49 protein-coding genes, 2 pseudogenes and 1 riboswitch (2 of these 52 cut by a window edge) are annotated in these 57,671 nt (G+C 43.5%); of the genes and pseudogenes, 12 read left to right on the plus strand and 39 right to left on the minus strand.

Translation table 11 applies throughout. The annotated features are described in order from the left end of the window. The 9 genes from rho to H8S54_RS15350 form a co-directional block, all read right to left on the minus strand. Positions 1-158, minus strand: the start of a protein-coding gene (gene rho, locus H8S54_RS15310) for a transcription termination factor Rho (protein WP_021924899.1). The gene continues 1,495 nt to the left of window position 1, outside the view; the window shows 158 of its 1,653 coding nt (coding positions 1-158); the start codon lies at positions 156-158; its stop codon lies off the left edge, out of view. Between the two features lie 543 nt (positions 159-701). Beyond that, positions 702-3,347, minus strand: coding sequence for a C1 family peptidase (locus H8S54_RS15315; protein ID WP_186901760.1), 2,646 nt, complete (start codon positions 3,345-3,347; stop codon positions 702-704). Between the two features lie 14 nt (positions 3,348-3,361). Next, complete coding sequence (gene hisC / locus H8S54_RS15320) at positions 3,362-4,420, minus strand: histidinol-phosphate transaminase (RefSeq protein WP_117851143.1); 1,059 nt, start codon at positions 4,418-4,420, stop codon at positions 3,362-3,364. A gap of 317 nt (positions 4,421-4,737) precedes the next feature. Next, the gene (gene mgtE / locus H8S54_RS15325; RefSeq protein ID WP_021924896.1) at positions 4,738-6,132 is read right to left on the minus strand and encodes a magnesium transporter; all 1,395 of its coding nucleotides are present in this window, start codon (positions 6,130-6,132) and stop codon (positions 4,738-4,740) included. Between the two features lie 591 nt (positions 6,133-6,723). Then, positions 6,724-8,133: a phospholipase D family protein gene (locus H8S54_RS15330; protein WP_186901761.1), complete on the minus strand. Its 1,410-nt coding sequence runs from the start codon at positions 8,131-8,133 to the stop codon at positions 6,724-6,726. A 253-nt stretch (positions 8,134-8,386) separates the two neighbouring features. Beyond that, complete coding sequence (locus H8S54_RS15335; RefSeq protein ID WP_186901762.1) at positions 8,387-10,051, minus strand: carboxylesterase/lipase family protein; 1,665 nt, start codon at positions 10,049-10,051, stop codon at positions 8,387-8,389. Positions 10,052-10,123: 72 nt separating this feature from the next. Beyond that, complete coding sequence (locus H8S54_RS15340) at positions 10,124-11,677, minus strand: response regulator transcription factor (RefSeq protein WP_186901763.1); 1,554 nt, start codon at positions 11,675-11,677, stop codon at positions 10,124-10,126. Between the two features lie 2 nt (positions 11,678-11,679). Beyond that, positions 11,680-13,224, minus strand: coding sequence for a sensor histidine kinase (locus H8S54_RS15345; RefSeq protein ID WP_186901764.1), 1,545 nt, complete (start codon positions 13,222-13,224; stop codon positions 11,680-11,682). Positions 13,225-13,454: 230 nt separating this feature from the next. Further along, positions 13,455-14,735, minus strand: a complete 1,281-nt coding sequence (locus tag H8S54_RS15350) for an ABC transporter substrate-binding protein (RefSeq protein WP_186901765.1) — start codon at positions 14,733-14,735, stop codon at positions 13,455-13,457. A 203-nt stretch (positions 14,736-14,938) separates the two neighbouring features. On the opposite strand from H8S54_RS15350, the gene H8S54_RS15355 reads away from it, so the two are divergent. The 3 genes from H8S54_RS15355 (at position 14,939) to H8S54_RS15365 (ending at position 18,543) form a co-directional block, all read left to right on the plus strand. After that, complete coding sequence (locus H8S54_RS15355; protein ID WP_186901766.1) at positions 14,939-16,537, plus strand: carboxylesterase/lipase family protein; 1,599 nt, start codon at positions 14,939-14,941, stop codon at positions 16,535-16,537. Positions 16,538-16,751: 214 nt separating this feature from the next. Then, complete coding sequence (locus tag H8S54_RS15360; protein WP_186901767.1) at positions 16,752-17,204, plus strand: MarR family winged helix-turn-helix transcriptional regulator; 453 nt, start codon at positions 16,752-16,754, stop codon at positions 17,202-17,204. Beyond that, a complete protein-coding gene (locus H8S54_RS15365) occupies positions 17,194-18,543 on the plus strand; it encodes an MATE family efflux transporter (protein WP_186901768.1) in 1,350 nt (449 codons plus the stop codon). Before H8S54_RS15360 ends, H8S54_RS15365 begins: the two co-directional genes overlap by 11 nt. 19 nt (positions 18,544-18,562) lie before the next feature. Here the strand turns inward: H8S54_RS15365 and H8S54_RS19175 are convergent. Further along, a pseudogene (locus H8S54_RS19175) lies at positions 18,563-18,697 on the minus strand (DUF6783 domain-containing protein); the annotation flags it as partial. Between H8S54_RS19175 and H8S54_RS19180 the strand changes: the two are divergent. Next, positions 18,635-18,787: pseudogene (locus H8S54_RS19180) on the plus strand (DUF6783 domain-containing protein). The pseudogenes H8S54_RS19175 and H8S54_RS19180 overlap by 63 nt on opposite strands. Before the next feature lie 39 nt (positions 18,788-18,826). Here the strand turns inward: H8S54_RS19180 and H8S54_RS15370 are convergent. After that, positions 18,827-20,215 (minus strand): alanine/glycine:cation symporter family protein, encoded by a 1,389-nt coding sequence (locus H8S54_RS15370; RefSeq protein ID WP_173765740.1) that lies wholly within the window; start codon positions 20,213-20,215, stop codon positions 18,827-18,829. Positions 20,216-20,517: 302 nt separating this feature from the next. On the opposite strand from H8S54_RS15370, the gene H8S54_RS15375 reads away from it, so the two are divergent. Beyond that, complete coding sequence (locus H8S54_RS15375; RefSeq protein WP_021925090.1) at positions 20,518-20,673, plus strand: rubredoxin; 156 nt, start codon at positions 20,518-20,520, stop codon at positions 20,671-20,673. Positions 20,674-20,709: 36 nt separating this feature from the next. Beyond that, a complete protein-coding gene (locus H8S54_RS15380; protein WP_186901769.1) occupies positions 20,710-21,288 on the plus strand; it encodes a TetR/AcrR family transcriptional regulator in 579 nt (192 codons plus the stop codon). Positions 21,289-21,423: 135 nt separating this feature from the next. On the opposite strand, the gene H8S54_RS15385 is transcribed toward H8S54_RS15380, so the two are convergent. The 9 genes from H8S54_RS15385 to H8S54_RS15420 all read right to left on the minus strand — a co-directional run bounded on the left by H8S54_RS15385 (position 21,424) and on the right by H8S54_RS15420 (position 32,153). Continuing rightward, positions 21,424-22,968: an AMP-dependent synthetase/ligase gene (locus tag H8S54_RS15385; RefSeq protein ID WP_186901770.1), complete on the minus strand. Its 1,545-nt coding sequence runs from the start codon at positions 22,966-22,968 to the stop codon at positions 21,424-21,426. A gap of 12 nt (positions 22,969-22,980) precedes the next feature. Further along, positions 22,981-23,211: an acyl carrier protein gene (locus tag H8S54_RS15390; protein ID WP_021925093.1), complete on the minus strand. Its 231-nt coding sequence runs from the start codon at positions 23,209-23,211 to the stop codon at positions 22,981-22,983. Between the two features lie 22 nt (positions 23,212-23,233). Continuing rightward, positions 23,234-24,622 carry a condensation domain-containing protein gene (locus H8S54_RS15395; protein WP_186901771.1) on the minus strand — a complete coding sequence of 463 codons (1,389 nt, stop codon included), beginning with the start codon at positions 24,620-24,622 and terminating at the stop codon, positions 23,234-23,236. 183 nt (positions 24,623-24,805) lie between these two features. Continuing rightward, positions 24,806-25,774, minus strand: coding sequence for an alpha/beta hydrolase (locus tag H8S54_RS15400; RefSeq protein WP_186901772.1), 969 nt, complete (start codon positions 25,772-25,774; stop codon positions 24,806-24,808). After that, on the minus strand, positions 25,774-25,974 hold the full coding sequence (locus tag H8S54_RS19185; protein WP_334292259.1) for a DUF1214 domain-containing protein: 201 nt from the start codon (positions 25,972-25,974) through the stop codon (positions 25,774-25,776). The genes H8S54_RS15400 and H8S54_RS19185 overlap by 1 nt, the downstream gene beginning before the upstream one ends. A gap of 28 nt (positions 25,975-26,002) precedes the next feature. Beyond that, complete coding sequence (locus H8S54_RS15405; RefSeq protein WP_186901773.1) at positions 26,003-27,985, minus strand: alkyl/aryl-sulfatase; 1,983 nt, start codon at positions 27,983-27,985, stop codon at positions 26,003-26,005. Between the two features lie 174 nt (positions 27,986-28,159). After that, entirely contained in the window at positions 28,160-28,942 is a 783-nt protein-coding gene (locus H8S54_RS15410; RefSeq protein ID WP_186901774.1) for a LytTR family DNA-binding domain-containing protein, read from the minus strand. Between the two features lie 154 nt (positions 28,943-29,096). Then, on the minus strand, positions 29,097-30,860 hold the full coding sequence (locus tag H8S54_RS15415; protein WP_186901775.1) for a S8 family peptidase: 1,764 nt from the start codon (positions 30,858-30,860) through the stop codon (positions 29,097-29,099). 111 nt (positions 30,861-30,971) lie between these two features. Beyond that, positions 30,972-32,153 (minus strand): MFS transporter, encoded by a 1,182-nt coding sequence (locus H8S54_RS15420; RefSeq protein WP_186901776.1) that lies wholly within the window; start codon positions 32,151-32,153, stop codon positions 30,972-30,974. 132 nt (positions 32,154-32,285) lie between these two features. On the opposite strand from H8S54_RS15420, the gene H8S54_RS15425 reads away from it, so the two are divergent. Then, entirely contained in the window at positions 32,286-33,215 is a 930-nt protein-coding gene (locus H8S54_RS15425) for a helix-turn-helix domain-containing protein (protein WP_186901777.1), read from the plus strand. A gap of 75 nt (positions 33,216-33,290) precedes the next feature. Here H8S54_RS15425 and H8S54_RS15430 read toward each other — a convergent pair whose 3' ends face one another. After that, entirely contained in the window at positions 33,291-33,914 is a 624-nt protein-coding gene (locus tag H8S54_RS15430) for a carbohydrate-binding family 9-like protein (protein WP_186901778.1), read from the minus strand. A 234-nt stretch (positions 33,915-34,148) separates the two neighbouring features. Between H8S54_RS15430 and H8S54_RS15435 the strand changes: the two genes are divergently transcribed. Further along, complete coding sequence (locus H8S54_RS15435) at positions 34,149-34,679, plus strand: hypothetical protein (protein ID WP_021925686.1); 531 nt, start codon at positions 34,149-34,151, stop codon at positions 34,677-34,679. Positions 34,680-34,826: 147 nt separating this feature from the next. On the opposite strand, the gene H8S54_RS15440 is transcribed toward H8S54_RS15435, so the two are convergent. The 11 genes from H8S54_RS15440 to prfB form a co-directional block, all read right to left on the minus strand. Further along, positions 34,827-35,441, minus strand: coding sequence for an NUDIX hydrolase (locus tag H8S54_RS15440; protein WP_021925687.1), 615 nt, complete (start codon positions 35,439-35,441; stop codon positions 34,827-34,829). A gap of 15 nt (positions 35,442-35,456) precedes the next feature. Continuing rightward, positions 35,457-36,092, minus strand: a complete 636-nt coding sequence (locus tag H8S54_RS15445; protein WP_021925688.1) for an ECF transporter S component — start codon at positions 36,090-36,092, stop codon at positions 35,457-35,459. Positions 36,093-36,272: 180 nt separating this feature from the next. Next, a riboswitch (FMN riboswitch) is annotated at positions 36,273-36,409 on the minus strand. A gap of 64 nt (positions 36,410-36,473) precedes the next feature. Continuing rightward, the gene (locus H8S54_RS15450; protein WP_317259438.1) at positions 36,474-37,382 is read right to left on the minus strand and encodes a mechanosensitive ion channel family protein; all 909 of its coding nucleotides are present in this window, start codon (positions 37,380-37,382) and stop codon (positions 36,474-36,476) included. Positions 37,383-37,456: 74 nt separating this feature from the next. Continuing rightward, a complete protein-coding gene (locus tag H8S54_RS15455) occupies positions 37,457-37,720 on the minus strand; it encodes a DUF1294 domain-containing protein (RefSeq protein ID WP_021925690.1) in 264 nt (87 codons plus the stop codon). A 1-nt stretch (position 37,721) separates the two neighbouring features. Next, positions 37,722-39,881 (minus strand): Tex family protein, encoded by a 2,160-nt coding sequence (locus H8S54_RS15460; RefSeq protein ID WP_117851194.1) that lies wholly within the window; start codon positions 39,879-39,881, stop codon positions 37,722-37,724. A 75-nt stretch (positions 39,882-39,956) separates the two neighbouring features. Then, positions 39,957-40,832, minus strand: coding sequence for a DUF975 family protein (locus H8S54_RS15465; protein ID WP_021925692.1), 876 nt, complete (start codon positions 40,830-40,832; stop codon positions 39,957-39,959). A 99-nt stretch (positions 40,833-40,931) separates the two neighbouring features. Next, on the minus strand, positions 40,932-41,819 hold the full coding sequence (locus H8S54_RS15470; RefSeq protein ID WP_186901779.1) for a DegV family protein: 888 nt from the start codon (positions 41,817-41,819) through the stop codon (positions 40,932-40,934). A gap of 19 nt (positions 41,820-41,838) precedes the next feature. Continuing rightward, complete coding sequence (locus H8S54_RS15475; protein WP_117851199.1) at positions 41,839-43,047, minus strand: aspartate kinase; 1,209 nt, start codon at positions 43,045-43,047, stop codon at positions 41,839-41,841. A 22-nt stretch (positions 43,048-43,069) separates the two neighbouring features. Beyond that, positions 43,070-44,287 carry a homoserine dehydrogenase gene (locus H8S54_RS15480; RefSeq protein ID WP_186901780.1) on the minus strand — a complete coding sequence of 406 codons (1,218 nt, stop codon included), beginning with the start codon at positions 44,285-44,287 and terminating at the stop codon, positions 43,070-43,072. A 7-nt stretch (positions 44,288-44,294) separates the two neighbouring features. Next, positions 44,295-44,747: an ACT domain-containing protein gene (locus tag H8S54_RS15485; RefSeq protein WP_021925696.1), complete on the minus strand. Its 453-nt coding sequence runs from the start codon at positions 44,745-44,747 to the stop codon at positions 44,295-44,297. 51 nt (positions 44,748-44,798) lie between these two features. After that, positions 44,799-45,924 (minus strand): peptide chain release factor 2 gene (gene prfB / locus H8S54_RS15490; protein ID WP_186901787.1). Its coding sequence is split into 2 segments (ribosomal slippage): positions 44,799-45,848 and positions 45,850-45,924, totalling 1,125 coding nucleotides; the frame shifts between segments, so codons are not numbered across the junction. Positions 45,925-46,244: 320 nt separating this feature from the next. Between prfB and H8S54_RS15495 the strand changes: the two genes are divergently transcribed. After that, positions 46,245-46,619: a NusG domain II-containing protein gene (locus H8S54_RS15495; protein WP_021925698.1), complete on the plus strand. Its 375-nt coding sequence runs from the start codon at positions 46,245-46,247 to the stop codon at positions 46,617-46,619. Between the two features lie 4 nt (positions 46,620-46,623). Next, positions 46,624-47,109: a Gx transporter family protein gene (locus H8S54_RS15500; protein WP_117851205.1), complete on the plus strand. Its 486-nt coding sequence runs from the start codon at positions 46,624-46,626 to the stop codon at positions 47,107-47,109. Positions 47,110-47,277: 168 nt separating this feature from the next. Here the strand turns inward: H8S54_RS15500 and dapF are convergent, their stop codons facing one another. Continuing rightward, on the minus strand, positions 47,278-48,126 hold the full coding sequence (dapF, locus tag H8S54_RS15505) for a diaminopimelate epimerase (protein WP_021925700.1): 849 nt from the start codon (positions 48,124-48,126) through the stop codon (positions 47,278-47,280). 178 nt (positions 48,127-48,304) lie between these two features. Between dapF and H8S54_RS15510 the strand changes: the two genes are divergently transcribed. Then, positions 48,305-49,174 carry a helix-turn-helix domain-containing protein gene (locus H8S54_RS15510; RefSeq protein WP_117851208.1) on the plus strand — a complete coding sequence of 290 codons (870 nt, stop codon included), beginning with the start codon at positions 48,305-48,307 and terminating at the stop codon, positions 49,172-49,174. A gap of 208 nt (positions 49,175-49,382) precedes the next feature. On the opposite strand, the gene secA is transcribed toward H8S54_RS15510, so the two are convergent. Further along, the gene (secA, locus tag H8S54_RS15515) at positions 49,383-51,959 is read right to left on the minus strand and encodes a preprotein translocase subunit SecA (RefSeq protein WP_117851211.1); all 2,577 of its coding nucleotides are present in this window, start codon (positions 51,957-51,959) and stop codon (positions 49,383-49,385) included. A gap of 228 nt (positions 51,960-52,187) precedes the next feature. Between secA and H8S54_RS15520 the strand changes: the two genes are divergently transcribed. Continuing rightward, positions 52,188-52,808, plus strand: coding sequence for a 4'-phosphopantetheinyl transferase family protein (locus tag H8S54_RS15520; RefSeq protein WP_186901781.1), 621 nt, complete (start codon positions 52,188-52,190; stop codon positions 52,806-52,808). A gap of 128 nt (positions 52,809-52,936) precedes the next feature. Here H8S54_RS15520 and hpf read toward each other — a convergent pair whose 3' ends face one another. From hpf to H8S54_RS15545, 5 genes are all read right to left on the minus strand, one after another. Continuing rightward, a complete protein-coding gene (hpf, locus tag H8S54_RS15525; RefSeq protein ID WP_021925704.1) occupies positions 52,937-53,464 on the minus strand; it encodes a ribosome hibernation-promoting factor, HPF/YfiA family in 528 nt (175 codons plus the stop codon). Positions 53,465-53,656: 192 nt separating this feature from the next. Beyond that, on the minus strand, positions 53,657-54,427 hold the full coding sequence (gene hisA / locus H8S54_RS15530) for a phosphoribosylformimino-5-aminoimidazole carboxamide ribotide isomerase (RefSeq protein WP_021925705.1): 771 nt from the start codon (positions 54,425-54,427) through the stop codon (positions 53,657-53,659). A 161-nt stretch (positions 54,428-54,588) separates the two neighbouring features. Beyond that, positions 54,589-55,035 (minus strand): hypothetical protein, encoded by a 447-nt coding sequence (locus tag H8S54_RS15535; protein WP_117851217.1) that lies wholly within the window; start codon positions 55,033-55,035, stop codon positions 54,589-54,591. Positions 55,036-55,180: 145 nt separating this feature from the next. After that, positions 55,181-56,368 carry a YgeY family selenium metabolism-linked hydrolase gene (locus H8S54_RS15540; protein WP_186901782.1) on the minus strand — a complete coding sequence of 396 codons (1,188 nt, stop codon included), beginning with the start codon at positions 56,366-56,368 and terminating at the stop codon, positions 55,181-55,183. A gap of 15 nt (positions 56,369-56,383) precedes the next feature. Continuing rightward, positions 56,384-57,671, minus strand: the 3' portion of a protein-coding gene (locus H8S54_RS15545) for an N-acyl-D-amino-acid deacylase family protein (protein ID WP_117851222.1). It continues 326 nt past the right edge of the window; only the last 1,288 of its 1,614 coding nucleotides appear in the window; the start codon falls outside the window, past its right edge — the gene reads right to left on this strand; its stop codon occupies positions 56,384-56,386.

Genomic DNA, 57,671 nt, shown 5'->3' on the forward strand with positions numbered 1-57,671 from the left:
GGTTTCGCTGCTTCTTTCTCAGCAGCTTCTTTTTTGTCTTCTTCCAGCATACGCTCAATTAATTCAGGCTTTCTCATAGTAGAAATGCCCTTCAGTCCTCTGGCTTTCGCAAGCGCTTTCAGCTCCACCAGGGGTAACGATTCGTATTTTTCTCTCATCAACCATCTACCTCTTCGACTCATTATCATTCTAAATTACATTTCATTTTCTACGGGATACAAATGTCTGATAGGACAGAAATTTTATGTTGAACAAAAAAATGAATATTTAATCTAATATTGCTTATCATAGCACATTATCGGCACTCTGTCCATATCAATTGCAAATGAATGCCTTTGCCCTATATTATACACACCAGAACTTTTTGATTGCAAGACTTATTTGTCGACACATATCTGACGTCATCGACACCGGCATCCGAAAAGTCGCCCCCACCCGTGAAACGGGTGGCTCGTAGGACGGCTATAAGCCTTTAATGCTAGGCCAGCGTCTCAAGGCGCTGGATTTCGCTTTGCTCCAGCCACATTGCTCTTGACTCGTCGCCGCCCTTAAAAGGGCATTTGTACTACTTCGCCTTAACCCTTAAAAGGGTCCTAATATTCTTTTACGCTAAGTTTATCCTGCATAATACACGATGCGTAGACATTTTGAACAGGCTAAAGCCGTATGTTAAAAAGGAAGCTCCTGTAAGGAGCTTCCTTCTACCTCGTTCTGCGAACCTGGAAAGAAACTTTGTATTTGCTCTTCACCACGCCTTTTGGTTCTTTCACATAGGCGCATATATAATATTGGTATTTCCTGCCTTTTGTCACCTTGGTATCCGTCCAGGATGCAGTTCTTCCTTTTTTGATGGTTGCTGCCAGCTTATAGCTGCCGTTTCCCACTTTTCGATAAATATAATACCCATCACATTTTTTCTGTGCTTTCCATTTCAGAAGCAAACCTTTCTTTGCATTGGAAATGGAAGTGATGGTTTGTCTGGCCGGTGCGGATTTGTATTTTCCGCTGGACCTGTAACTGCTTGTCACCCTTTTGCCATTCACATTCCGATAGGCTCGCACCGTGTATTCATACACTGTATTGGCACTGATCTTTTTATCCTGATATGTGATTGTGGAGGACTTCGTAATAGTGGCAATTCTCGTCCATTTTCCAGAAGCTGTTTTCCGGTAAACCAGGTAGCCGGAAGCTCCTGCAATCTTCTTCCAGCTTACCGTGTTGGAAAGATCAGAAGAAACCTTCACGGAAACAGAGGGTCTGGATAACGCTGTTTTCACAGATACAGCAGAACTGTAGGCAGAATATTTAGCAGTCCCAGACACCACGCTGTAAGCCCGGATCCGATAGGTACAGGTAATTCCCGGATTCACCTTTGTATCCGTCCAAGAACTTTCCTTCCAGGATACAGTCTTCACTCTCCTGTAGCTTCCGTCCTCTTCCTTTCGGTATACCTGATAGCCGGAAACACCGGAAACCTTTTCCCAGGTCAGGGCAATTTGATTATATGCCTTTGCTTTCGCCGCAAACGAAGCAGGCTTTCCTACTGCGACAGCACTGTCCAGCGTTCTGGTATGAGCCTTGATTCTTGCGCAGGCACTGGGACTGGTCTTGGAAAAATCACTCCAGCCATTGTCTTCATGATAACAGAAGCTCTGATTTGCTTTCAGGTCTGCAGCAAATTCCACCCAGCTATAGGAATTGTTGGTTTCGCACAGGTATTCCACAGCACCGGAACCAATGTTGGTAACCACTACGGAATACAAAGTTCCGCTGATCAGATTCACTTCCGGAACCTGCACCGTCGAAATCCCCGCATGCTCCTGATAAAAAGTCACTGGCGTACTGTACGCAGGCGTTCCGCTTACCGGGTTGCTCTGATCCTTCAGATTGGTGTAGATCTGAATGCTGTAGGAGCCGCCATCTGTATAAGTAGACAGAACCACTTCTCCCAGAGCTTCCCCTTTGCCTTTTCCTGCCTTTGCCTGAAAAACATTGGAAACAGAGGAAATGCCGCCACTTCCTGACGGGTAAAGCTTCAGTTTGCTCAAAGCGCAGGAACCGTCATAAAAATAATTGTTTCTGTATTTTGGATTTATGACTGCTTCTGCTGCTACGATATTATAATTGCATTTATTTTCGTAAGAAATATAGAAATATCCCTTATCGCCCCATTGCTCTCCCCAACTGTTCCGCACAATCCAGGCTCCGTCTGAAGTCACATTGCAGCTGGAATTAAAATTCTCCTTTGCAAAGTTATCATCCCAGCCCACCAGGGTTACCGCATGGTTCACGCCTGCATTTCCAGAATAGCTGTACGCATACGTCTTCGGGTTGTAGCAGCTGTCATACATGCCAATGGACATGGAAACAGATCCGTATTCCGAAATCAGGTTTTTGATCTTTGCCACAGAGTAGGAGGAAAATGCGGCATTTTCCAGGTATGCAGTGGTTTTGTATGCCATACCGGAAGATGGAACCGCATCGGAATCCAGGGTGTGGTCCGCATTTGTCTCATAAGGCACCTGGGATTCCAGTGCCATACCGCTCCAGGAGCTAAGGAAAATTGCTGCTAACGTCTGGTTGCCGCCATCCCGGTAGGAATGCAGAACTTTGTTCCTGTCATTCGGGGTATTTCCAAGAGGATCGTTCTGTCTGTTGGCAAAGAAATAGGCAAGATGCTCCTCGGAAAGATCAAACAATCCTGCTCCAGCCCGCAGGAAAGAGATTTCCAGGTTGGCTGCCAGAGTGTATGACCAGCACATGTTGGATGGCTTCTGGTTACGGACAGGAAGGGCCAGGCTTCCTCTCGGGTCATATTTCGCCGGATAGGAAGTGGCTCTTGCTCCGCCTACGCTGGCAGTGTCACTGTCATCCCCTTCCGGTGGATCTACATAGCTGATGGGCGCAAGCTCCCGGATAGGCGCAAGCTGGGCTTCGATTTCTTCTGCCGTAAGCGTCCCCTCTTCTTCCCCATCTGTCCCGGTTTCTTCCTCTGCAGTCTCACTGTCTAAAAAGCCGGTGTCTGTATCCAGGCTTCCAAAGCCGTCCAGTACCTCCGTTTTTCCATCAGAAAATGCTGCCTGATCGGAAGACTGCTGTGCTGCATCACTTTCAGGTTTCTCATCTGCTTCATTTCCCAAATCCTCGGCGGATGAAGAACTATCTTCACCTGTTTCGGTTGTTTCAACAGAGGAATTCGTTATCTCATTTTCTTCCCAGGAGTTCCCTTCCTGTGCGTTCTCACTTGCCCATGCTGCCTCTCCATCTGAGAACCCTTCCGCTGCAACGGGAATTCCCGACATTGCCATGGACGCCGTCAGGATCAGACATAATACACTTTTTTTCATTCCATTTTTCTTTCTCATTTTTTCAGGTATTTTTTCAAAAATTCAATCAGCTTCTCCATCTCTTCCTGTGTTCCCACAGTAATTCTTAAGTGATTGTCAATTCTTGGCTTCGGGAAATATCTTACATAAATGTGCTCCTGGCGAAGAGCCCCGAACAGTTCACTTGCCGGGCAGCTTTCGTGGGAAGCGAAAATAAAGTTCGTTTTGGAATCCGGGAAGGAAAATCCCAGCGCTGCCAGTTCTTTCTTTGTCCACTCTCTGGTGGCAATGATCTTAGCGCAAGTCTCCTGGAAATATGCCTGATCTTCAATGGCAGCCACGCCTGTGGCTAAAGTGGTGCGATCCATGGTGTAAGAGTTAAAGGAATATTTCACATCATTGAGATATTTGATCAGCTGCGCATTTCCGCACGCGAAACCGATTCGCATTCCAGCCATGGAGCGGGACTTGGAGAAGGTCTGTACTACCAGCAGATTCTCATATTTGTCGATGAGCTCCAGCGCTGATCTGGCGCCGAAGTCTACATATGCCTCATCCACGATCACGATCACATCCTGGTTGTGCTGCAGGATTTCTTCTATATCAGAGAGGGGAAGCTCCACCCCTGTAGGCGCATTTGGATTTGGGAAAATAATTCCGCCGTTTTCCCCGAAATAATCCTCTTTGCGGATGCAAAAATTCTCATCCAGAGCCTTGCACTCATACGGAATGCGAAACAGGTCTGCCCACACATCATAGAAGGAATAAGTGATATCCGGGAAAAGAACAGGCTTCTCTGAATTGAAAAAGGTAAGAAAGCTCATGGCCAGCACATCATCTGAGCCAACGCCTACAAATACCTGCTCATCCTTCAGTCCGTAATTCTGTGCAATTGCATGTACCAGATCACCTGCTGTCGGATCCGGGTAAAGACGGAGAGTGTCTGTGTGAATCTCCTTAAGGGCCTTTGTTACCCCCGGAGCTGGTGGATATGGATTCTCGTTGGTGTTCAGCTTGATCATATCCGGTTCATTTGGCTGCTCTCCCGGGGTGTACGGTACTACTTTGCGAATATTTGCTTCCCATGTATTCATTTCAATCCAACCTCGCTTTTTCTATTAATGATGTCAGATGCAAAAGATTTTCTGCCTCCAACCATATACCAGAAATTACCCGCCAGCCCACTGCCGCCTGGATTCTGGAAGTTACATCCATTTTACTAACTTCCTTGTATTTTGTCAAATTAACGTATTGAATTCTGTTGATAAATTTTGCAAAACATTTCTTCTATAAGAAACTCCTCCTTAATCCTATTTTCCAAAACCAAAAGCCCTTCGTGAAAAGAAACAATTCCATTTTCGTTTCTTTTCACGAAGGGCTTTCCTGCCTGCTCCTCTTTTATTATTTTCTCTTAGCCTGCCAAATGCAGCACTCCGATCAGGAACACCCAGCCAAGTCCGTAATATGTCACAACAGCCACAAGGTCGTTGACAGTGGTAATCAATGGACCAGAAGCAACTGCAGGGTCCACGCCCACTTTCTTGAAGAACAGCGGAATACAGGTTCCCACTGCACTTGAGATCAGCATAGCCAGAAGAAGGGCTACTCCGATGCAGCCGGATACTGCATATGCAAATACCAATGTTTTTCCCTTGAAGAAGTAAATATAAAGTCCGATCAACGCAAAGGACAAAATACCAAGAAGTGCACCATTGCAAAGACCGATTCGCATTTCTTTAAATACAAGCTCCAGCTTCTGTTTTCCGGTAAGAGACTCATCCATCAGTACACGAATGGTAACCGCCAGAGACTGGGTACCTACATTACCTGCCATATCAAGAATCAGTGACTGGAATGCCATAATGATCGGAAGCTGTGTTACTACACTTTCAAACACACCAACCACAGAGGATACTACCATTCCAAGACCAAGAAGAACGATCAGCCATGGCATACGCTTCTTCATACTCTCTTTCAGCGGCTCCTTTAAATCCTCCTCTGCAGTAAGACCTGCCAGCATGGCGTAATCTTCTCCCATCTCATCATCAACCAGGTCAATGATATTAGATGAAGTGATAACACCAAGAAGGCGATTGTCATTATCCAGGACAGGAATGGAGTCTTCGGAATACGCCTTCAGCTCTTCAATACAGTCATCAATATCTTCTTCTGCATATACGTACGGATAAGAAGTAGCTACCAAATCTTCCAGTGACTTATCCTGACGGGCAATGATCAGGTCCTTCAGGTCAATGGCTCCATAAAACTTCTGAGACTCTGTCACCACAAAAATAGTGGAAATATTATCATTTTTGGCAGCCTGCTCTACCAGACTGTTCATAGCCTGTTTTACAGTCAGGTTCTCACGGATAATGATACAATTGGTAGTCATGCGGCTTCCGATTTCATCCTCATCAAAGGATGCGATCATCTCAATGTCATGACGGACATCGTCATCCATCAGCTCCACCAGGATTTTTTTCTTCGCTTTGTCAATTTTCTGGAGAACCTCCACAAGGGCATCGGTCTCCATCCGTGAAAGAATGGCTGCTCCTTTTTTCACATCCATCTCTTTCACATATTCTGCAGCATTATCCGAATCTGTATATTCAAAAATATCGGACAACATATTAATATCCAGGATACGATATAATTTGTAACGCTCCTGTACAGTCAGCCTTGGCATTGCATCTGCAAGGTCATTGGCATGAAAGTCCTCCAGCTTGCTGCTCATGGCAGCCGGAGAGGTATTACTTCTGATTACAGCCAGAATGTCCTGGGTGTAATCCTGCACTCTTTTTTCCATCCTTCTTTCTCCAATCTCTCATAAATCAGATTCTCAATATTATGGATCTGTCTTATGTTTTTTATACGGATATAAAAAATCCGCGGGAGAGCATTATTACAGTATAAACAGCTTACACTGCCTGCTCATTAAGGGAATATTGGATCCCTCACAGGGCATATGAAGTCATCCAGGCAAAATATTTTTTCGCCCGGAAAGCACACAAATACACGCACGAAAAAAGAGCAGACTAATTCATGTCACCAAAGAATGACACTGTACTGCCTTCAACATGCCGCAATTACGCTTGGAATTCATAGGATCAAAAAAAGAAATGGAATTCGATAATTTATAGAAATTAAAGAAGAACAGAATGTGCGCGGTGCTCATCTGCCATTTCGTTTTTCCATCCTATGCAACTACTTCGCCCATGAGAATCGCAACTATCCATTCTGTTCACCTGCCTTTGTTTTCATATTTTTTATGAAAGAAATTTATTTTCTTTCCAAAAGCCATTCTAACTGCTTTTGGACAAAAAATCAATTCCTAATTTGCTATTTATTTAAATTTTCACCTTCTTTCTTTGCGAAAGTTTTTGCCCGGACAAGGGTGCTACAGCAACTGACGAAGCGGACGAATAATAATCCTCAGCGCTCCATAGAATAATTTCTTCTGCCAGGTCAGTATCTTTTTCTCATACTTTGTCCCTTCTGTTTCCTGTCCATTTTCCAGGATTTCTTTGCTCTTTTCCATATAAACATTTTCAGTTGTGCGAATCTGCTGATTCAGTTTCTCGCTGTCAATTACCAGCATCAGCTCCGTGTCCAGATAAGTGCTTCGCATATCCAGATTGTATGACCCTACCACAGACAGACGATCATCAATCAGCACTGTCTTTGTATGCACCGGATAATCGTTCATCAGCTCATAAACATCAGCTCCGGTTTTCAGTATTTTTTTCTTTTGATTGAGATAATCTGTACAGCCCCATGGATTTGAACCTTTTTCCACTGCATTAAGTATGATCTGCAGCTTGGCATGATCTGCTATCTTATGCAAAACAGTATACATATAGCCGTTACAGATTACATATGGGGTTTGTACAATCACATGGTCTGCATTTTCAGACAGATACTGAATTGCCTGAAGAACCTGAGGAGTTTTTCGCCCCGCCTGGGTTCCGTTATGAATCAGGGTGATTTTATTGGCTTTTTCCGTATCCTTTTCCCATGTGCTATAGGTTTCTATATCATTATATTTTTCCAGTAAAGAAGTATACAATTCTTCCATATGCTGGTATTGATCTGTATATTTCGAGGACTGTTTTCTTGTTCTTATGCTTACACAGCCTTCATTCCAGATTTTGTGAAAATAATCCTCAAGCTGCAACAGGGACTCGCCCTTCCCTTCAGAAGTATCATACACCAGAATATCCCGGTCCACATTAATGTCCTCAGTATGATCTCCCAGGAAAATATCGTTGCTGTTGCGTCCGCCAAGCAGATATATTTTCTCATCAATGATCAGATATTTGTCATGCATGCGATAATTCAGCTTAAACAGATTTAGTGGAGTCACCGGATTATAAACACCCACTTCCACATTCTCATGCGCTGCCAGTGCCTGGAAATCACTGCTTCCGGACAGGAATAGCTGCTGATAAATTCCATCGATCAAAAGCTGAATCTTTACTCCTTTTGCCGCAGCATGATTCAGCGCAGCCAGAAGCTTAGTGCCGTTTTCGTCTGCGCGCAGATCAAAGGTGGACAGAACAATGCTTTCTTTCGCTGTACCAATCATTCGAAGCCGCCACAAAAGTGCTTCTTCGTTATCATCAATACAGTGGATTCTTTCTGTCCCTGCTGTCTCAGAAGTGAATTCTGTCTGCCGTAGATTTTCTGCATATTTTTCATCTGGTTTTCTGCAAAAAAGAGGTGCAAGTATATTCACCAGCGCAACTACCAGCAAAAAACAGAGAAAAATCTTGCCTATTTTTTTCATTGTTTTCTTTAATTTCACCATACTCTCCTACTTTCTATTACGGTTATGCAAAATTGGGGGAAAGGAACCTTTTTGTCTATGTTCAGCCCTTTTTTAATTTTTATCATAGCATGAATTTATTTTCAGAACAAGAAAGAGGAAAGGTTTTGCGCTATTTACGCAAAAAAAGCCGCCAGCTTCTAAAGCCGACGACTTTTTCTGTGAATAATATTGAAAAAACCATGGTAGGGTAGGAAAATGCACTGCATTCTCCAGGAGGTTAAAAGTGTATCTCTTACTCTGCTACAGGAAAATTGAAACAGTTGACAGTATAATCCATCATCAGTTTTTCCAGATCTGTCATTTCCTCATCATGTGTGCTGATTCCGGCTCCCAGGTCTATATAGCCCATATTTTCATCTGCTTCCGGCCAGAATGCAAGTCCGTCTCCATTTGGATCTCCGGTTTTGATAAAGTTTGACCAATACTGATTCATTTTTTCTGCTAACTCATAGTCCCAATCTCTCCACTGTCTTACCTCCGGAACACCCTCACGCAGAGAATTAAATGCATACCACATTTCACTTGTATGCCATGCCCACTGGCTTGCCCAGCCTCTGTCTGTTCCTAAATCTGACATGCTCTCAGGTGTACACTGGCTGAATAAGTATGTGTAGTTTACTGCTTTTCCATCCGTTCTTTCTGACATCATCTTTCCGTATACTCGATTAGCCATAAGATTTCTGCTAACGTATGAACCAAGACCATAGGTTCCTAACTGACGGCTGACCATAGCTGCTGTATTATCATCTACTTTTACCAGATTTTCAAAATCGTATTCATCATACAAGTCACCAAGAAGTTCTTTGTATTGTGCATAGAAATCATCTGCTGTGGATACCTTCGGATAGCTTCCCTCTCCCATATTTGTTCCGGACATAACAGAAATATCATCAAATACTCCATCATTAATGGCATCCTTAGTGCTTTCATAGGTGACATACAAACCATCCAGATTCATGCCTCCCGGATAATTGGAACTGGTATTGTCAATCAGCTTTTCAGCATCTATATTTCTCAGATCCTCAAGTGTCGCGTTCTCATCGAGTCCCAAATCTCCCAGATATGAAGTTCCTCTTTCTTCGGCGCTTTCCTGAGTCTGGAATGGCCAATCGTAATTTAAACCACTCTGCAGGATCAATCTATCTACTTCTACATCCATTTTAGGAGAAGCAACCATAGCCACTGCTTTTGAAGTACCTCCGGACTGTCCGCCAACCGTGATATTCTCAGGGTCTCCGCCAAAATTCGCAATATTCTCTTTGATCCATTCCAATGCTTTAATCTGATCCATCAGACCATAGTTTCCGCTCTGCCCCTGCTCCTCGCTAAGCTGCGGCAATGACAGATAACCAAAGACGCCAAGACGCTGTTCCACTGTTACCACAACGATTCCGTTCTTTGCAAAAGCTTCTCCGTTTCCTTCCGGCTCAAAGGTATAGCAGCTATTCAGTCCACCTCCATGGAACCACACATATACCGGTTTCTTTTCTGTAGAGGAAAGTGAATCTTCTGTTGTCATTACATTCAGATACAGACAGTCTTCACTCATTTTAGGAACTCCATCGTAATAAATATCCGTTTTATATGGTTCCACCTCTGCTCCGCCCAATACCTGCATCGGGATATCTTTGTAAGTGTCGCACACAAGAACATCATCCCATTTTTCCGGATCTACAGGTGGTTTCCAGCGCAAATCATCAACCGGTGGTGCTGCATAGGGGATTCCACGAAACTCCACAACTTCCTGATAATTTTCATCCGTACTATTGATTCCCTGCACTTTTCCGTACGCTGTTTCAACAACGTTCTTTTCATTTTCTTCTGCATATACATGAACACTTCCCAAAAGTGTGGAGCAGGTAAGTAATGCAGCTAATACGATCATCCTTTTCTTCATTTAAACAGAGCCTCCTTTTTTAATAAATTCATTTTTTGATATCTTCATTTTAAGGCTCCCGGAAGATAAAAACTATAAATTATTTTCTTTTTCACTATCACTTTTTTGATTTTTCTTTTTTCTTTCCAGCGAACGATATTCTGAAGGCGTCATGCCGCAGGATTTCCGAAAAATCTGAGTAAAATAGGAAGCATCATTATATCCTGTAAATGCTGCTATATCTGTAATGTCAAAATCTGTATTTCCCAGAAATTCTTTTGCCTTTTTCAGCCGCACCTCTGTGAGATATTTGGAAAATGTTAATCCGGTTTTATTTTTAAAGGTTCTGCTGAGGTGTCCCACGCTTACAAAGTATTTATGCTCTGCCAGCTCGTTTAATGTAATATCATCTGCATAATGATTTTCGAGATACACTAAAATATTTTCTATCAGAAGTTCATTTTCATTTTCCTCGTTTTTTTCACAGACTTCTTTCAAAATCATAAGCAAATATTTTTTCAACTCATCTGCTGTATGAAATTGGTACAGGTCAATCTTAAAATCAAACAGGAAATATCCCCCTTCTCCCTTGGGTATCTGACATCCATTATAATACTTTTTCCTGAGAACGGAAAAAAGCTGTATGATTGCATTATAAAGACTGTAAATGTTTGCACGCTCGCTTATGCATCTGGCAAATAAGTTATCTATGATTTTTTCTGCCTCATAAATACGGCCAAATTCTACGACTCTGCTGAATATTTCCAGGGTTTCTTTTTCCAACAGATTTTTAATTTCCAGTTCTTCTTTCCAGAAAAACAGATTTTCATTTATTAAAATACGGTTATTGATTGCGTAAATACACTCTCTGTACGCCCTTTCGATTTCCCTTCTTTCTTTGTGGATGCCACTGATCCCAAACCACGAATTATGATCCATACTGTTTTTCAGCTGCAAAAGATCAGCCTCTCCAATGCATGCTTTGAAATCCATTTTCTGTTTGCAAAAAAAGAGTAATATACATTCACCTTTATTTTTAAAGTACCAGCTTCCTACATCGGCAGTAGTTCTTTTCTTTTGCAAATATTTTTCTATTTGTTGATATCCCGAATGCGAAACTTCTCCCTTCGCCATAAAAAACCAGGAGTGATCCTTCCAAAGCTCCGCCGGAATCAACTCATCAAGCAGCTTTTTATTTTGTATCAATTGTGCAAAATCCAGATTCTCAACAATTCCTTTTAGTTTATTGATATTTTCCAGATTATCTGACTTTGCTTTTTCAACAAGAATATCCTTTATAGACTTAAGCAATTCTGATTCGTTGATTGGTTTTGTCAGATAGTCCTTTACCTGATAGCGCAGCGCATTTCTTGCGTACTGAAAATCTTCATATCCGGTTTCTATCACTACTGAGCATTTCGGCACATGCTCCTGCACATATTTTGCCAGCTCCAGGCCATCTACATTGGGCATCCGGATGTCCGTAATGATAATATCCGCTTCGTTTTCCTGAAGATATTCTATTACTTCTTCCCCATCTTCAAAATCTCCATTCACCGAAATCGGCAATCCGGATTTTTCAAGCATCATGACGAGTGCTTTTCTCGCATAATATTCGTCATCTGCAACTAAAATTTTAAAATTCATCTTTATACCTCTTTTTCCAATACCGGAAAACGAACCGTTACACAAGTGTATTCTCCCTGATTACTTTCTACTAAGATTCCAAATTCTTCTCCATAATAGTTTTTAATCCTCTGGTGTACATTTATCAGGCCGATTCCGGATGAACTATGATTCACGCCCTGCTGCAGGTCTTTTTCTAATTCCTGGTGTAACATCTGCAGTGTTTCATCGCTCATTCCATTTCCGTTGTCACAAATACTGATTTCTGCTATATTGGCCGAAGTGATTTTTCCGGTCACTTCTATCCGACCTCTTCGTTTGCAGGGAATGACACCATGTTCCATTGCGTTTTCCATTAATGGCTGTAATATAAACTTTAGCATTTCACAGGTCAGCATTTCCTCTTCTACATTATAAATCACGTCAAATTTTCCCGGAAAACGCATGGACTGTATTTTTACATAGCACTGAAGATTCTCAAGCTCCTTTTTCAGCTGTACAATATTTCCCCCTTTTACGTTATAATGAAAAATATGGGACAGGCATTCTGAAATTTCCGATATTTCATCAACTCCATTTAGTTTTGCCAACGCACTGACAATATTTAATGTATTATATAAAAAATGGGGATTGATTTGATATTGTAGCATTTGCAGTTCTGTTTTTTTCTGGCTTATTTCGTTTTTGTATGCCAGAATAATATTCTCTTCAATACGTGATACAAGATCATTATAGCCACTTACCATTGTGGAAATTTCTTGTGGAACATCCTCTTTTAATTGGATATGCCGTGGTTTTTGTTTTTTATGTAAGGTTACCTGATTTAACGCATTAGAAAATTCAGTAATCGGCTTGGTAATGCGATTGATCAGCTGCATTCCTCCAAACAGTAAAAAAACAAAAACCATCAAAATCCAAAAACAAAAAAGCAAAATATTCTTTATACTATTGAAAAGAAAGCTTTTTCGCTGCATGCATTGAACCAGATACCAGTCCAAATCATCGATTTTAACAACATGTGCATTCCAGACAGAGCCATCCGCTTCCAATGTTCCCTGATGGTTTGGATTTTCATAAATTTTCTTTACATCCTCAAGAAGAAAATTGTTCTTTTTTTCAGAAGTATAAACGATCCCGTTTCTGTTAAAAAGACAGCATTCAATTTCATCATTTGAAAACACGGAAAAGCTCTTTTCTATTTCTTCAAAATCCAAATCGATATAAATTGTAGCAAGCTTCTGATCCGATTCCACAGGATACATAGCGTATACGATTGTCAGCAATTTATAAGGAAGCATATTTATTTCGCCTTCATATACATCTGTAACGTATTCCTCATTTTTATAGCCAACCCTTGAATAGGCAATATGCTTTTTTACCTGCTTAATCTGTGTCAACGAGTCTTCCACAAAGTTACTATAAACATTTCCATTTTCAGTTAAAATGGTAGTTCGCAAAATAAATGGGTTAATTCCACAGATATCTTCCAGCGTACTATTTACATATTCCTTATAGGAAAGCTGCTTTTTTAAGGATTGTTTTTCATAATCATTTCGAAGATCTGACATAATTGTTTTATCTATTAAGGGTAGATATTTCAAATAATCCAGATTCTTTATTATGGTCTCGATTTCCGTTTCACATTGACTGTTCATCTTGTGCAAATAAAACCAATTATTTTTTTCAGCCTCCTTCACATCAATGAAAAAGGAGGCACAAATTACTATCAGGGAAAACAGAAAACAGCATGCTAATCCAATAAAAAGCTGCCACCATACAGGTAATCTTGAAATTCGCTTCACACCCAGGCTCCTTTCTGCAGAATTAAAAGATCATTCCATTCTTTCAAGAATGTTCTTTCTGTATATGTTTGAGGGGAACTGGTCAAATTCTGAAACAAAGCATCCCTGGCATTAGATTTTTCGCTCTCATAAGCAAATTCTTCCAGGAAAAACTCACCGCTTCTGATACTATCCGTAAATACCTTCGCATAATTGTCTGCTACATCTACAGATTTTATACAGGAATAGGCTCCGGCCTGATCTGCATAATATTCACTGACATTTTTTGAAAATAAATAATCCAGAAATTTTTCAGCCGCTTCCGGATGCTTGCAGGAAGCAGAAACCCCCAATGTCGCATCTATTTTTACTACAACCCTTGCCTGATTTTCATTGTATGTAGGAAACGGCATAAATAACAAATCCATATACGGATTTATTTTTTTTATTATAGGATACGCCCAGTTTCCCTGAAGAAACATATAGGCTTCTCCCTTTGCAAATTTTTTTACAGCTTCATCATAGCCTGTGTTTATGGTCTGTTTCTGACCATATTGTCTTATTTCTAAAAATTTCCTGGTAGAATCAAGTGCAATAGGATCTTCATATAAAACGGTAGTGCCGTTCAGTACATTCTGAAATAAATTATTCTGGCTTCCCCTGGAGGACATGTCAATTGCATCCCATCCCTGATGAATCGTCCAGCTGTCTTTATCTGCAAAAACAATTGGAAGCTTTCCGGCTTTTTTTATTTGCTTCATCGTATGAATAAGCTCTGCATATGTAGAAGGGATCTGGTACCCGTCCTTTTCCAGCATCCTTTTGTTATAAAATATCCCTCTGTAATTCACAGACAATGGAAGCACATAAGTACCATTAAGAATTTTTAATTTTTCCAAAAAATGTTCATTTACACAATGGGTTGCAGAAAAATCATCCAGCTTCTGCAAATATCCGCCTTTTACATATTTAACCAGATCATCTTTCTGTGCTCCGATAAATTCAACAATATCTGGAAATTCTCCCTGGATTGCACGGATTTGCAGTTCCTGCTCCGGATTTGGTACTGCCATAAGTTCTACATATATATCATCCTGTGATTCATTAAAATCCGCGATAATTTTCTCAAAAATATGTCTTGTTTCTCTTTTGGACGTAAGAAACACCAGTGTTTCCTTTTCTTCTTTTTTTACGCTGTGTATTTGCTGCTTTTTATTTTCTTCTCTGACACATAACATGCAGATGCCTGTAATGGCACAAACAGCAATTAATAAAAATATTTTCAGATTTCTTTTCATATTATAGAGACTCTCTTTTCATAAAATTTTTTATAAAAATACTATAGCCTTTCTTACAAAATATACTACAACCAATCAAATTGTTTTTCAATCAGATTCCCAAAACAATCAAAAAAGTAACAGTGACTGGTTCAAAAACTTATAGCACCAACAGGCCTGTTTTTTTATAATAAAGTCACTTGATTTGAAGGAGGTTTTTTAAAATGAAGAAAAAAATTATAAGTATCCTTTTAAGCAGTGCTATGATTTTCTCCATGGGAATTTCAACTGTTTCCGCTGCTGCAGCTGATGACACAGCAGCCACAGAGAGCATTGTTGTGAGCAAAACAGAGGGCATTACAGATACTGCATATGGAAAGGTTCGTGGTTTTATTGATGACGGAACTTATACCTTCCGTGGAATTCCTTATGCAAAGGCTGACAGATTTGAAATGCCAGAAGCTCCTGATACCTGGGACGATGTCCGCAATTGTCTTGTCTATGGCTCAACTGCTCCTATTACAAAAATGACAGATCCGGATGGCGGAGATTTCCTGATTCCTCATCGTTACTGGGCACAGAGCGAAAATTGCCAGAATCTGAATGTCTGGACACAGGATCTGGATGCCAATGCAAAGAAACCGGTTATGGTATGGTTCCATGGTGGTGGCTACACAAATGGTTCTTCTATCGAGGGTATTGCATATGACGGAAAGAATCTCAGCGAATATGGTGATGTAGTTGTAGTAACTGTAAACCACCGCTTAAATGTACTTGGTTACCTGGATGTTTCCGAGTATGGTGAGGATTATCAGTATTCCGGTAACTGCGGTACAGCAGATATGATTGCATCCTTAAAGTGGGTAAAAGAAAACATCGCTAATTTCGGCGGCGATCCTGACAACGTAACTATTTTCGGACAGTCCGGCGGCGGCGGTAAGGTTATCAGCATGTTAGCTTCCCCTGAGGCAGAAGGATTATTCAATCAGGCTATTGTACAGAGTGGAAGTGAGCGTTACATTGAAAAAGATACCGCTAAAAAAATAACTGCAAAAACACTTGAGATTTTAGGAATTTCAGATAACCAGATTGAGCAGTTAAAAGAGGTTCCGTATGATACTCTTGATGCTGCTGCAACGGAAGCATTAAAACAGGTAGGTGAGGAGCTTGGAACTTCTTTAAGCTGGCGTCCGGTTCTTGATGAAGATTATATTCAGAGTAATTTCCAGGAATGGACAAACGACGTTCCGGTTATGGTAGGTTCTGTATTTGGAGAAATGAACTGCTGGACTGCTCTGGATCCAAATGAAACCAACAAAAACTCCTGGACTGATGAAGAAGTAGACGCAAAATTAACCGAAAAATATGGTGACAAAGCGGAAGCTGTAAAAGAAGCATTCCTGAAGGCTTATCCTGAAAAGAGCGCTTGTGATGCTTATTATGTAGCAGATCGTACCAAGTTCTCCAAAACCCTTACAAAGCGAGTTGAAGCTGGTGCAACTAAGAACTATGATTACGTTGTATCCTATGAATCTCCAATTGACGGTGGTGTAAACTTATGGCACTGTGGCGAGATCCCATTTGTATTCCACAATGTTGACTTAGTAGCCGGTTCCTATGGCGGAAGTCAGGACGCTTATGATCTGCAGGATGTAATGGCAAGTGCATGGGTAAACTTTGCAAGCACCGGAGATCCAAATGGCGAGAATGTACCGGAATGGAGCACTTATACAGATGACAACAAATCTACTATGGTATTTGATACCACAAGTGGAGAAAGAATTGACTATGATGCTGAATTACAGGAGCTGATCAGCCAGTAAGCTTATATAAGTCCTCTGAAAAATAATAAAGACGCTGTAAATCCTCTTGGATTGATGGGTATTCACTCCCATCATTTCAAGAGGATTTTTTAGTTTGAAAAAAGATAGAGGTATCTTGACAATTACCCTTCTCCTCATTATAATTACCAATTGTAATTACTTATGGTAATTATTTATCATGAGTCTCTACTACTTTTTAAGGAGAAGCATCTATATGGACATTGAACTGTTAAAACGAATGATGGATGCCTTTTATCAGGCGAAAAGAATCCGGGATATGCTGCCGCCACTGCCGGAGGGAGTGACCTCCTCTTACATTCAGTATCTGGATGTGATACATTCCCTGGAGCTTAAAGGAATTCAGGTGAAGGTGTCGGATATCAGCGACGCGCTGGCACTTCCAAGACCAGGCGTTACCAGAACCATCAAGGATATGGAGGCCAAAGGCTATGTGAAAAAGCTTGCGTCTCCTGTGGATGGCCGCGTCACCTATCTTTCCATTACAGGCAAAGGTGAGGAACTGCACCAGAAATACAATGAACAGTATTTCCATGCATTGGCTTCCTGCATGGAGGGAATTTCAGAGGAGGATGCCCTATGTATGATCCGCACTATTGAAAAATTTTATAAAATTATGTGCGAAAGGAGAATTTCCATTGAAAAATGAAAAAAATGATTTTACTAAAGGAAGTATTCTGAAAAAGCTTGCCCTGTTTATGCTTCCTATTCTGGGCGCACTGGTACTGCAGGCTGCTTACGGTGCTGTAGACCTTCTGGTAGTAGGCCGCTTTGGCTCCACCTCCGGACTTTCCGCGGTTTCCACCGGAAGCCAGGTACTGAATCTGGTCACCTTTGTAGTAACGCAGTTTGCAATGGGAATTACAGTTCTCATTGCCCGTTATCTTGGGGAAAAGAAACCGGAACAGATTGGTTCTGTAATTGGAGGCGCAGCAGTTGTTTTTGCTGTAATTTCAGCTGCACTGTTCGTAATTATGGTAGCTTTTGCACGCCCCATTTCTGTGCTTATGCAGGCACCACAGGAGGCACTTGCGCTGACCACCAGCTATGTGCGTATTTGTGGCAGCGGCATTTTCTTCATAGTAGCCTATAACCTGCTGGCTGCTATTTTCCGTGGCCTTGGAGACAGCAAATCACCGCTTTTATTTGTACTGGTAGCCTGTATCGTCAACATCTTCGGAGACCTGCTGCTGGTTGCAGGACTGCATCTGGATGCCGCCGGTGCTGCACTTGCCACTGTTTTTGCACAGGCCATCAGCGTTGTTTGCGCCATTGTGATTTTAATCAAAAAGAAGCTTCCGTTTTCCATCACAAAAGAAGATTTTTGTTTTAACCATCAGTGCAAAAAATTTCTGGGAATCGGTCTTCCGCTGGCACTTCAGGAATTTCTTACGCAGATTTCCTTCCTGGCTCTCTGTGCATTTGTCAACAGGCTGGGACTTGAAGCTTCCTCTGGCTACGGTGTTGCCTGCAAAATTGTAAATTTTGCCATGCTGATTCCAAGTTCACTGATGCAGTCCATGGCTTCCTTTGTTTCCCAGAATATTGGTGCCGGAAAACAGAAGCGTGCAAAAAAATCCATGTTTACAGGAATTGGAGTAGGACTTGTATTTGGATGTCTGGTTTTCATTTTGGTTATGTTTAAGGGTAATGTGCTTGCCGGTCTGTTCTCAACTGACACAGCTGTAATCCAGAAAGGCTATGATTATCTGAAGGGCTTCGCTCCTGAAACCATTTTGACTGCCATAATGTTCAGTATGGTAGGCTATTTTAATGGAAACAATCAGACACTTTGGGTGATGTTTCAGGGACTCTTCCAGACTCTTCTGGTTCGTCTGCCAATGTCCTATTATATGAGTATTCAGCCTGATGCCAGCCTGACCAAAATCGGTTTGGCTGCGCCTGCTTCTACAGCAGTGGGAATTATATTGAATACCTTGTTTTTTATCTATTTTAATAAAAAAATGAAGGCACAAAAAGCCGCATAAGATTTTCCAATATAGAATTTCATAAAACTGACAAATTCATAATATTACAAAAAAGTCTCCTAGAGCGTGTTTGAAAAAGGCTTTCTGCAAGATGTGCGTCACAATTTGTGGGAGATTTTGTCCGGATGAGGGCGCCGTAGCGGGCTACGGCAACTGAATTCGGGCAAAATATACCGCAAAGTGGGGCGTGCAGATTGCGGGAATGATTTTTCAAACACGCTCTAGCACCTTATTTCTGGTGTAAAGAGACTTTTTTGATAACAATATTTCTTATTTGATTTTTTTATTTCTTTATTTCTTTTTGAAATGCTCCAATATCTTTCGCTATCTCTCCGCTGAGCAGCAGCATGCAAATCAGATTCGGAATTGCCATCAAAGCATTGGCAATATCAGAAAAGTTCCATACCAGACTCAAGGTCTGTGTACAGCCGACATATACTACCAGAGAAAATACGATTCTGTAAATCATGTTGTACTTATGTGTTCCAAATAAATATTCAAAAGCTTTTTCTCCATGATATTCCCACCCAAGAATGGTAGAAAATGCAAATAATGTAATTCCAATGGTTACCAGCCATCCTCCGGCACTTCCAAGAACAGTTTCAAATGCTGCAATAGTAACATCAGATCCTGTCAGCAGATTTCCTGCTGCATCAGTAGTGCCAAGTACTCCGGAAGAAGCAATTGCAAGACCTGTGATGGTGCATACCACAATCGTATCCCAAAATGTTCCTGTCATATTTATGTAGCCCTGGCGAACCGGGTTATCCGTAGTCGCTGCAGCAGCCGTAATTGCTGCAGAACCCATGCCGGCTTCATTTGAAAAAACTCCACGCGCAACACCGTATCGCATAGCACTCATCATAGAAGCAACAATACTGCCGCAAAGGCCACCGCCTACAGCTTTTGCGGAAAATGCCATCTTAAAGATCATAGAAAGTCCTGAAGGCAAGTTGGAAATGTTTCCAAAAATCACAATAAGTCCACAGATCACATAGAAAATTGCCATAACCGGCACAACTACAGATGATACTTTGGATATGGATTTAATTCCACCAACAATAATTAATAATGTTAATATTGTTATAATAACCCCAGAGACCCTTACCGGAACATGAAATGTAGCATGAAGTGCACTTGCGATAGAGTTTCCCTGAGTCATATTTCCGATTCCAAAGGAAGCTACAACTGCAAAAAATGCGAAAAGCCATGCCAGAATTACTCCCAAAGTCTTATTTTTCAGTCCTTTTTTCATTGTGTACATAGGGCCGCCGCTCATTTCACCTTTGGCATTCACTTCGCGGTATTTAATTGCCAGCATACATTCACTAAACTTGGACGTAATACCAAAGGCTGCTGAAATCCACATCCACACCAAAGCACCAGGTCCTCCTGAAACCATAGCAGTGGCAACGCCAACAATATTTCCGGTTCCAATTGTAGCAGCAAGAGCAGTAGTCAGTGCAGAAAAAGGAGAGACATCTCCTTCTCCACGGCTTTTCGTACGCGCTTCCTTGCTTAGCGTACTCTTTAACGCATATCCCAGATTTCTCCAGGGCAGAAATTTTGTCCGGATTGTAAGAAAAATTCCAGTTCCCACAAGCAGGATCAGCATCACCGGCCCCCACACAAAATCGTCAACTTTTGTTACAATTTCGTTTAATCTCTCCATCATATACGTCCTCCCTTTTGATATTTGCATACACGCACAGCCTTTTACGAGTCTTGCATAAATACAAAAAAGAGCCATGTTCTGAACAACATCGCTCTTCTGTGTGTATACGTATTCAATTAGTGTCAGACAAATATTTTCCCTGACATTTTTAATTGTTAACAGTATATGCTTTCTTTCCTCTATTGTCAAGATAATTTATCAAGCGAAGCCACATCCAAATATTGACAAATATTATGAAATGTTTTATAATTTCTACATAATAACAGTAATTATTATCATTTAATAAGGAGGATTTGTTTATGAAATATGTATGCGATGTTTGCGGTTGGGAATACGACGAAGAGCAGGGCTATCCAGAGGGTGGAATTGCACCTGGCACGAAATGGGAGGATGTTCCGGAAGACTTTGAATGTCCTCTGTGTTCTGTAGGAAAGGATCAGTTTTCCCAGGAATAATTTTGTTGAATAATTGAAGAGAGGGAGGGTGCGCCTATGCAGAATCCAGTTCCTGACGAAAGATATTATGTGGCCAATGAGGCTATCTTAGGTGCTTTTTTTAAACTATCACGGGAAAAAGCTCCTGATAAGATCACAGTATCTGACATCATCAAAGCTGCAGGTATCGCCAGAAGCACCTTTTATAATCATTACCAGGACATCCCCTCGCTGGTAGCTGCCGTTGAAGAGAAAACAATCTGTGATGTTTTTTCCATGATGGAAAAATTCCATCCCAAAAATGACCTGGATATCTGTCGGTCCTATTTTTTGTCAATCTGTCAGTACACCATAGAGAATCCTTTTCTTGCAAGTCTTTTGAGCACACCTCATGGCAATGACTTGTTTGAAAAAATGCTGACCATGCTCCATCACTACGTCACTGATGCCACATCCAATTCCAGTCCAAATAAACACACAAAGGAAGAAATTTCCTATGTGATCACCTGTGCAATTGGCAGCACCATTGGTGTCCTTCACAAATGGACCAGGGATAATTTCGATCTGGAGCCGGAAGCTGTCGCTGATATTTTGTCTCAGGTTTTTTTATCCGGCATGCTGCCCCTTTTGTCCTAATACGTGTTTGAACGCAGATAAGCGAAGCGACTGCGTTCATGAGCAAGTAGTGAAGCGGATTGCGAATGTCCGCTTTAAAAAGGCTTTCTGCAAGATGTGCATCACACTTTGTGAGCCATGCAGAAAGCCTTTTTGTTATGCAAGAGGTTCGTCAATCAGAGCATCCTGCCTCTTAATCTTTTTCGTTGTGCTGCGGATAAAGGGATTTTTCCGAACAATCAATCCTGTAATCTGACGATAGGTCGGCTGATTTTGATTGTACTTATCTAAAAATGCCTGAAGCAGTCCTTTAACAGACTCTGCATCTAATGCCTTTGCTTCCACCACTGCCTGCTCCGGATAAATCCGGGCTGTCAGACCATTCTTCTCACCAGTTACGATCACTTCACCTACAAGGGGATTCAGGGCAAGTTTATTCTCAATCTCTTCCGGAGATACATTTTCACCATTTGACAAAATGATCAGATTTTTCACTCTTCCGTTTATGAACAGATAGCCATCCTCATCCATATATCCCTTGTCTCCTGTGTGAAGCCAGCCATCCGTAAGAGTCTCCTGGGTTTCCTTCGGCATCTGATAGTAGCCCTTCATGACACTTGTTCCCCGCACCAGAATCTCCCCATTTTCAAATCTGACCTCCACGTTTTCAAGAGGCTTTCCAATAGATCCAGGCTTATTATTTTCCGGTGTATTGTTGCTGATAACAGGTGAGCATTCTGACATTCCGTAGCCTTCCAGTATCTGAATACCGTACTGTGCAAAATATTCAATGTAATATGGATCCAGATGCGCCCCACCGGTAAATATGGTATGCAGCTTTCCTCCAAATACCTTCTCTGCCAAAACCTGTTTTGGAATTGCCGGGTCAGAAGCAGCCAGCCTTTTATAAATTGTCTCAATCATCATGGGTACCATGAGCATAATGTCTGGTTTAAAAATGCTCATATTTCTGACCATATGGAGCAAAGAATCATTGATACAAAGAGTTGCTCCCTGGGAAAAGCCCTTCAGCCAGTCCATAACAAGGCAAAATGCATGATGGATGGGAAGTACGCTAAGCATCACGGTTCCCGGTTCTGCTGAAATTTTTACAGCCTCAACATTAGATGCCAGATTCTTCTGAGTCAGCATAACTCCCTTACTTTTTCCGGTTGTTCCTGAAGTAAAAATAATAGTTGCAATATCCTCCGCATCCGGACAGGCAGCATCTTTGGATGCATTATTTCCTATATTCCGAAGCTCATTGATACTGTATACCTTTTCCGGTACATCCTCCACCTCTTCCTGAAGCATCCATACCTTCTGAAGCCCCGGACAATTTGCCAGAAATACTTCAAGATATGGTCTGTGCTTCGGACTTAGGAAAAGGGCTGCACAATCGGAGCGATTGATAAGATCTACCAGATCCTCGCAGGGAAGTGCTGCATCAAGCGGCACTGCTGTTGTACATCCTGTAATAATCCCAAGATAACTTTCAATCCACTCTACAGAGCTGGTGCCAATTAGTGCAATGTGTTTTCCCTCAAAACCCTCTGCAAGAAGACCTTTTCTGACAGAAGCTGCATTTTCCATTATTTTACAATAGCTTCTCTCTGAAATTTCTTTCTTATTAAGCCATTTTACGGCTTTGACTTCACCAAACTTTTGTACGCTTTCTTCTAATATATTTCTGACCAGCATATCCATTTCCTCCTACTGAAGGTTTTCCAGCAATTGAAGTGCCTCTCCAAGGGTTACGATTTTCATTACCTCGTTTTCTTCAAGTTCAATATCAAATGTATCCTCAAGCTCACCTAAAAAAGACATGAAATCCAGAGAGCTGAATCCAAGATCCTCACGGAACCTCATTTCATTTGTCATTTCTTCCGGTGCCACTTTGCTATACTGGGCTACAATATTTTTAAATTCCATTTCCTGACTCATTATACGTCCTCCTGGTATACTATCAAATTTGTTCCATAATTTCACCGATGCTCATATCCGGTTCTGCGATTCCTTTAAATAAAATACGCATCATATAATAATAGAGAAGTTCCATATCATGTTCTTCCAGATGTGCTGTTTGATAATGATAGGAAAAATTCATTCCACCATCCTCTGTATGAGATACAGTCAAATACATTTTCTTGGTTGCTGCACCATTTGCAAACCATTTGGCATGCTGGCGAACAGTTCCAAGCATTTCATTTTCCACTTTTACCGGCATGGGCTGATAAGTCAAATAACAGCTTTCATAGCTGGTGTGCTCCGGTGTATTGTATCTTTTTCGCATCTCTTCCATAATAAGTGCCGGATCGTAATTGCTGTGCATATAAATACGATTCTGCATATTCTGAATTTCATAAGCAGCAGAAAGGAAATCTGTTTCAGGCGAGATTACGGTTCTGCATGGAAACATAATCGTTCTGCTTCCGCCAGAGGTCCACTCTTCATGAGTGGAACGTCTGGATATAAAATTCTGGATCGTAATATCCTCCTGTCCGTCATTTACCTTAGACAGATAAGTACGGATGCCAAGCAGCAGAAGATTTGTCATGGAAAGCTGATGATTCATACAGAAATCAATCAGGTTCTGAGTTGCCCCCGGCTCCAGATGATAATCCTTTACTGCCACAAATAAATTTTGCATTTCAATATCAGAGGAGCGAAGTTCCGGATTTCCATGCCTCTTTCTGGCGGCCTCCAGTACAGACGGGCCCTGAATATCGGAATACAGCGGCTCTCCCAGGGCATCCAGCTGATCGTCCCAGAATTTCTTGTCTTTTGCAAAACGCTTTTCATTGCCGGCCTTTGCCAGGTCCTTTTTCAGTACTGTTTGGAAATCAGCCAATTCCTGAGGATATGCTGTTCCATATTTGTAATAGGTATACAGCTGGAACAGATCCCCGATCATTACAACCAGTCCGCAGGAGTCAATCAACCGATGATCCATATGCACAAAAAAACCATTATATCCTTCCGGCAGCTTCAGCATGGTGAACTCGCACATGGGAATATTATCACCATCAAATGTTTCATATGCCCATTGCTGCATCAGTTCATCCGCTTCTGCAAGATTTCCCATTCCGGACAAATCCTTCAGTTCAATATCACGAGGATCCTGTTTTACAATATACTGCTTCACATTTCCCTCTTGATCCGGTTTGGTGAAGCGTACTCTGGTACAGCCTGAGCGCTCTATTTCCATCTGGATACACTTTTTCAATAATCCAAAATCCAGTTCAGCTTGTACAGACGCCACAACACTGACACCGGACACCTGTTGTGTTCCATAATCCACGATCCAGTTGTGATGCATTTTCTGAGCAGCAGTTAAAGGATAGTACTCTCTCATTCTTAATCAAACCTCCATTGCCCCTGTTTTTTGCTCTTGATGAGAAAATAGCATATATTTCAGGGAAATACCAGTACCGCTCGGACTTAACGAACACTTTACAAAAAATTGACCGGGACTTATCAAACCTTTTACAAAAATTTGTTTGATAAGTTCCGGTCAGGAAGGAGTATTGCTGTACTGTTAATCGTATTTTTCAAAAAATTGCATCATTGTATTCTGATACAGCGCAGGGTCTGCATAGGCACTGCACAGATGCCGTGCCCCGGGAACAATAACAAGCTTCTTCGGAGCTTTACATAACATATAATTCTGAAATGAATTATGAGGATAAACGTAGGTGTCCTTTTCTCCGTGGAAAAAAAGGACCGGCCTTGTATTCTTTTTCATTGCCTCTGTAGTATCTGCATCCTTCATGTGAAATCCAGCCAGTAAACTACAGAACCAGTCCATTTCCATTAAAAGCAAGGGAATGTGAGGAAGATGAAACCAGTTAGCCGCCATATCCTGCATTTGTCCTTCCATGGAATGAAAGCCGCAGTCAGCAATCAGACCTTTCACCTCCGGAGGAAGCGTATGTCCGGATGCCATCAGTACAGCTGACGCTCCCATAGACTGCCCATACAGATACACAGGGAGCTTTTCCTTGTTTCGTTCAGATACATAGATTGCCCATTGCTGAACATCCCATTGCTCCATTGCCCCAAAGGTAATGTATTTCCCTTCACTGTCACCACAGCAGCGCTGTTCCATAAACAGAAGATTGCATTGATGCTCATGGAGGTATTTTGCCATAAATGACATGGTGCCAAATCGACTGCCACGGTATCCATGGCTTAATATAACAAACCGTTTTGCATTCTCAGCCGGCAGATAAAATCCATGCAGCTTTAATCCATCTGTACTTCTGATATAGCAGTCCTGCATCTTCTGTGCAAAGCACCATTCTTTACTCTCATTATATTCCTCTGCATACCCATTCTGAGGATGGTTTTCCCTGATGTGCGACAATTCAAACCATTTCTTTCTCTCTTTTTTCCGGGCGCCCCGTTTGCAGCAAATCATCATATTGAAAAGGCGCCAGCCTGTCTCCATAGAGCCCAAAGCAATAATAAGAAGAACAGCACATATTTTAGAAATTTTCTTTTTCATTATAGTCCTTTTTCTGTAATGGTCGGTGCAGTCCATGTCTCCAATGCATCCATATCAGGCGTATAAATACGCATATACAGGTGGAAGCCTCCGTCACCTACAGGAAGCCAATTGGTAGTATCCTCAGGTGCATCCTGCTCTGTCTTTGGATACAGCGCAACTTCAACTGTATTGGCACCAAGCCCTGCAAGAGCTACTATTCATATCCTTCTGCTTCCGCCCAAAACTTTATGGTTCAATAATATTAAAATATTTATAGTCTGACGTAACCGTAACTGCATCCATCAATCGTGTCAGGCAGGTCTCATCACCCTCCTGCTGAATCAAAGCTGCAACATTCTCCGCGTTTTTCTGAATAATAGACAGCAGTCCAGCACGTTTGGTAGTCCATGTCACATCAGCATCCGCATCCTGTGTATCTTTCTGATAAAGAAGTACACCATTTTTCACACGGAGTACATAATTACCTTCCGGCAATATAAGATTTGCTGTAAAGGTCAGATCTGGAATCTTCGTCGTATCTACAAGAATTCCCAGATAATCCAGAATCATATCCGGTGTCATATGTGAGAAAACATCACCATTACCGCTACTTCGCGTTGCATCATCGGTATTTGTACCATTTCGCAGTTCCTGTGCAGCACAAAGGTAAGCACTGCGCCATGGACCTGATTCTGCCTGATATCCCAATTGCTCCAATGCATCCGCACACAGATAACGTGCATCCGTATTTTCCGGATCAGCAAAAACCAGCGTATTGGTAATCTGGGCAACCCACTGATATTCTCCCTTTGCAAAATCTTCTTTTGCTTTTTCAAGAACCGCATCTGTATCACCGAAATATTCTACCAGCTTTTGGGCATAATCCGATGGTGTAAGTTCAGCAAGATGGACGGGATTACCGTCATACCAGCCCATATATTTCTCATATACTGCCTTCGAATTATGAGAAACTGTACCGTAATACTGACGGGTATACCAGACTTTCTCCAGTTCCTCGGGAAGCTGGATCATATTGGCAATCTCTGTTTCCGTATAACCTTCATTAATGTAGAGCAGTGTCTGGTCGTTAATAAACTTATATACAGCTGCAGTATTGGTCATATATTCCTGAATGGTATCATTTCCCCAATGTGGCCAGTTATGGGACTGGAATACCACATCTGCCTTATCACCATAGAGAGCCAGAGATTCCATGATGTACTCTGCCCATGCGTTTCCGTCACGCACCTGGGCTCCGCGGAGTGTATACAGATTATGGAGTGTTCCTGTACAGTTTTCGGCCATCCACAAAGCATTTTTCGATTCAATCCAGAAGTTCATCTCTGCCGGTGCTTCGGTACCCGGAGTAAGCTGAAATTCAATTTCCACTCCGTCAATGGTATGCTTCTCACCAGTTTGTGTGATTTCAAGTGTAGGAGAAATATAACTTGTTTTGCCCTTGGACTGTCCCATACCAATACCAATGGCAAGGGATCCTGTTTCACCACCCTCAAGCATTGTTCCATACTGGTAACTTGCTCTTCGTCCCATAGCAGTACCTGCATAAATATTCTCGCTGACAGCATGCTTCTCAAAGCCTTCCGGTGCAATTACCTGCACATTGCCGGCTTGTACCTCTTCTTCCGAAACAATTCCCTTGACTCCACCGAAATGATCAACATGGGAATGGCTGTAAATCACTGCCTTTACAGGAAAAGTGCCCAGATTCTCTTCCACCAAGGCAAGAGCCGCTTGTGCACACTCTACACTCATCAATGGATCTACTACAATCCATCCTGTATCACCTTTTATGAATGTGACATTGGACATATCATAGCCACGCACCTGATAAATTCCATCGGTTACTTCAAAAAGACCATAAATATGATTCAGCTGTGTGTTTCTCCAAAGACTGGGATTCGCTGTATCCGGAGCGTCCTGATCCAGAAAAGCATATGCCGTCTGACTCCATACAAGCTTTCCGTTCTCATCATAAATATCCAAAGTATCCGGAGAAGCGATCTGCCCCTTTGTAGCATTCTCAAACTCCGCAGTATCCTCGAAATCCAGCAACGCATAAACTTCCTGATTTGCATCAATCGTATACTGGGTGGCTGGTTTACTTTCCGCTGTTAATTCTGATGCTGCAATTGCGGTCGAGCTGCCACAAACAGTCATGGTAAATGCCAATGCAACAGTAATCAAAGTAATTACTTTTTTTCTTTTCATGATATTTTGCCCCCTTCCTTATAAAAAGCTCAAGTCTTCTTTACTGTAAATCTTGGAAAATATAAGTAGAAGTTACTTAATATATAAATAATATAATATAATATCGTTTTATTCCAGTCAATAAACATGGAACAAAACGACATCCAAACGGCTTAAAACGACATATTTTTTTAGTTATTTTGTACGATTTTTCAGGTATGTATTCCACATTTTATGGATATTGTTACTACTGTCAACTGCCTTAATCGTATCCAGATCAAACAAGATACAGCCACAATGACCCTTAAAAGTAGGAAAACAAATTACTTTCAGGTTTCTGTCTACTTCCGGGCTATAATCCATAAGTTCCAGTACTTCTCCATAAAGTGCCGAACGTTCATAACTTCGCAGCCATTTCGGGTCCATATTGGCAAACAGACTTCCAAAAGATTTTCCAAGCAGCTGATCCAGTGAAAGCTTTTCTAATTTGGCGAGTTCCTGATTTGCGTAACGGAAAATCCAGTCTACCGCATGGCTTTCTTCATTAAATACCATTTCTATGTCCGTAAATGCAATGGGCAGATATTCAAAAGAACTATAATGACGGCAATATTCTTCTTTCGTAGCAGGAATACCTTTTTTTCCCAAAGCATTAATCATTTTTTTCTGCTTTTCCTGAATCTCAGTCACTATTTGTTTTTTCTTGCGAACAGTATATGGCAATTCTTCTCCATTGCTGAGATTTACCATATCTGTCACTTCGTGAACAGCTTTTACTGACACAATACAGCCTCTATGTACTTTTACAAAATCTTCCTTCAATAGTCCTTCCAGATCTTTCAAAGCAATACGCGTCTGGTATACTTTCCCTCCGACAATATGAATCACCGCAATTTTTCCGTTCATTATAATATAAAGAATCACATCCGAATTCAAAGTTATATTTTTTCTATCTGAAATTATATTAATAATTCCCATTTTTGTTATCCTCACATCCAGCTTTGGTATTTGGTTTTTCGAAATTCAAAATCAGGCAAGTCAATATAGCGGTTACTTAGTATTCACTGTACTAGTTTTACAACACTTATTATATCATTTTCCTCTGATAATAGTTGTAATAATTTTGCATTTTTCATATTTCAGGGAGACTTTGCGCTGTACATAATGCTCCCCACCCAACCATATCATCCGGATATCTTTCAACCCCCGGCAATGGTCTGGCGCCGCGGCGGAGATAGGCTTTTAGTTTTTCTCCGTAGAGGTAAGGATCATTACCGCGGGTAATTCCCCATTCCATCAATAAAGCTGCAGCTCCGGTTACGAATGGGGTGGAAAAGGAAGTACCGGAAAAGCGTGCGTAGCCTCCGCCTGCTCTGGGGGCAAGAATGTCAACACCTGGAGCAGTCAAATCTGGTTTTGGGTAGGGGAGATTGCAGCTGCCACGGCCGGAGAAGTCCGCATAAGCATTTAATCGGGCGTCGTAGGCACCTACACTAATTACACGGCGGGCAGTGGCCGGAATAGTCAGGGTTCCCTGGGCACGGGGCAAATAAAATGCAGTACCAGGATTTAATGTTTTTCCACCTGGCAGCCAAAGATAATATTCCCCATTTTTAATATTTCCTGCCACAAGAATGATTTTCCAGACACCGCTGTCTATATAGCTGCTTTGTTGTATTCTCAGTGGATCTGTCTCAGCTTTCACAAGAAAATCCACATAGATTTCCTGAGTCACATGATAAGGCGCAGGTTTTCCATAATAGATGAGAAGCTCCGTATTTCCAAGGCTCCAACGCTGGGCACCTAATGCTTCCTTCAATGGTCCAACCCGTTCCCCGGAAGGATTTTCCAAATAAATTTCCATCTCATCTTCGTAATCTTTCCACAGCTGTATGTTCAGATTTGGCTCAAATGGACCTACTCCAAGCTCAATTTCCTGGATTTCCCCGGCAGAAAGTTTTCCACCGCAGTGCAGTGCGTCACTTCCGTTATTCCCCATTCCTACACAAATTGCAAGCTTTCCAATGCTCGATACGCTATCCAGATAAGTTTCCAACAGGGAATCTCCTCTGTGTGAGCCATAGTTATTTCCAAAACTTAAATTGATTACCATTGGTCGTCCCATAGCCAGTGCCTGCCGCACCAGATAGTCTACTCCCTGCATCAGCTCTGTAGTTCTTGGAAAAGAATCCTGTCTTGGAATTCCCATTTTCACAACCAGAAGGTCACTTTCATATGCCACGCCCCGGTTCACTGCGCCACGGGAAAAATCGCTGCCTGCAGCTACTCCAAGCACAGCTGTTCCATGACCGCTTCCATCTTCAGACGGAACAAGGCGCCTCCCCTCTTGTACAGAAAGGGACAGCGCCTCATTGATTTCCTCATTCGTATATTCAGTTCCTGTTGCATATCCCTTCGGCGGATTACCGGGAATGCCCTGATCCCACAAACGCAATATCCTGGACTTTCCATCTGCTGTGAGAAATGCCAGATGGCGGTAATCCACACCGGAATCCACAATTCCAATCAACACGCCGCGCCCTGTCAGCTGTAGATTTCCCGGCTCATTGCGCTGTACCTGGGTAATACAGCTTGCCTCTTTTGAAAAAAAGTCTTCAAAATACAGACGGGTAGGCTTTTCTATAAATTCTATCTGTGGCCGCCTGGAATATTCGTCCAGCATACTTTCAGGAAGCGTCACAATAGCGTACCCGCCAAGGAGGGAGACCACGGAGATTTCGCTTCCGCCTGGCAACGCCTCACTATGCTTCACAATAATTTCCCACTTTCGTGTTTGTTTCTCATACCCTACATTCAGGTTCCGGGATTTCTCTCTTTCCTCTTCTGTAGCATCCAGCGCAAGGTTTAAAAGATTATCCAGCTTCTGATCTGGCATATTCCCTCCATTTTGCATCGTATGCATGCTCATAGTGTATACTCATCTTTAATTTACGCCAATCCGCTTTAAATAATGCCTCAGCCTTCTTATTACATTTTTAAATACCAGTTATTTTTCCTCTGCTTTCACCTTTCCAAGCAAAAAAACCATTATCAGCAGCACCACTGGGAAAATCAGTCCTACGCCCATACCTATGCGGATATTATCTCCGGCATTTTGGGTGACACGGCCGACGATTCCAGGCCCTATGCTGCCTCCAAGATCTCCTGCCATGGCAAGAAGGGCGAACATGGCGGTTCCGCCTGCCGGAAATTTCTTAGAGGATATACTAATAGTACCCGGCCACATTATTCCAACGGAAAATCCACAGACAATACAGCCAATCAATCCGGCTGCCGAATTGGAGGACAGAGATGCAAGAAGATAGCAGAATACGCATAAAATTCCGGAGCCTGCCATAAATTTCATCAGATCCATTTTATCTCCGTATTTTCCAAAAATCACACGGCTGATTCCCATCGTAATGGCAAACATACAGGGACCAGCCAAGTCTCCGATGGTCTTAGACAGTCCAAGTGCCGCCTCTGCATAGGCAGATGCCCACTGGGACATGGACAGCTCTGATGCCCCGGAACACACCATCAGACACACAGCGATCCAGAACACAGGCTTACGAAACAGTTCCCCGATTTTCATTCCTTTCCCTTCGTCCACCAGATGCTTGATAGGACAAGTAGCAAAATTGTAAACATTAATGGTTGGAACGATTGCCCACAAAACTGCCAGCCACTTCCAGCTGTCCATTCCAAAAACTGCGAAAAACAGGGTGGAAACTGCAATGGTTCCCACAGACCCCCAGCAATAGAAGGAATGAAGAAGACTCATAGTTGCCTCTTTATTTTCGAAAGGACACGCTTCCATAATGGGACTGCAAAGCACTTCAATCAGTCCGCTTCCAACAGCATAAACAATAACACTGATGATAATTCCCATAAAAGGATCTGGCAAAAGCTCCGGAAGAAATGCCAGCCCAACCAGTCCTAAAGCGGAACTGATTTCAGAAGTCACAATGCACACACGATATCCGATTTTGTCTACAAACCGGGCACAAAACAAATCTATCAGCAGCTGGGTAAAGAAAAAACAGGTGGAAATCAATGCAATATTTCCAAGGGAAATATGATAATCTGTGTGAAATTTCAGAAACAGCAGCGGTGCAAAATTGGCTGCTATAGCCTGGGTAATAAAACCCAGATAACAGGCTCGTTTGGTTTTTTGGTAATTTGGCATGATTGGTTCTCCTTTTTTCTTCTTTGAAGAAGATTTTTGTCTTATTGGATTATATTATATTTGATTGTATTTTTCATTGGATTATTTTCGATTTTTATTGTATAATATCGTAAAACAAAGGATAAACCAGATATGAAAGAAACCAACGTATATACCAAAATTGTTACAGACGAAAATTTAATGGAGACCCAGTCTCACGGAAGCCAGGACTATCCCTTTCGCTACTATTATGAACATTTAGCCCAGTTTGATTTTAACTGTATAGACTGGCACTGGCATACGGAGCTGGAATTTGTATATGTTCAATCCGAAACCGTAACTGCCTGGATTGGGGAAAAGCAGCTGGAGTTGCCAACAGACAGCGGCATTTTTATTAACTCCAAATTCCTTCACCGTTTTTCCTCTCCTGAGGATGCTGTCATCCCAAACTTTCTCTGCATGCCCTCTTTCCTTGCAGCTACAGACAGCTATATCTACCAAAACTATGTGAAGCCTATCGTTTCATCAAATATTCCTTTTTGGACTTTTCGCAGGGAAATTTCCTGGCAATCCAGAATTCTGGATCTTATGAAGCAAATTATTTCTGCACAGGCTTCCGGTTCTTCCTGCCATCTTCTGACCTCAGCCCTTATGCAGCAGCTCTGGCTGGAAATATATGAACATACAGACCTTTCCACTACATCGGAAGTCACTGGGCAATTCTCTGTAAACCGTGCAAGGCTCCAGCTGATGATGCAGTTCATTCACGAAAATTACAGAAGAAATCTTTCCCTGGATGAGATCGCCGCACAGTCTATGATCAGTAAAAGCTCTGCCCTAAATCTTTTTCGGAGCTATCTTCACATCACGCCAGTTAATTATCTCATAAACTATCGGCTGAAACAGGCTGCCCTTCTGCTTTCCCATACAGAGAAAAAAGTCAGCACCATTTCAGCCGAAACTGGTTTTCACAATGTAGATTATTTTTGCAAAGCCTTCAAAAAGCACTATCAGGTGACCCCTAGGGAATATCGAGAAGAAAAGCGGGAACTTGTCAAAATGTCTTGCATCCTGAGTTTTTGAGCCAAACTTGTAAGTTTCCTGTCCTTAATCCATAACATCAAAACCAGGGCTGCTTGTACTCCTCCAATGGTGTTGTTATGCCATCACTGCCTCTGCGAAGCAGACCGGCAGGTGAAAATCAGGTTTCTCACTTTCAATGGGAGAGTAGCTTCCGAAATGCAGAATTTCCTCTGACTCTGAAATTTTATAGAAATTACAGTAAAAGCTTCTGCCCTTTTTTATTTCTTCAAAATCACAGATTTCTTTGAGATATTCTTCCGGGAAAAGTACCTCCAGATACCATTTATTCTCTTCTACAGCTGCCTTCACACCAGTCATGGCAAACTGCTCTTCGCTAATGGAGCATCTGCTTTTTCTCCCGCGTCCATAATTGGCAAGCATTGCACCATTTGCATTGATCTCAAAATTTGTATACATACATTCATTTGAAAGCGCCTGATTTTCCTCTGGGAAAGCAAGAAAAATTTCCATTGCACTATCTGTATAAACCGGATCATTATGCCTGCAATACCGTCTGAGAGGATTTTTCTCTTCGCAAACCATTTTCACAAACAGCCCTTCCCCTTCCACATATCCCATCCATCCATAGACAAGTGGGTTCTGTTTGCTGTTCCACATATATTGATTGATAAAGAACTTTTCACACTGTTCAATCTGCTCTTTTCGTTCTATTTTTTTCACATGATATTGTAATCCCATAACCATCCTCTTTTCTATATTTTTATTAAAGCCATTGCACTGTTATAAAACCTGTTTAAATATACTTCAGTATACCATATTTCTACTTCCATTTCCGCTGAAAAAGGAATTGTTTTAGATTATATTTCCAAAATATGCTCTATATCTTTTTTACATTTTTTGCTGCAGATATGTTATAATGGGGACGTTGATTGAATAAAACAGTTTTGAACATACTTATGAGGTAAAATACTTATGAAATACAGAGATGAATTTCGCATTGCTTCCACAGCCATTTTGCTTAGCGTGGCTATGTTTGGAATTTCCGTGGTAGTTCCAAAGGAGAGCCGGGTTCCTACAGCCAAGACTACTTTGGTAGAAGCACCTGAGACAGCTGCCGAAGCAGAAGCTGCTGCCGAACAAACAGAATTTCCTATTTATAACCAGGAAAGCAACTATGATACTTCTTATGACAACAGCCAGGATTACTATGAACCTGATACTTCCGGTGACAGCTCAGATCCTGCAAACAGCGGCGATTCTTCTGGCAGTGATCAGATCACTTATCCTTCTGAGGATACCGGTGATGGCTCCGGAGATACTTCCGGAGGGGATACTTCCGGAGGAGATGCTCCTGCGATTCCGGATTACACAGAGACTCCCGGCGATGGCTATGAGCCAAGTGAAGATAACAACTGGGATTATGTAGCTCCTGGTGCTGACTCCGGAGCAGATGGTTCTGACGGTTCAGACAGCGCCCAGCCGGATATGGAGGTTTATGAATAGCATCGTTTCAATTGCATAATAAGAAAACAAAATCCCCGGGGATTCATTTCACGAAGCATTCCAATTATGTTCAGCTTCTGAAAACTCCCGGGGATTTTTTAATTTACAATCTAATGCTAAGATCCAACGCTTTTGACCCTGATATCATCATTTTATTTGATTCAAAAATGCAAATGGCTCCTTATCTTCCAGAAAATGCATCAGCATATAGGCAGTCATGATTGCCACATTCTCCTCCTGTAAAATACGCTTCACTTCTTCTTTATCCGCAAGAACAACCTCAATCTCCTCCGTAGCCTCCTGGGCCTTGGAGCTGATCTGACCGCTGGCATATCCGTACACAGTCGCACAGGATTCATCTGTCATCCCTACCGTGGTAAAATAAGGCTTCTGATAAGCCTCTGCTACCGGAATCGGTTCCAGCTTTAAGCCTGTTTCCTCGTACATCTCACGAACTGCGCCCTCATGATAATTCTCATCCGGTTCTACCAGTCCTGCCGGAAATTCATAAATATAATCTCCCAGCGTGTAGCGATACTGCCGAATCAATACCACCTTGTCGTGGTTTTCTCCGTAAATACTGTAAATAATTACGCCATCTGGTTTGTTTTTGCGGGTTACAAGCTTCAGGCTCTCCACATCTCTGGCACGGGATGCCACGAAGTAATTCACAGGTGTGTTATGTACACTGGTTGCCTTTACATTATAAAGGTTTACATAACGGTTATCTGTCTGCTTGGTAATGCTGTTGATTTTTCCCATAGGAACCTCTTTTCATCAGTCACCGCGAAGGATTACACGAATTCTTTTATAAATAAAGAATACGATCACTGAGGTTAATGTGTATTTAAATAAGTTAAATGGCACAAGAATCATAATTGCAAAGGTAAGAAGGTTCGTAACACCACTGTGTACTGCTGCGCCCATCTCGATAAATGCCTGAACCGGCATTCCAAATGCCTTTCCGTATGCCGGAAGAAGAACAAATGCATTTATAAAGCATGCAAGGATAGTGGTAAGAATTACACCAACTGCCATTCCGGCAACTGCATGTGTTCTTGTTTTCTTATGCTGGTAGCGGTAGATCAGGCCTGCCGGAATTACATAAGAGCAGCCAAAGATGAAGTTCGCCACATCTCCAACACCTGCTGTCATAGTTCCTTTGGTTACCAGATGAACCAGAATCTTCACCAGCTCGATCAGCATGCCCGCTACAGGTCCCATTGCAAAGGAACCAATCAGTGCCGGAATTTCGGAAAAATCCAGCTGGTAAAAGGATGGAGCAAGAAAAGGAAGCGGCACCTCAAAATTCATAAGTACGCCGGCCACAGCACCTAACATTGCTACCTGGGCAATGGTTCTGGTTCGGCTTCGTTCCATTACGTTTCCATTTCTGATTACTTGTTCGCTCATACTCGTCACTCCTTAAATTATAATATTTAAAGAAAATTTCTGCAAGTATGCGAATAGAAAATCTTAGGATCTTTTCCAGCACTGCAGCAAACAGCTATTTCCATCCACACAAAAAGCCCCGGAATTTCTTCCGGGGCAATGAGTACGTACAAATAAATATCAACTTATCTGATCATTCTGCGCGTTCTTCTCTCATCCAGACTTTACTGTCGGTTTTGGAATTTCACCAAATCAGCCGCCTAAGCGGGTCGCGGACTATACCGCCGGTAGGGAATTTCGATATTCAAGCTCTCGATCACCCTGCCCCGAAGAAATTTTCTTTATTCATATGGATTATACAATAGAAAAGCGGTAATTTCAAGAAGAAGTAAAAATATTTTTTTATTCTTCCGTTCTTTTCTCCACCACATGCACATCCATCTGGGGATAAGGAATTCCAATTTCGTTAGCATCGAATGCTATTTTTATTTTTTCATTCAGGCGCCATTTGATGTTCCAGTATTTCTCTGTAGGGACCCAGACCCTAAGCCCCAGGACCACTGCGCTGTCTCCCAGTTCATCTACAAACACCTGCATCTCCTTATCTGACTTTGTGCCGGGATCCTCCTGCAAAATGTGATAAAGAAGCTTTTTGGCTTTTTTAATATCGGAATCATAGGAAATCCCTACTTTAATTTCCAGCTTACGCAAAGCCTGGGCAGTTACATTAATGATAGTACTGTTGGACAGCCTGCCATTTGGAATGATCACATGCTTATTATCTACTGTTGTAAGGGTTGTATAAAACATCTCAATTTTATACACTGTGCCTTCTGTACCACCTGACTGGTCCTGAATAATGTAATCACCTACCTGAAAAGGTTTAAACAGTAACAGCATTACACCACCTGCCAGATTTTCCAGTCCTCCCTGAAGAGCAAGACCAATCGTAACACCGGCAGTTCCAAGAAGAGCCGCAACTGAAGATTCCTTCACGCCAAAATAAGTAGCAATATTAAAGATCAGAATCAGATATAACAGGAATTTTCCGAAGGAGCAGATAAACTGGGCAACTCCCTTATCTACGCCAGCCTTTTCCATGGATCTTTTTGTTATTTTCAGGAACCACTTGATCAGCTTCGTTCCTGCATAAAAAGCAAGAACTGATAAAACCACCTTCATCCCGAACTCGATTAAATCCGGAATGTGTCCATTAAAGTAAGCCTTGAGCTGACTCATATTGAAATTGACCTTATCTACGGTTTCCTGTACCGTTTCCTGAACTGCATTTTCAATTACCTGTTCTTCCAAATTATCATCTCCCGCTTCTCATCGTCAAACGTTTTCCACAGTCATCGGCCTGCTTCCACTTGTTTATCCACCGCTTACTGTACCATTCTCCACAATATCAGCTGAACTGCCAGAATCAGCGGCACACCCACACGAAATTTCCACTTTCTGGTCTTATGATGAAAAAACTGCATTCCCAGAATTGCTCCCACAGAACCACCAAGGGCAGCTACTGCAAGCAGCTGGGCTTCCGGAATTCTCCACTGCTTTCGGATTGCCTTTTGCTTATCCACCCCGTACATGCCAAAGGCAATCAGATTGATAACAGTCAGATATACGGTCAATACATTCTGTATCATTTTATTTGTTCAGACCTTTCATGGAAAGACTGATGCGGTTCTTTTTCTCATCCACGCCAAGTACACGTACTTCCACAACGTCTCCTACGCTTACTGCTTCCAGAGGATGTTTAATAAACTTCTCACTCATCTGGGAAATATGCACAAGTCCGTCCTGATGCACTCCGATATCCACAAAGGCACCAAAATCAATTACATTACGGACAGTTCCTTTCAGAACCATGCCCTCCTTCAGATCCTTGATATCAAGAACATCAGTACGAAGGATTGGCTTTGGCATCTCGTCACGAGGGTCGCGGGCAGGCTTCTCAAGCTCTTTTACAATATCCTGAAGTGTAATCTCACCAATTTCCAGCTCTGCTGCCAGCTTCTTGTAATCCTTAATTTGTCTTCCAAGTCCTGCCAGCTTTCCTCCTGCAATATCTTCTGCTGAATATCCCAGCTTCTCAAGAAGACGGGATGCAGCCTCATAGCTCTCCGGATGTACACTGGTAGCATCAAGTGGATTGGTTCCGCCTGTAATACGCATGAAGCCTGCACACTGCTCAAATGCCTTCGGTCCTAGCTTAGCAACCTTAAGAAGCTCTTTTCGGGTAGTAAAACGACCGTTCTCTTCTCGATAAACAACAATATTCTTAGCTATAGCTTTGGAAACGCCGGAAATATATTCAAGAAGGGATGCAGAAGCTGTATTTAAGTCTACACCAACTTTATTTACAGAATCTTCTACCACTCCGGTCAGTGCCTCGCCCAGCTTCTTCTGGTTCATATCATGCTGATACTGACCTACACCGATAGATTTGGGATCAATCTTAACCAGCTCTGCCAGCGGATCCTGCACACGTCTTGCAATAGAAGCTGCACTTCTTTGTCCCACATCAAAATTAGGGAATTCTTCTGTTGCCAGCTTACTTGCTGAATAAACAGAAGCACCTGCTTCATTTGTAATGACATACTGAACTTTTGCCTCCGGGATTTCCTTAAGCATGTCCACGATTACCTGCTCAGATTCTCTGGAAGCCGTGCCATTTCCCACAGAAATCAGAGAAATGCCATATTTTTTGATCATTCCCTCAACAGTATCCTTAGCAGCACGGATTTTTTTCTCATTGGTAGGTGCTGTTGGGTAAACAACAGTGGTATCCAGTACCTTTCCGGTAGGATCTACAACTGCCAGCTTACATCCGGTTCGAAAGGCCGGATCCCAGCCAAGTACAGTCTGTCCAGCGATTGGAGGCTGCATCAGAAGCTGCTCTAAGTTTTTGCCGAAGACTTTGATCGCGCCGTCCTCTGCCTTCTCTGTCAGGTCACTTCTGATCTCACGTTCAATTGCAGGGGCGATCAGACGCTTGTAGCTGTCCTCTGTTACTTCCTTAAGAATCGGTGTGGTAAACGGGTTGTCGCGGGTGATTACCTGTTTCTCCAGGTAACGGATAATATCTTCTTCTGGAGCTGCAACTTTGATGGTAAGGAATTTCTCTTTCTCACCGCGGTTCAGCGCCAGCACACGATGGCCGGCAAGCTTCTTCACCGGCTCCTCGAAGTCATAGTACATTTCATAAACAGACTGTGCCTCAGGATCCTTTGCCACCGAGCTGATAGTTCCCTTCTTTGCGGTCAGGTCACGGATATGGATTCTGTAATCCGCCTCATCGGAAATATGCTCCGCAATAATATCCTTTGCACCGGCAATAGCCTCTGCCACGGAAGCTACTTCTTTTTCCTCGGATACAAAAGCCTCTGCTTCTTCCTCGATGGACTTATTTGTCATCTGAAGCATAATGATGTTTGCCAGTGGCTCAAGGCCTTTTTCCTTGGCAATGGTGGCACGGGTACGTCTCTTCGGACGGTATGGGCGGTAAAGATCCTCCACAACAACCAGGGTCTGGGCGGCAAGGATCTGCTCCTTCAGCTCTTTTGTCAGCTTGCCCTGGTCCTCAATGCTGGAAAGAACCTGTTTCTTTTTGTCTTCCAGATTGCGCAGGTAAGTCAGTCTTTCATTCAGATTACGAAGCTGCTCGTCATTTAAGGTTCCGGTAGCTTCCTTTCTGTATCGGGAAATAAAAGGGATGGTGTTTCCCTCATCAATCAGTTTCACAGCAGCCTCTACCTGCCATTTTTCCACCCCAAGTTCCTGGGTGATCACCTGTAAAATATCCATTTTTCAATCTCCTCTTGTTGCTTGTCTTGCATTTTCCGGAATTTTTGATACTGCAAAATACTTCTGCAGCATCTTTTATGCTTCCGAATTATAATCATCCTCACGGTCATTCCTGTAACCGCTTTGATTCTCCGAATCATATCCGTTTCCCGGATCATCACTGCCTGCATTGTATCCATTATAAAAGCTGCCGCTTCCGCCATAGTACCCGTCTCCCGGCAGTCTGTGATCCAGCTCGCCGTTCAGATCCCGGTAAAAGGTAACCAGCGACATCTCCATATACGGCATGATCCAGAACAGTGCAATATAAAAAGTAAATACAGATAAAAACAAAAGCGGGACAAAGCTGAGATTCAGCTTGATATATCTCCACATATTGCCCTTCATCAGGCGTGCACTCTCTTTCAGCCCCTGAATTCCCCCAAGATCCGGATCATCTGCCATCAGAAAATAGGTCATGGCAAACGGAATGGAAATCAGGAAATTCAGCAAAGTGCTGACTGCCAGAAGTACGAATATAGTAGAAAACCACTGAAGCTGTTCCTCCACTGTTAGTCCCGGATCTGTGGTATAGCTTACATAATAGTAGGGAATGGCTGTGATCACCTGGATCAGTGCCAGCACAAATCCGGCAATGATGACTCTGTCTGGCTGATTTCGGAAAAAATATCCAAGATCACCCAGTGAGAATTCTTTTCCTCTGGAAATATTCAGAAGCATATATCCAAATCCTGCTGTTATGATACCCACGATCAGAGATACAACCAGCAAAAACACCTCACTCAGAACAAGATCAAGCACTGAAGTTCCTGAGAACAGCGTTGTAGACAGGATCGTTCCCAGCATATTCAAGCCGTATACTGCCAGAAGTCCTAAAATAACAGTACCTAAATGTCCCTGCAGTGCCATTTTCGCCTGCTGCTTTATCTCCTTTGTTCTTCTTTTTTTCATAATGATCATTCTCCTTTGCAGTGAAACAGCAAGCCGGGATTTTAGTACATCCCGGCCTGAAAATCAGAGCGTGTTTGAAATTGGGAAAACAGTCCCCAACTATGCAGTTCTCTTGCTTCCCCAGAAAAACAAGGCCACAGTACCTGGGCCTGTATGGCTTCCAATGGTAGTTCCAATGCTGTTAATCTCAACCTTTCCGTTAAGCTTAGGAAAACGCTCCTCTACCAGTCTTGCAACTTCTCTTGCATCTTCAATGCAGGCAGACTGAGAAATATAGCATTTACCGGAGTAATCAAGACCACCCTCTGCATATTCTTCCATTTTGTCCACAATAGCATGAATTACTTTTTTCTTGGTACGAATCTTATATCTTGGAATCAGTCTGCCCTGATCATCCATATTCAAAAGCGGACAAATATTCAGCATTGTGCCAAAAAATCCGCTTGTTTTGGAAATACGGCCTCCTCTGATGTAGAAGGTCAGATCTGTGGAAAAAAACCAATGATGCAGATTCAGTTTATGCGCCTCTGCCCACTGATAAACCTCTTCTATGGTTTTGCCCTCATCCCTCAAATCTGCCAGGCGATCCATAAGAAGTCCGTATCCGGAGGATGCCCCAAGAGAATCCACGATCAGAATTTTCCTGTCAGGATATTTTTCAGACAACTCTTCCCTTGCAATATTTGCAGAATTTACAACTCCGGTAATACCAGAGGACAGGCATACATGAAGAATATCCTTGCCTTCTTTAAGAAAGCCTTCAAAATACTCTGTAAATTCATCTGCGTTTATCTGGGATGTCTTGGTCGTGGCACCATCCTGCATGGCCTTGTAGAACTGGTCAAATGGCATAGACTGCCCCAGATCATCTGCATATTGTTGGCCGTTCAGCTCATAATGAAAGCAGATATAGGAAATATTTCTTTTGGCAAAATGTTCTTTTGTAAGATCTGCTGTAGAACAGCAGCTAACCACATAACTATTCATATTTCCCCTCCTTTTTGCATCAGTCTGCAAGACCAAATGCATCATGAACCGCATTCATGGCGCGGACACCATCTTTCTCGCTAATCAGAACCGTAATACGGATCTCAGATGTGGAGATCATGTTGATGTTTACGCCCTCATTATAAAGGCTCTCAAACATTTTTGCAGCTACTCCCGGATTACTGAGCATACCTGAACCTACAATGGAAAGCTTGGCAATGCCCCTTTCTGAATGAAGCTCTTTAAAGCCAAGGCGTTCCTTATGCTCTTCCAGAGTGGCAACCGCATCCTCCAGATCATCTTTATTTACTGTAAATGAAATATCTTTAGTTCCTGAGCGTCCAATAGACTGCAGGATAACATCTACATTTATATTTTTCTTTGCAAGAGTATCAAATACTTTAAATGCAACACCAGGCACATCGCGAAGACCCAGCACTGCAATTCTCACAGCATCTGTATCCAGCGCAACGCCGCTGATCAACATTCTTTCCACGCTAACTACCTCCTTAACTACCGTTCCTTCACTGTTATTCAGGCTGGAGCGGACCACAAGGGGCACTCCGTATTTCTTTGCCATTTCCACAGAACGGTTGTGAAGCACGCCCGCTCCTGAAGTCGCCAGATCCAGCATCTCATCGTAGGTGATTTCTTTAAGCTTTCTGGCAGTTGGAACCTTACGCGGATCGGCTGTGTATACGCCGTCCACATCTGTATAAATCTCGCAGGCGTCTGCATGAAGTGCTGCTGCCAGCGCCACTGCTGTGGTATCAGAGCCGCCTCTTCCAAGAGTAGTATAATCGTCATACTTATCTACCCCCTGGAAGCCTGTGACAATTACGATTCTGCGTGCATCTAGTTCACGGCGGATTCGCTCTGTATCGATTCTTTTCAGTCTTGCATTCTGATGGCTGCTTGTAGTATGCATGGTCACCTGAAATGCATTCAGGGAAATGGCAGGAACGCCAAGTGTATGCATGGCCATAGCCATCAGAGATACAGACATCTGCTCTCCAATAGTAAGCAGCATATCCATTTCACGCTTAGGCGGTCTCTCGTCCATATCACGAGCCTTACTGATCAGCTCATCTGTATATTTACCCATGGCTGATAAAACCACCACTACGTCATTTCCTTTTTTGTATTCTTCGATACAACGATTTGCAACATTGAACATACGCTCCTTGTCTGCTACAGAAGTACCTCCGAATTTCTTAACGATCAGCATAGTTTTTCCTTTCACAAAGGGGTCAGTCTTTTACACGGATCATTCCAAGTACATTATCACCAAGTGCCTTAACCCGCTCTTTATACTCGCCCTGTGTCATAAGTCCGGTAATAAAGCCAAACTCTTCGGGAAGGGCATCCGGCTCGATCACTGCATCTACTTTTCCAAATGCCTTGTCCACTTCATCCAAAGAGGTATCTTTTACACGGACAAAGAAACGTCCCTCTACAGAATCCGGATCCATAAGGGTCATCTCTTTATTACTCCAGTTAACAGGAATTGTATCATGAAGATGTCTGGAAGCTTCCACAACATCAGCAACAACTGCACTTGCAGTAGGGAGCTTGCCTGCTCCGCTTCCGTAGAACATAGCATCTCCCAGCATATTTCCATGAACAAAAATGCTGTTGAACACACCGTTTACGCTGTGAAGAGGATTATTCTTTCCTACCAGAAATGGTGCCACAAGCGCATAGAAGGAATCTTCTCCAACTCTCTTGCTAGTGCCAAGAAGCTTAATGTTTCTTCCCATCTCTCTTGCATATTCCATATCCTCTGGTGTGATCTTTGTAATTCCCTCTGTATAAACCTTCTCAAAGTCCAGGAATCTGCCATATGCAAGTGAAGAAAGAATCGCTATCTTACGGCATGCATCCTGTCCTTCCACATCAGCGGTTGGATCTGCTTCTGCGTATCCTTTCTCCTGTGCTTCCTTTAATACGGTATTAAAATCAGCTCCCTCTGTATTCATTTTATCCAGCATATAGTTGGTAGTTCCATTAAGAATTCCCGTAACTTCATCAATCACATCTGCTGTAAGAGAACTGTTCACAGCACGGATAATAGGGATTCCACCGCCGCAGCTTGCCTCAAAAAGAAAGTTAATCTCTTTCTCTTTGGCAATCTCCATCAGCTCCGGGCCGTATTTGGCAACCAGTGCCTTGTTGGAAGTACACACGCTCTTGCCAGCTTCAAGAGCTCTCTTTGCAAAATTATAGGCAGCACCTGTTCCACCCATAACTTCCACTACGATATCTACCTCCGGATCGTTTACGATCTGCTCAAAATCGTGAACAAGAACCTCTTCTACCGGATCACCTGGGAAATCGCGAAGATCCAGAACATACTTGATCTTAATTTCTTCCCCGGCTCTTTTGTTAATGGTCTCATGGTTGGTGCGGATCACTTCCACTACACCGCTTCCAACTGTGCCATATCCTAACACTGCAATATTTATCATCTGTCCGTTACTCCCTGCCTAAAATTTTTAAATAATGGATTCCTTCCATCTGCTCAATGTCGTCCACCATTGCCTCTGCATCTCCTTCACCCTGAAGGATCTGCACGCTTAAAGTAAGAGTGGCGATTCCGCTGATGGGAATACTCTGATGAATGGTCAGAATATTTCCGTGGTTCTGTGCGATTGCGCGAAGAACATTGGACAGGATTCCAGGCTCGTCATCCATCTGTATAATAAATGTGATAGTTTTTCCCTTGGCTTCTTCGTGAAAGGGGAAAATATCATCTTTATATTTATAAAAAGAACTCCGGCTGATTCCAACAGCATCTGCTGCTTCCTGAACAGTAGCCACACGCTTTGATTCCAGAAGCTTCTTGGCAGCTACCACATTCAGCAGCACCTCAGGCACAGCCCGCTCTCTTACTACAAAATACTTGTTCTTATCTGTTGTCTTTGGCATTCTGCGCTTCCTTTTCCGCTATGAACTGTACCTGGCAGCTGCTGTTCTTACTTATTGTTCTGCCGGTTTCTTCGCAAGTGCGATCCATTTCAGATATGCATTGATGAAAATATCAATTGCACCGTCCATAACTGCATCTACATTTCCGGTTTCCTCGTTGGTACGGTGATCCTTAACCATGGTGTATGGCTGCATAACGTAAGAACGGATCTGGTTGCCCCAGCCGATGTCGGTTACCTCACCGCGGATTCCGGAAAGCTTGGCCTCTGCTTCCTGCTGCTTCAGAAGATACAGCTTGGCTTTCAGCATCTGCATAGCCTTGTCTTTATTCATATGCTGAGAACGCTCATTCTGACACTGTACCACGATTCCCGTTGGGAAATGGGTGATACGGATCGCAGATGAGGTCTTGTTGATGTGCTGTCCGCCGGCACCGCTGCTTCGGTAGGTATCAATTCGGATATCCTCGTCGTTGATCTCTACATCCAGGTCTTTCTCAATATCCGGCATTACATCGCAGGATACGAAAGAGGTCTGACGCTTTCCAGCTGCGTTGAACGGGGAAATACGGACCAGACGGTGAACTCCTTTCTCAGACTTCAGAAGTCCGTATGCGTTCTCTCCGTTTACCTGGAAAGTAACGGATTTCACACCAGCTTCATCTCCATCCAGATAGTCCAGTACTTCGATGGAAAAGCCCTTGCGCTCAGCCCAGCGTGTGTACATACGGTACAGCATGCTGCACCAGTCGCAGGCTTCTGTTCCGCCGGCTCCTGCATTCAGCTTAATGATGGCATTCTCGCTGTCATACTCTCCGGAGAGAAGAGTCTTCACGCGGATGCTGTCAAACTGAGCCTGGAACTCGGTTAACATTTCCTGGATCTCCTCGATCATGGACGGATCATTTTCCTCATAGCTCATCTCGATCAGGGTCTCCATATCTTCTTTCTGGGTGATCAGATTCTGATAGGTTTCCATGTCGTCCTTCATGCTCTTTAATTCTTTCATTTTCTTCTGGGATACTTCTGCATTGTCCCAGAAATCAGGCGCTTCCATTTCGCGCTCTAATTCTTCAACCCGCTTTTCCTTGTTAGCCAGGTCAAAGTGAATCCCTCACTTCCACTAATGGTTCTGTGTATGTTGCAAGAATGCTCTTGAACTGGTCTAATTCAACCATAGCTTCACCTTCTTTCTTATATTTCTCCAACAATGCCGCCCACTGGATACAAGGTTTCTTCATGCCTTTGCCCGGCGGCACACAGACTTTCAAACTATACAATAGCATATTTGAGGCAGAATTACAATAAAAAGCGGCAGTGCAGGACAGACTGCTGCAACATTTTCTAAAAACAGGCCTTACTATGACTTGAAATATGAAACTTTTTCTTTTATCATGGATTTGTACAGCAACGATTCCATACTGACTGCATCTATGCAGGAGCTTCACTTTCGCTGTACCGGTATGTATTCGAAATTTTGAAAAATGAGGTAGCTTATTTGAAGAAAAAAGAATTTATATTTATCGGGGCGCTTCTGGCGGTTTCGGTTCTTCTTTGTGTTTATGTGTATGTGCTTCCCCACGTGAAATACGGGTCCATCCAGATTACAGTGGATGGGGAGCTTTACGGTACTTATTCTCTTGGGAAAGACCAGGTGATTGCCATTGGGGATACCAATGTGTGTGAGATCAAAAACGGGGAAGTGAAGATGACAGAAGCCAACTGTCCGGATCATCTTTGCATGAAGCAGCCGGCAGTTGGAAGTGCGGGTGGGTATATTGTATGTCTGCCTAACAAAGTAGTAATTCAGGGAGAGGGAGAGGGCGATGCAGATCCACAGGATTCTGATGGTGGATTTGACGCTGTAGTATAGGATTATGGATCAGAAGAAAACAGCTTATCTTGGGTTGTTTGCGGCGATTGCGATTATTTTTGGATATGTGGAGTCGTTGATTCCGTTTTTCGCGGGGATTCCGGGGATGAAGCTGGGGCTTGCCAATCTGGCAGTGCTTTTTGTGCTGGAGCGGTATACCTGGAAAGAGGCGGCGCTGGTTTCGCTGGTGCGGATTTTTGTTGTTGGATTTCTGTTTGGAAATGGATCCAGTATTATGTATAGTCTGGCGGGGGCAGCTCTTAGTCTGGCTGTGATGGTTTTTGTGAAAAATAAGGTGGGATTCGGGCATCTGGGCGTGAGTGTGGCTGGAGGTGTTTCCCATAATATTGGACAGCTGATGGTGGCGATTCCGGCGACGCATACGGTTGGGCTGCTGTATTATTATGCGCCGGCACTGATGGTGTCGGGAGTTGTCACGGGGCTGCTGATTGGGGTGCTGACACGCGAAGTGCTGAAGAGGATTCCATGAATGAATCGTCCCGTACGCATCTGGGCCTGGCATATTCCACGCTGGTCGGCGCGCTCTTAATGACCAGCTTAGGAATATGCCAGACCCAGATGCTGTGTGTTGAATAAAAACTTGGGACTATACTTTAGTTCTTATATATCTGATAGAAAATCTTTTTTCAAATCTGTCTTAAGAGAAAAAGCTCTCTGCTACACTTACATCTGCAATGTATCCAACCGTTCCTGTCATGAAAATGGTTCCGTCGTCTTTGATGTCGATCTGGATCATGCCGCCTGGCTGGTTTACGTTGATGCGATTTTCCATGAGGCCTTTTTTGTATGCGGCAATGGCTGCTGCGCAGCTTCCTGTTCCGGAAGCTTTGGTGTAACCGGAGCCGCGCTCCCAGATTTCGATGTCCAGGTTGCCCTTATCGATCTGGCGGCAGATCTGTAAGTTTACTTTTTCCGGGAATTCCTCTGCATTTTCTACATATGGTCCAAGTTCTTTCACTTTCTCAGGTGTTACCTGATCCATGAACAGAATGCAGTGCGGATTTCCTACGGTGAGACAGGTTGCCTTGTATTCTTTTCCCTTAAAGGTGAACGGCTCGTCGATCACCTCGCGGATTTCTCCTGTTACCGGAATTTCTTTGGAAAGGAAAGATGCCTTGCCCATGTTCACACGGAATTCCGTTGCTCTGGCGTTTAGGCATTCTACTTCGATGGTTCCGGATAAGGTTTCGATGGCGAATTTTTTCTCTTTCACATATTCATTGTCCATGAGGTATTTTGCAAAAATGCACACACCGTTTCCGCTGATGGCAGCCTCGCTTCCATCGGAGTTGAAAATGCGCATTCCCATTTTTCCATTTATTTCAACTGGACCGTACAGAACACCGTCTGCTCCAAGTCCGAAGCCGCGCTGGCAAAGAAGAGCAATTTTTTTGCCCTGAAGCTGCAGCTGGTTTTTGTTTGCGTCAAGCACCAGATAATCATTTCCAAAGCCCTGATATTTCGTCATGATAATGCTGTCTCTCATTGTTTTATTCCCCTTCTTATCAGAATTTTGATTTCCGTCACGTTTTTATCTACTATCTAGTATATCGTTTATTTTTCCAATGTATATAGGAGAAATTGCGGATTATATTGCAAAAAATGCAATTTTGTGGTTGTGCCAGGAAAGCTTTTGGAATAAAATAAGAAAAAGGAGTGAGAGCATGCAAAACAAACCATTAGATACCTCCGAAATTTCCATAGCATCGGCTGCTGAGATTTCTACAGAAAAAACCGGATATCTGGATCAGGAATTCCGGCTTTTTCATATCAAGGATCAGACCAAGCGCACCTTCGCCTACCATTATCATGATTTTCACAAGGTCATCATCTTTCTGTCCGGCAAGGCAGCTTACCACATTGAGGGAAAATCCTACTATCTGAAGCCCTGGGATATTCTTCTTGTGAACCGGCATGCCATCCACAAGCCGGAGATTGATTTTTCCGTTCCTTATGAGCGTTTCGTGCTTTGGATCCGGGACGATCTTGCCCAGACTGACCTGCTTCGCTGCTTCCAGAAGGCCATCGACCGCAGCTTCAATCTGATCCGTCTGGACTCTGGCACTCAGGAAAAATTAAAGCAGCTGCTCTACGAACTGGAGGCCGCCCTGAAGGATGAAAAATTCGGAAGTGATCTCCTTGGCACTGCCCTTTTCACCCAGTTCATGGTTTATGTAAACCGCATTTTCCTGGAGAAGCAATACATCTACGACACCCGCTCCTACAGCAGCGACTCCCAGATTGAAGAGCTTCTCCGCTACATCAACCACAATCTGACCGAAGACCTCTCCATCGAAACCCTTGCCCGGAAATACTATCTCAGCAAGTACCACATGATGCGCAAATTCAAAGAAGAAACCGGCTACACCATCCACAACTACATCGTAAGCAAGCGCCTGCTCCTTGCTCGTACCCAAATTGCCGAGGGAACCCCCGTCTTAAAAGCAGCCCAGCTCAGCGGCTTCTCCGACTACACCACCTTCTCCCGCGCCTACAAAAAGCAATTCGGCTCCGCCCCCAGCCAACTACAGTAAATTAGTAAATTGCTTTTTTTCCTATTCTCATTACCGATAACCAGCGGCTTTACAATGTATATTCATGTAGCCGTGCATTTCAGGAACGTTGCGACGCACGGCGGTGAATATACATTGTAAAACCGCGTCCGGGAATCTAAATAAATAAAAAGAGCGACTTTCCAGAGACATCTATTCTCCAGAAATTCGCTCTTTATTTTATACGAAATTAAACATTAGCTGTTTTTCTGCCGCAGCACTGTTTGTATTTCTTGCCGCTTCCGCATGGGCACGGATCGTTCGGGTAAACCTTGATCTCTTTACGCTGAACTGGCTTGCGGGCACTGGAATCGTCCTTGTTGGTTCCGGTAACCTTAGCAACCTGCTCACGCTCAATCTTCTGCTCAACATGAACATGATACAGCATTCTGACTGTATCTTCCTGAATGGAAGTAATCATGCTGTTGAACATATCAAATGCAGCCATCTTGTACTCAACAACCGGATCTCTCTGGCCATAAGCAGTCAGGCCGATACCCTGGCGAAGAATCTCCATATCATCAATGTGATCCATCCACTTGCTGTCAATACTCTTCAGAAGGATGACACGCTCAAGCTCACGCAGCTGCTCCGGCTCCGGGAACTCAGACTCCTTAGCTTCATAAAGCTTCACAGCCTCTTCCTTAATAAGATGCTTCATCTCATTCTTTTTCTTGCCTTTTACTTTCTCAGGAGTAAGAGGCTCGATCGGGATGATCTGGCGAAGAACGGTATTGAACTCGTTCAGATCCCACTCTTCTGCATCCACATCATCAGAAAAGCACATATCCACTGCATTGTCTACAATATCTGTGATCATCTTGTAGATGGCATCGCGCATGTTCTCTCCATCAAGAACCTGACGGCGCTCCTTGTAGATGATCTCACGCTGCTCATTATTTACCTGGTCGTAATCAAGAAGATTCTTACGGATACCAAAGTTGTTGAACTCAATCTTCTCCTGTGCCTTCTCAATAGCATTGGAAAGCATCTTGTGCTCGATCTGCTCGTTCTCTGCAACTCCAAGGGAAGTAAATACCTTCATCAGACGCTCGGAACCGAACAGACGCATCAGGTCATCCTCAAGGGAAATGTAAAAACGGGATTCTCCCGGATCTCCCTGACGTCCGGAACGTCCACGGAGCTGGTTATCAATACGTCTGGACTCATGACGCTCTGTACCGATGATCTTCAGACCGCCGGCAGCTCTTGCCACGTCATCCAGCTTAATATCTGTACCACGGCCTGCCATGTTGGTTGCGATGGTAACGGCACCTGCCTGACCAGCCTGTGCTACGATCTCAGCCTCAAGCTCATGGAACTTGGCATTCAGTACATTGTGCTGGATTCCTTCTCTCTTCAGCATACGGCTGAGAAGCTCGGAAGTCTCGATGGTGATGGTACCAACCAGAACTGGCTGCTGTTTCTCATGAGCTTCCTTAACGGACTGAACAACCGCGTTGAATTTCTCCTTCTTGGTCATGTATACCGCATCATCTAAATCCTTACGCTGAACAGGCTTGTTGGTCGGAATCTCAACAACGTCCATTGCGTAGATATCACGGAACTCCTTCTCCTCGGTAAGGGCAGTACCGGTCATACCGCCTTTCTTATCGTATTTGTTGAAGAAGTTCTGGAAGGTGATGGTTGCAAGAGTCTTGCTCTCACGTTTTACCTTAACATGCTCCTTCGCCTCGATTGCCTGATGAAGTCCGTCAGAATAACGGCGGCCCGGCATAATACGTCCGGTAAACTCATCGACGATCATAACCTCGTCGTCTTTTACAACGTAATCCTGGTCACGGTGCATCAGGTTATGGGCACGAAGTGCAAGGATAATGTTGTGCTGGATCTCAAGGTTCTCCGGATCTGCAAGGTTCTCAATATTAAAGAATTTCTCAACCTTCTTCACACCCTGCTCAGTAAGGTTGACAATCTTGTCTTTCTCATTTACAACGAAGTCTCCGGTCTCAATAACTTCCTCGCCCATGATAGCTGCCATCTTGGTCATCTCATGGCTGGCTTCTCCACGCTCCAGCTGCTGTGCAAGAATATCGCAGACCTCATACAGCTTGGTGGACTTGCCGCTCTGACCGGAAATGATCAGAGGGGTACGCGCCTCATCAATCAGGATGGAGTCGACCTCATCGATGATACAGTAGTGAAGATCACGCTGTACCAGCTGCTCCTTGTAGATAACCATGTTATCACGAAGGTAATCGAATCCAAGCTCGTTATTGGTAACATAAGTAATGTCGCAGTTGTATGCTGCACGGCGCTCTTCCGGCTTCATATCGTTCAGTACAACACCAACGGTAAGACCAAGGAATCTGTGAACCTGTCCCATCTCCTCAGCATCACGCTTAGCCAGGTAATCATTGACAGTTACAACGTGAACGCCCTTGCCTTCCAGCGCATTCAGGTAGGATGGAAGTGTGGCTACCAGGGTCTTACCTTCACCAGTCTTCATCTCAGCGATACGTCCCTGATGAAGAACGATACCACCGATCAGCTGTACCTCGAAGTGCTCCATTCCAAGTACTCGCTTGGCAGCCTCACGGACGGTAGCAAATGCCTCTGGCAGAAGGTCATCCAAGGTTGCTCCTTCTTCCAGACGTTTCTTATATTCTCTTGTCTTACCGCGAAGTTCTTCGTCGGTTAATTTCTGCATTTCAGGACGCAGGTCTTCAATTTTCTTAACGAGAGGCATGATACGCTTAACCTCTCTCTGACTGCGGCTTCCGAAAACTTTTGAAAACATGTTCATTTAGCTCTTAACTCCTGTCTATATTTTTAGATGTCATATTGTGGAATATGACGGATTTCTTTTCCTGTAATATTATACAATTTGTTTAACATACCAGCCTATTTTAGCACTTTTTCCGTAGGAAAACAATAAATATTTGATGAACAAACTATGTCTGAAAGGTTTTATGGAAAATAATATGGTATACTAATGGAAATCAGATGAATTTTTTCAGGAGAATTTGGACAAATGATCTATCTTTTCGAGGAACTTGATATTTTTTCACAAGAACAGCTGGAACGGGGCCTTCCTCTGCTGCCCCCAAAACGAAGGGAATATGTGCTGCGATTTAAGCAGGCTGCAGATCAGAAGCAGTCCGCGGTGGGCTGGCTTCTTCTGGCTTATGGAATGAGGCAGGAATACGGAACGAAAAAAATTCCGGATTTCCAGAAAACCGCCTCAGGAAAACCTTTTTTTGCCGGGAAAAATATGCCCTTTTTTAATCTCAGCCACAGCGGATCCTTTGTGGGCTGCGGACTGCACAGGGAAGAAATCGGGCTGGATATTCAGAAGCTGACGCCTGCTAAGCCATTCCTTGTGCAAAGGGTCTGCACGGATGAGGAACAGGCATCTGTGAAGTCTGATCTTAATTTCTGCCGGATCTGGGCCATGAAGGAAAGCGTGGGAAAGCTGACCGGGGAAGGGATTACGAGCAGCTTCCGGGATATTCTGGTGCTTCACCCGGAGATTCATACCCGTGCTATTCCCCTGGAAAACGGCGCCGGATTCCTGGCCTACAGCACTTATAGCGGACAGGAACTGCCTGTTATGAAAGTATCTGCGAAGCAGCTGCTGGCAGAGCTTTCGTAATTCCCTGCTTCAGAGCAGTTTTGAAAAAGTCCGTCTGCAAGCTGCTTTGAGTAAAAAGTCCCGGAAGCATAGCCTCCGGGACTCTCATATTTCCTCTATTTAATTTTCAATTTAGGAAGCTGTTGTCCTTAATCTTCCGGCTCAATCAATCCATAGGTGCTGCCTTTACGTTTGTAAACAACATTCACCTGATCGGTCTCTGCATTGCAGAATACGAAGAAATTATGTCCAAGAAGCTCCATCTGAACACATGCATCTTCCGGATACATAGGCTTGATATCAAATTTCTTGGTACGGATGATCTTAACTTCCTCATCCTCCTCATATTCCTTATCCAGGTATGCCTTCTGGAAGCTGGCTGCTGCCTGCTGCTTGTCTACAATCTTGTTCTTGTATTTCCTGAGCTGACGTTCGATTACTTCCTCAACAAGGTCGATTGACACATACATGTCGTTGCTGACCTGCTCGGAACGGATGATGTTGCCCTTAACCGGGATCGTCACCTCAATTTTCTGTCTTTCTTTTTCTACACTAAGAGTTACGACAACTTCAGTGTCAGGAGTGAAATACCTTTCCAGTTTACCGAGCTTGTCCTCAACTGCTGTACGAAGCCCGTCTGTCACTGTGATGTTCTTTCCGCTGATAATGAATTTCATGCTTCCATCCCCTTTGCTGTTTGATGGCTATATTATAACACATTAATTCAGAAATTAACATCATTTTCTGAAAAAATTACGAATTTTTTCACAAACTTGCCGGATACTTTTCCAAAAGCAGCGAAATTTTCACTCACTTGTAATTTTCCCACTCTATTTTATGTCAGGTTTGACATAGTCAGAACTGTAGGATTAAAGTTCTCCAATCAAATTTGTAAAGGGTATGGTTCCACCGAACAGATCCAGTGCGCTTCCCACTGTTACATCCACTTTTCCCCTGGCCGCCTGCTTCAGAATCTGGATGTCTTCCATGCTGCCAACGCCGCCTGCGTAGGTTACTGGATGTCCCTTATATTCGCCCAGCAGCTTTGCTAGGGGAACTTCTACGCCTTTGGCTTTGCCTTCCACATCTACTGCGTGGATGAGAAATTCATCGCAGTATCCGCCCAGTTTTTCCATCAGGTCCAAGGTTACCTGTTCTTCTGTAAATTTCTGCCAGCGGTCTGTGACCACGTAGTAGGCATTCCCTTTTTTCCGGCAGCTGAGATCCAGGACCAGGTGCTCTTTGCCTACTGCCTGTACCATTTTCTCCAGGTTTTCCCAGGAGATGTGACCGTCGCGGAAAACATAGGAGGTGACGATCACATGGCTGGCGCCTGCATTTAAGTATTCTGCGGCATTGTCCGGGGTTACGCCGCCTCCAAGCTGCAGGCCGCCGGGATATGCGCCAAGTGCAAGAAAGGCCTGCTTTCTGGTTGCTTCAAAGTATTCGGAATCTGCGCGGTTCAGAAGTATGATGTGGCCGCCTTTCAGGTCTTTTTCTTTATATAAAGATGCATAAAAGGCTCCGTCCTGCTGGGAAACAAAGTTCTCCTGTGCCTGGTTTCCTGTATCCCGAAGGCTTCCACCTATGATCTGCTTTACTTTTCCGTTATGTATATCGATACATGGTCGAAATCTCATGATCTTCCTCCTTGTCATTGGATGTCAAACCTATTATTTACTTGAATCTTCTGTTAATAATAGCATTCAACTAATTCTTATGCAAATATTAATTGATCTGCATATAAATAAAGCGCTGAACAAAGCTTTTATCTGCTTCATCCAGCGCTATCTCTTACTCCTTATCTTCCGTCTGCGGCATTGCCTGCCGCATCACCAACATCTTCCACGGCATTTCCTACACCTTCCCCGATGTCCCGGACGCCGTCTGCCACACCGTCTCCTAAGTCTTCCACGCCCTCGCCAATGGCGCCGGAAACGGAATTGTTGTTCTCGGTTACATTGTTACCAGGAACTGCAGTGCCGTCATTTGCGGTGTTTGCATCATCCGGTACTGCTGTATCGCCAGCCATGTTACCGTCTGTTCCGTTGTTTCCATCATCGTTTCCATTATTGTCCGCGTCATCTGTCAGGTTGTCCTCTGCGGCTCCATCTCCTACGTTATCTATACCGTCATTTGCGGTGTTTGGAACCTCGTCCGCCGCGTTGTTGTTATTGCCGCAGGCGGTAAGCATACATAATGTAAATACCAGCAAAGCACTTATGAGCATACGTTTTGTTTTTTTCATCTCATCTGTCTCCTTTTCTTAAGAATATTTTCAGCTGAAAATACTGCTGCTTTGTATTCCTAATATGTACAGATGAGCAAAAACTATTCTGGCATAATTTTCCATTTATATGCTGCCGATCTACCTCAGGCAGGCATGAAACATCTTACAGCAGCAAAGCCTCCATCACCGCATAATAACATTCCACACCCCCGAAAAGCTGAGTCAGCTCCACATACTCATCCACCGTATGAGCCAGGTCTTCCCTGGAAGGGCCAAGTCCGATGGTGGGAATTCCTTTTTCGCCTGCATAGTGGCTGCCGTTGGTGCAAAAGCTATACTGGGTAAGTTCCGGATCGTAGCCTGCCTCCCGGACTTTTCCAAGAATTTTCTGAATATAGTCTTCTTTTGGATCATAGTACCAGCCCGGGAAAAAGCGCTCACCCTGAATTTCCGCGTCCGTATAGCATTTCTCTTTTCCAACAGAAAAGGAAGCCTTTGCCGAAAACTGAGGATCTTCTTTTTCCAGCCTTGCAATCAGTTCCTTAACAGGAGCCAGGACGCTTTCTTTCGTCTCACCGGTGAGAAGCCGACGGTCCAGGGTGGCACGGCAGTACTCCGGCACCACCGAAGCTCCTGGATATGGGGAAGAAATAATATCCGTCACTTCCATGATTCCTTTTCCAAGCTGCTCATGGACAGGTGGTTGAAGCTTGTCTAATTCACTGATCAGCCTGCACATTTTCTTCACCGCATTCACGCCCTTTTCCGGGTTTGCGGAATGAGCTGCTTTTCCAAAGGTTTCCAGAAGGATTTCTGCCCTTCCCCGCTGTCCGGTCTTAATGTTCAGCCCTGATGCTTCACCGATCACAACATAGTCTGGATTCACCAGTTCACTGATACTTCTGGCCGCTACGCCCTCGAAGCATTCCTCGTGAACCACACCTGCTGTATGGATTTCCCCGGCAAAATTCTTTCCGTGGTCTTCCAGGAAATATGCTGCTGCGCAGAAAAATGCCGCCACAGCCCCTTTCATATCAGAGGTTCCTCTTCCATATAATTTGCCGTCCTCTACCACTGGCACGAAAGGATCATGGCTCCAGACCTCTTTATTGTCTGCCGGAACCGTATCCATATGTCCATCAAACAAAACTTTTCTGCCAGGTTTCGTGCCTTTGATCTGTCCGATCACATTTCCGTATTTGTCAGTTGTGATCTGGTCAAATTTCTTCTCCTTCATGAAATCCTTCAGTGCATCTGCAACGCCCTTTTCCTCGCCGGAATAACTTCGGATAGAAATCAGTTTTTTGCAAAGAGCAAGGACTTCCTCTTTTCTTTCTTCGGTCAGTTTCATGGCTTTCCTTCCTTTTCAATTTCCAGAGCGTCTCTGGAGTACTCCGCTTTTTGAATTTCGGTACTGATCTTTCTCCACTGCAATCTCCCCGCCAACCAGTACGTAATCAAATCCGGTGCAGTACTGATCCGGGTTCTGGAAATCTGCGTGAATCTGAAGCTTGTCCAGATGAAATACGTTTATATCTGCTGGCATTCCTTTTTGGAGTATCCCACGGTTCAGGCCCAGAACGGCGGCTGGTTTTGCTGTCATTTTATACACGGCTTCTTCTATGGAAAAAACATTCCGGTCTCTTACATAATCGGTTAGAAGCTTCGGAAAAGCGCCGTAAACTCTTGGATGATATTTTCCGCCAGCCGGATATATGGCATCGGAGATCAGGTTTGCGCGGCTGTCCTTCAGAAAATAAAGCATATCCTCCTCGGAGGCGATGGTATCCAGCATGGTAACCTGACAGCGCTCCGCAAGAAGAATGTCGTAAAGGGTATCATAAGGATCTTTTCCCAGCTGCTTCGCAATAGCCGAAATGGACTGGCCTGCATAGCTTCCAAACTGCTGCGTATGCAAGGTACTGGCATAAATCCGCTCAAAGCCAGCCAGTTCCACAATGTTTTCAAAAATATCCGAGGGCTGCTGCAGTACTTTGGTAATTTCCTTCCGGCATGCCGGGTCTGCCAGTCTCGCACAGATGGCGTCTGTGCCGCCCTCCTGAAACTGCGGAGGAAGCAGATGTACCAGCTGGGTGGAACCTGTCAGATAGGGATACAGATCAAAATCCACTTTCACGCCCCGCTCTGCCGCCTGATCAAACAGCTGCAGGATCTTCACAGGCGTATCGCCCCAGTTTTTCTGTCCGATGCATTTCAGATGGCTTACATGCAGCGGAATCTGAAGTTCCTCCGCTACTGAAATCACCTCCTGCAAAGCCAGAAGGATTCCGTCCCCTTCGTTGCGCACATGGGTGGTAATGGGAATTCCAGTTCCTTTCAACGGCTGCAGTGCCTGCGCAAGCCCATCCCTGTCATATTCAAATTCCGGTGCATAGGCGACTCCAAGGCTGACTCCAAGAGCGCCGGCTGCAAGGGATTCCTCCAATGCATTCCAAACCTGGTGCATTTCCTCATCAGACAGCTTTCCGGGGGCATAGCCCTTTACTCCGGCACGAATGGTTCCGTTTCCGGCAAGCATTCCAGTGTTGACGCTGCGTTTCTCTTTGGAAAGAGCAGCCAGGTAGGATGACATGGTTGACATAACGTCTGCCTGTCCCTGCCGAACTTCTCCCGTAACGCTGCTCAAAAAACCT

This window comes from Blautia segnis, assembly GCF_014287535.1.
GTDB classification, from domain to species: Bacteria; Bacillota; Clostridia; order Lachnospirales; family Lachnospiraceae; genus Blautia_A; species Blautia_A acetigignens.

What these genes read in the sequence shown, in the direction of transcription:
- H8S54_RS15315 (WP_186901760.1), bottom strand. Translation starts at nt 3,347, where the DNA reads ATGAAAAAAAGTGTATTATGTCTGATCCTGACGGCGTCCATGGCAATG.
- hisC (WP_117851143.1), bottom strand. Translation starts at nt 4,420, where the DNA reads ATGAATACATGGGAAGCAAATATTCGCAAAGTAGTACCGTACACCCCG.
- mgtE (WP_021924896.1), bottom strand. Translation starts at nt 6,132, where the DNA reads ATGGAAAAAAGAGTGCAGGATTACACCCAGGACATTCTGGCTGTAATC.
- H8S54_RS15330 (WP_186901761.1), bottom strand. Translation starts at nt 8,133, where the DNA reads ATGGTGAAATTAAAGAAAACAATGAAAAAAATAGGCAAGATTTTTCTC.
- H8S54_RS15335 (WP_186901762.1), bottom strand. Translation starts at nt 10,051, where the DNA reads ATGAAGAAAAGGATGATCGTATTAGCTGCATTACTTACCTGCTCCACA.
- H8S54_RS15340 (WP_186901763.1), bottom strand. Translation starts at nt 11,677, where the DNA reads ATGAATTTTAAAATTTTAGTTGCAGATGACGAATATTATGCGAGAAAA.
- H8S54_RS15345 (WP_186901764.1), bottom strand. Translation starts at nt 13,224, where the DNA reads ATGTCAGATCTTCGAAATGATTATGAAAAACAATCCTTAAAAAAGCAG.
- H8S54_RS15350 (WP_186901765.1), bottom strand. Translation starts at nt 14,735, where the DNA reads ATGAAAAGAAATCTGAAAATATTTTTATTAATTGCTGTTTGTGCCATT.
- H8S54_RS15355 (WP_186901766.1), top strand. Translation starts at nt 14,939, where the DNA reads ATGAAGAAAAAAATTATAAGTATCCTTTTAAGCAGTGCTATGATTTTC.
- H8S54_RS15360 (WP_186901767.1), top strand. Translation starts at nt 16,752, where the DNA reads ATGGACATTGAACTGTTAAAACGAATGATGGATGCCTTTTATCAGGCG.
- H8S54_RS15370 (WP_173765740.1), bottom strand. Translation starts at nt 20,215, where the DNA reads ATGGAGAGATTAAACGAAATTGTAACAAAAGTTGACGATTTTGTGTGG.
- H8S54_RS15375 (WP_021925090.1), top strand. Translation starts at nt 20,518, where the DNA reads ATGAAATATGTATGCGATGTTTGCGGTTGGGAATACGACGAAGAGCAG.
- H8S54_RS15380 (WP_186901769.1), top strand. Translation starts at nt 20,710, where the DNA reads ATGCAGAATCCAGTTCCTGACGAAAGATATTATGTGGCCAATGAGGCT.
- H8S54_RS15385 (WP_186901770.1), bottom strand. Translation starts at nt 22,968, where the DNA reads ATGCTGGTCAGAAATATATTAGAAGAAAGCGTACAAAAGTTTGGTGAA.
- H8S54_RS15390 (WP_021925093.1), bottom strand. Translation starts at nt 23,211, where the DNA reads ATGAGTCAGGAAATGGAATTTAAAAATATTGTAGCCCAGTATAGCAAA.
- H8S54_RS15395 (WP_186901771.1), bottom strand. Translation starts at nt 24,622, where the DNA reads ATGAGAGAGTACTATCCTTTAACTGCTGCTCAGAAAATGCATCACAAC.
- H8S54_RS15400 (WP_186901772.1), bottom strand. Translation starts at nt 25,774, where the DNA reads ATGAAAAAGAAAATTTCTAAAATATGTGCTGTTCTTCTTATTATTGCT.
- H8S54_RS15405 (WP_186901773.1), bottom strand. Translation starts at nt 27,985, where the DNA reads ATGAAAAGAAAAAAAGTAATTACTTTGATTACTGTTGCATTGGCATTT.
- H8S54_RS15410 (WP_186901774.1), bottom strand. Translation starts at nt 28,942, where the DNA reads ATGGGAATTATTAATATAATTTCAGATAGAAAAAATATAACTTTGAAT.
- H8S54_RS15415 (WP_186901775.1), bottom strand. Translation starts at nt 30,860, where the DNA reads ATGCCAGATCAGAAGCTGGATAATCTTTTAAACCTTGCGCTGGATGCT.
- H8S54_RS15420 (WP_186901776.1), bottom strand. Translation starts at nt 32,153, where the DNA reads ATGCCAAATTACCAAAAAACCAAACGAGCCTGTTATCTGGGTTTTATT.
- H8S54_RS15425 (WP_186901777.1), top strand. Translation starts at nt 32,286, where the DNA reads ATGAAAGAAACCAACGTATATACCAAAATTGTTACAGACGAAAATTTA.
- H8S54_RS15430 (WP_186901778.1), bottom strand. Translation starts at nt 33,914, where the DNA reads ATGGGATTACAATATCATGTGAAAAAAATAGAACGAAAAGAGCAGATT.
- H8S54_RS15435 (WP_021925686.1), top strand. Translation starts at nt 34,149, where the DNA reads ATGAAATACAGAGATGAATTTCGCATTGCTTCCACAGCCATTTTGCTT.
- H8S54_RS15440 (WP_021925687.1), bottom strand. Translation starts at nt 35,441, where the DNA reads ATGGGAAAAATCAACAGCATTACCAAGCAGACAGATAACCGTTATGTA.
- H8S54_RS15445 (WP_021925688.1), bottom strand. Translation starts at nt 36,092, where the DNA reads ATGAGCGAACAAGTAATCAGAAATGGAAACGTAATGGAACGAAGCCGA.
- H8S54_RS15455 (WP_021925690.1), bottom strand. Translation starts at nt 37,720, where the DNA reads ATGATACAGAATGTATTGACCGTATATCTGACTGTTATCAATCTGATT.
- H8S54_RS15460 (WP_117851194.1), bottom strand. Translation starts at nt 39,881, where the DNA reads ATGGATATTTTACAGGTGATCACCCAGGAACTTGGGGTGGAAAAATGG.
- H8S54_RS15465 (WP_021925692.1), bottom strand. Translation starts at nt 40,832, where the DNA reads ATGAAAAAAAGAAGAACAAAGGAGATAAAGCAGCAGGCGAAAATGGCA.
- H8S54_RS15470 (WP_186901779.1), bottom strand. Translation starts at nt 41,819, where the DNA reads ATGAATAGTTATGTGGTTAGCTGCTGTTCTACAGCAGATCTTACAAAA.
- H8S54_RS15475 (WP_117851199.1), bottom strand. Translation starts at nt 43,047, where the DNA reads ATGCTGATCGTTAAGAAATTCGGAGGTACTTCTGTAGCAGACAAGGAG.
- H8S54_RS15480 (WP_186901780.1), bottom strand. Translation starts at nt 44,287, where the DNA reads ATGATAAATATTGCAGTGTTAGGATATGGCACAGTTGGAAGCGGTGTA.
- H8S54_RS15485 (WP_021925696.1), bottom strand. Translation starts at nt 44,747, where the DNA reads ATGCCAAAGACAACAGATAAGAACAAGTATTTTGTAGTAAGAGAGCGG.
- H8S54_RS15500 (WP_117851205.1), top strand. Translation starts at nt 46,624, where the DNA reads ATGGATCAGAAGAAAACAGCTTATCTTGGGTTGTTTGCGGCGATTGCG.
- dapF (WP_021925700.1), bottom strand. Translation starts at nt 48,126, where the DNA reads ATGAGAGACAGCATTATCATGACGAAATATCAGGGCTTTGGAAATGAT.
- H8S54_RS15510 (WP_117851208.1), top strand. Translation starts at nt 48,305, where the DNA reads ATGCAAAACAAACCATTAGATACCTCCGAAATTTCCATAGCATCGGCT.
- secA (WP_117851211.1), bottom strand. Translation starts at nt 51,959, where the DNA reads ATGAACATGTTTTCAAAAGTTTTCGGAAGCCGCAGTCAGAGAGAGGTT.
- H8S54_RS15520 (WP_186901781.1), top strand. Translation starts at nt 52,188, where the DNA reads ATGATCTATCTTTTCGAGGAACTTGATATTTTTTCACAAGAACAGCTG.
- hpf (WP_021925704.1), bottom strand. Translation starts at nt 53,464, where the DNA reads ATGAAATTCATTATCAGCGGAAAGAACATCACAGTGACAGACGGGCTT.
- hisA (WP_021925705.1), bottom strand. Translation starts at nt 54,427, where the DNA reads ATGAGATTTCGACCATGTATCGATATACATAACGGAAAAGTAAAGCAG.
- H8S54_RS15535 (WP_117851217.1), bottom strand. Translation starts at nt 55,035, where the DNA reads ATGAAAAAAACAAAACGTATGCTCATAAGTGCTTTGCTGGTATTTACA.
- H8S54_RS15540 (WP_186901782.1), bottom strand. Translation starts at nt 56,368, where the DNA reads ATGAAACTGACCGAAGAAAGAAAAGAGGAAGTCCTTGCTCTTTGCAAA.